Origin of the sequence: Trichocoleus sp. FACHB-90 (assembly GCF_014695505.1) — a bacterium.
GTDB lineage: Bacteria > Cyanobacteriota > Cyanobacteriia > Cyanobacteriales > FACHB-T130 > Funiculus > Funiculus sociatus.
Genome location: NZ_JACJOK010000078.1, coordinates 115,344 through 173,014 on the forward strand (window position 1 = coordinate 115,344; position 57,671 = coordinate 173,014).

Consider the following 57,671-nt stretch of genomic DNA (forward strand, 5'->3'; position numbering starts at 1 on the left):
TTTCCAGGGAAGAGACGACCTTATTAATTCCCAGTCCCAATGTTTGTGTAGAAATTGGTTACGCCTTGCAAAGCAAGCGTTCCGAACAACTTTTGTTAGCTCAAATGGAGCGAAATGACCTAGCAGGGGAGTTTCCTTTTGACTTTCCCAACCATCAACAACTGTTATTCACCACAGCTTCGGAACTACATCAAACTTTGCCACCCCTGCTGGAAACCTTGCTGCATCGGTTTAATTTGTTTTCCTAATAGTAGTTCTTTGTCTCGCTACTAGGGGTCGCCTCCCAGCCTCGCTCTTTAGGCTTACGCTGGGAAGAAGAGCCGAGACGTAAGCCTCAATAAGGTCTTTCTGACAACTTCCGTAGAAATCAGGTGTAATTTTCGACCGTTCTCGGCACATAATAATCAGGATGGATTGAAAATCGATCGACCATATGCCGAGAACTCCCACCGAATACGCCGTATACCTAATGATGGAAGGCGGTCATAAAGCTGAAGTGCGTTTTGCAACTATTCAAGAGTTTCAAAAATGGTACAGCGGCGAACTGATGCCCAAAGCCTCTTCAACAGACTTCATCAGCGTGCCGATAAAAAATGTCCAGGGTGAATACATGGTCGTGCGTCCGGTCAGCATTCGTGCAATCCGGGTGGAACCTGTCTTCGCCGGAAGTGTCGATAGAAGTGACTACGAATAACTATCGATTTCCCTTTTGGTGTAAGTAATGAGAAAGACATTTGCTTTGCTTTCCCTGAGTTTTGGTATGGCTATGGGAAGTCTCAGTTTGCCTGTCTTGGCTAATGTTCCCTCCCTCCCCCTGCGCCCGATAAACGCAAACTTGCTGAATCTCACCTGTTGTCGGTCAGATGCGCTGGGGTTGGATGACCAACTGTGGGGAAGGAACGGGAAAGCAGGAGACAAAAAGGCGCTCATCGCCTCTCTTGACAACAGTCTGCGCTATCTACAGACAAACGATGCAGCTGTTGCTTACCAGAAGTATCCGGTTCCGGGAATTACGCTTTCTCGCGTCCGCCGCTCGTTGGTACGCTTTCGTCAGCTGGTTATCAATTCCCGAAACCCCGCCGAATTGCAAGCTGCTGTGAAGCGCGAGTTTGTCTTATACCAGTCTGTAGGTAAGGACGATAAAGGTAGCGTCCAATACACCGCTTACTACGAACCAACCTACACAGCTAGTCGCCAGCAGACGGCAGAGTATCGCTATCCTATTTATGGGATGCCGTCGAACTTCCAGTCTTGGCCCAAACCGCACCCTACACGGGTTGAACTGGAAGGGGAGGATGGTTTGTTAGGGGCGAAAAGCCCATTAAAGGGGCTGGAAATAGCTTGGCTACGCGATCGCTTAGAAGCATTCCTGGTGCAAATCCAAGGCTCTGCTCAACTCCAGATGACCGATGGCAGCGTGATGACTGTCGGTTATGCGGGGGGAACTGATTATCCTTATACCAGTGTGGGGAAAGAACTAGCCAAAGATGGCAAACTGCCTCTGTCAGGTTTAACGCTACCTGTGCTGATCAAGTATTTCCAGCAAAATCCTCTGGAGATGAGTAACTATATCCCACGCAATAGTCGCTTTGTCTTCTTCCGGGAAACCAACGGTGCGCCAGCAATGGGAAGCATTGGGGTGCCAGTAACAGCGGAGCGTTCAATAGCTACAGATAAGTCTCTCATGCCACCAGGAGCCTTAGCGCTAATTCATACGCGAGTTCCCTACTTTAATAGTCAAGGTAAGATTGAGCAGCGCCTAGTAAGTCGCTATGTACTTGACCAGGATAAAGGAAGTGCAATTCTAACTCCAGGTCGAGTAGATTATTTTATTGGGACAGGAAAAAAAGCAGGCGATCGCGCTGGTGTTACTGGCGGCAATGGGCAACTATATTACCTACTACTTAAACAGTAAGTAGATTGGGTGGAGCAATAGCGAAACCCAACAAGCGGATGATTTAGGTTGGGTTTCACGCAACGGCCCAACCTAATAAAACATGGCTTTATTTTTGCCTTTTGTCTTTTGAATTTTAGTAGGGTGGTTCACCATACTCAAATTCATCATCGTGGTAAACAAAAGAACTGGCAACACCCGCCATTTCCATCTTGGAAGTTTCCGCTTTCGGCTTTTCCTTCCCGAACTCTTCGTACTCCTCAAAAGTCTTACAAATAATCGCCGACTCCTCAGAACTAGAAGCAATCAGATAATCAGTTAAAGTTTTCGCTGTGGGATGCTCATAATCTACCGTACTAGCTACCAAAGCCGTATTTGAACCACTACCCCTTTCTTCCATCTCAATCAAGGGACAAAAAACGCCGTGAGCATGAAACAGCGCCCCTTTCGGTGTTAGAGGTTGTTTGCGGTACTCAGCATAAGCCTTTTCCAATTCGCCAATAAATCCGCCTACTACTTGACCTTGCTTAATGTCACAGTAGGATTTGCTGAAGCTAGCGCCAGCAACACCATTCAATGTTAATTGCAGCGGTGATTGATGGAGGAAATTTTTGTTTTCACCCACTAAAAAAATCAGGTGACGAGTGAAGGTCTTAAACTTTAGCTTATCTGCCAAGAAAGCGTCGTAGTTATCTTTTAGAGTACCCAGTTTCGCTCCACTTTCCCGATCTTTAACAGATAATGGCCCCCGTCGTACTATAACTATGCGTGGGGTGGTGGTGATTAATAGCGTTTCGACTCCGGTGCTAAATTCATGCTGTACTTGCTGCCAATTTGCATCTGGAGTAAAGCCCACGGCATTAGCATTATCCAGCTTAATTGCCAATCCGTGAGGTTGAATCCCACTTTTGCTGTACCGAGGATTGATCATCTGGCACCAAGGCAGCACTTGAGAAGGGGGGGCGTTGAACTTGTCGTCGTCGAAGTCGAAATTCGCAGATGCGTTCATTGTCTTAGGCATCGAAGTCTTGTGCTGATCAAGTTTACAAGTCGGTGAAATATGACGGTGTGCCAAAGGCCACTTCAGGAATTGGCAATATAGCACAATTCTCTGGCACTTAAAGTAGACGATTCGATGGTAGCGCGGCGGGAGCTGCACGCCAACTTTGAGGCTCAACCGATGGCAGAATACTCCTATGATTGACCACCATCACCTGCTGAAAGAACTCCCCTCCACCTTTTTATCAGAATTTGTGGATCTGTTTTTGCCGATGTCACAGCACGCTTAGCTCGTAACTCCCTGATTTTCCTAACTCCGGAAGTGTTTACAGATGTCACTTCTAGGGAGTGATACGTTTTGCCAGCTCAATTTAGAGAGCAACAGTCTCTTTATTATCATCCATGTGAAACGCCTGGGGCGTTAGGAAACGGATTTTAACAAGCGAATGTTCCGCTAATTCGTCCGACTGTACACGCCCTGCCTATAGCCGAATTGCTCAGTCGATTGTATGGTGGGGATTGCCCTACCTGCTACAGGAAGCTTGACGCGATCGCTTCTTTCTCCCAAACGCGATCGCACCCATACTCCCAAAAAATTATTTTTCCTGAACATAATTACTTTTCCCAATGTATAGTATCATTTACTACAGATATTTTTGCCAAAACGTCTTATATGTGGCCAGGTTAAACGTGACGTGACAGCAAAGAAGAGTTAATATTTACTATCCTTTACAAAAGATATTGATAAAACGTGAGTTTTATCAAAATCTACAACATGGAAGCATCATTTGAAATTACCCTGCAAATGGTTTTAACCGTTGTTGCAGGAATCAGCGCCCAGGTTATAGCCGAATATCTCCAGGTTCCCAGCATCGTCTTTTTGTTGCTATTTGGTATTCTACTGGGGCCAGACGGATTGAGCGTGCTACACCCGAACCAGCTAGGAACTGGTTTAGAAGTCATGGTTGCCCTCTGTGTAGCAATCATTCTCTTTGAAGGCGGGCTTAACCTGGAACTCAAAGAAATGGGTAAAGTTTCCGGTAGCCTGCGAAATCTGGTGACGCTGGGGACGCTTATAACCCTGCTTGGCGGAGGCATGGCGGCTCACTGGTTGGGTGAATTTCCCTGGCCTATTGCCTTTCTCTACGCATCTCTGGTAGTGGTAACGGGGCCAACAGTAATCAGCCCCCTACTCAAACAGGTGCAAGTAGACCGACAAGTGGCAACGCTTTTGGAGGGAGAAGGCGTTTTAATTGACCCAGTGGGGGCAATCCTTGCGGTCGTCGTGCTAGACACCATTGTGAACGCGGATACTGATCCCCTGGAAGCTTTCATCGGTCTTATCGTGCGCGTAGGCATCGGCGGCGGTATCGGCGTTGCTGGTGGTTGGTTGCTGGGTTTGATTCTCAAACGCGCCAAGTTTCTTTCCGAAGACTTAAAAAACCTGGTAGTTCTGGCTGGGTTGTGGGGTTTGTTTGGTCTGGCGCAGACAATCCGCAGCGAGTCGGGATTGATGGCAACAGTGATGGCGGGAATTGTCCTGGGTGCTGCCTCTATCCCAGAGGAGCGTCTGTTACGGCGTTTTAAAGGACAATTAACCATCTTCAGCGTCTCGGTATTGTTTATTCTCCTATCTGCTGACTTGTCCATTGCCAGCGTGTTTGCCCTGGGGTGGGGCAGCTTGTTCACCGTGTTGGCGCTAATGTTTATCGTGCGCCCGATTAACATCGGCTTGTGTACGTTGAATAGTGGGCTGAATTGGCGACAAAAGTTATTTTTATGCTGGATTGCTCCCAGAGGAATTGTTTCTGCGTCTGTTGCCTCCTTGTTTGCCATTTTTCTGACGCAGTATGGCATCAATGGCGGCGATTCCATCAAGGCGCTGGTTTTCCTCACTATTATGATGACCGTATTTTTCCAAGGGCTGACGGCGCGTTGGGTTGCCGCCTGGTTGCGAATTAACCCCCAGAACGCAACTGGGGCTGTAATTATTGGTTGTAGTCCCTTAAGCCGCCTGATTGCTCGTTTATTTCAAGAGCGGGGAGAATCTGTGGTGCTGATTGATACAGACCCCGAAGCTTGCAAAATTGCCGAACAGGAAAATCTGCGGGTGTTCTTGAGCAGTGGTTTGGATATGGAAGTTCTGGAAGAGGCGGGACTGGCCTCTATGGGAACTTTCGTGGCGATGACGAATAATGGGGAGGTAAATTTAGTGTTGGCGCAACGAGCCGCAGAAGAGTTTCGTCCGCCTCGTGTTTTGGCAGTCTTCCCGCAAGCCAATATGGCGACTAATAATACAAAGGTTCACCAAGCTTTTATTCCTCAGCTGTCGGTAAAAAATTGGAATCAGTACCTTAACGAAGGGCAGGTAAAGTTAGGTAAAACGACGCTTAGAGAAGATGGGTTGGCTTTTCAACAAGCTCATCTACAAGCCTTAATTCGTGCTGGGGAGCTAGTGCCATTATTGTTTGAGAGAGAGCAGCTTTTCCAGGTGGTGCCAGCAGCAGAAGAGTGGCAGCCTGGAGATCAGATTATTTATCTGCTGCATGACCCTAGACCTAAACTGTTGAAGCGGTTATCGGGTGGGAGTCCCTCTTCTCGTCTGGCGTTGGAGAAGTTGCCAGAAGTGGAGGAAGTGCCAATTTCTGCGGTGGGTATTGCTGTGGGGGAACTCAAGGTTGAGAATGCTGTACAGCCACCCAATTAAAAAGGAATAATTTAAAAATGTAAGAAATTAGCATTTACGCATTAACACTAAGCCAAGTATGCGTGCGTCTCAAGGCTTACTGTTTAAGTTGTTCTAAAATAAATTGGAGAAGCACCCAAAGGTACCAATTTGTCCAGACTTGATATCACTATATTTGTACTCAGATTAATGCGTTCCCAAATAGGGGCTTTAAGCTTACGAGTGGGTCTGGTAAAGTCTAGACGATATTACAAAGACATTCATTTATAATAAAGAATTTCTATGGTAATTTTTTTTTAGCTACTTTTACAATAACCGCGTAATTCCTACTTTAATATACCTTTCGCCCTTGCCTTTTTAATCCAACTCGGAAATTCATTTAGCAGTCTTTCATACAATTGCTCATCAGTTATTTTTCCTAAATCATCTACATGAAAAAAGTCGGCGTTATCAACGATACGACCAGCCATCGTGTCTAATTTTTCCAAAATTCCATAATTAGAACCAGCCAAGCCAACAAATTGCCAAAATATAGGGTATTTTGCTGCATCAACCACAGCTTTTTTAATTCCTTGTTCATCAGTAACGCCTCCATCACTAAGAAACACAATAAACGTAGGTAGCTTATTAGGCATTTCTTGAGTGTACTTCTTGATTACATCTTGGATGACTAAGGCTTCATTATTTCCAAAACCTAGTTCTTTCATCAGAGAAGGGGTTTTTAAAATAAGGAAAGTTCTCTTGCTCTCTCCACATGCTTCTTGAATGTAACCATCAACATTCGTTTCTTTTACTGATTTTGTCCTTTTGAATGTTGAGCCAAAAAACCAAACGTCTAAGCTTTCATCATTATCTAGCCTGCTAGCAACTGGAACTATTCTTTCAAGAAAAGCTTGTACTGCACCAGAAGTATATTGTTGGAGCATAGAGCCAGAAATATCTAAAACCAAAGCAACTTGTGCTACGACATTAGTAATACCTTTTTTGGTTAGAACAATATCTACTTTTGTTTTTAACAAACTAATGTTGGCTTTTTTTGTAATATTGATAGGTTGCAATTGAGAATTTTGAGTGGGCGCTATTACAGGAACTTCTACTTTAGGCTCTAGTTTATTTTCTTTTGGTTTAGTTTCGACGATATACTTATCTACAAAACTTTTCAAACCCGTATTATAACCTTCTCCTACTGCTTGGAATTTCCATTCACCGTCCTTTTTATACAATCGTCCAAATTCCAAAGCTGTCTCTTGGGAAAAAGCTTCTCTCAAATTGTACCGAGCCAAAGACCTTTTTGTTTCTGGGTTATAAATTTTGATAAATGCGTTTTTAATTTGGCTGAAATTTTGATTTTTTTCCTGTCCTTCGTGAATTGTGACAACAAAAACTATTTCTTGAATAATCGGATTTATTTTTTTAATATCAACATAAATCGTTTCATCATCTCCGTTGCCTTCTCCGGTTCTATTATCTCCTGAGTGTCTTAAAGAACCATCAAGCGATTGAAGATTGTTGTAGAACACAAAGTATCTTTCATCAGGAACTTTGCCATCTACACCTAACATGAACACAGAAGCATCTACATCATAAGTTTGCCCATTTTGACTTATTTGCCAACCCAAGCCAATAGAAACATTTTTTAAATCTGGAGCTTCTTTAGAAAGATTAAACCTGCCACCTTTGGCTAATTCAATTTCCATTTTTGATATATCCTTTATAGGTAAATTCTGGCGACTAAGTTAAGTATTTGGTCAAAAAAGGGGGCAACAATAAATCCCCCTTTTTGTTTATTAACTCCTTAACTAGCTATTAAGAAGCGTATTTGTCTACAAAACTCTGCAAGCCTGATTTATAACCAGCGCCGACAGCTTGGAATCTCCATTCACCATCTTTTCTGTAAAGCTTGCCAAATTCAATTGCAGTTTCTGCCGAAGCATCTTCATCTAATTCATACTTAGCAATTTGTTTTTCTGTGGTATTGTCGTAAATTCTGATGTAAGAGTTTCTCACTTGCCCAAAGTTTTGCTTTCTTTGATCTGCTTCATGGATAGTCACAACAAAAACTATTTCTTGAACTGAAGCATCAACTTTGCTCAAATCAATTTGAACCGTTTCGTCATCCCCTGAACCCTCGCCAGTTCTGCTATCTCCCTGATGTTTTACAGAACTGTCTGGTGATGTTGAGTTGTTATAGAATACAAAGTATTTTTCGTTAGGAATTTTTCCGTTAGCTCCCAACATAAATACAGAAGCATCCAAATCGAAAGCTGAACCTGTATCTGTGGCGTTGATATCCCATCCCAAGCCAATACCCGCATTTTTCATGCTAGGTGCTTCTTTTGAGAGATTGATTCTTTCGCCTTTGCTTAAGTTAATTGACATAATTACTGCCTCTTGCTACAAAACGACTTTTATTCAGAGTTGACATTGAGTTTAATTACTCAATAATTATCGGGCTAGCTGCTTAACGAATGGTTAAGCATAGGCTTGCACGAGTTCATGTAACCCATTAACGCTAACACCATTGCCAATGGCTGCCATTTTCCACTCGTTGTTACGATTGTAAATTTCAGCCATAATCATCCCGGTCATTCCTTTGTATTCAGCACCCGACAAATTATACTTGGCAAGTTCTTGATTATTAGAGGTATTTACCAGACGGACAAAAGCATTTTTTACTTGTGCAAAGTCTTGTTTACGCTCAATACAGTGGTAAATATTAACCGTAAAAACAAGTTTCACAATCTCCTTTGGTAGCCGAGCTAAATCTACAAGAATCTGCTCATCATCGCCTTCTCCTGCACCTGTGAGATTATCACCCAGATGGGTAATTGCTCCTGATTGGTGGGATAAGTTGCCAAAGAAAACGATGTTAGCTTTATCTTTTAGTTTGTCATTTTGATCTAAACAGATTACTGAGGCATCCAAGTCGCAGTCTTGAGTGTTGCTGAAAGCTCCAAACAAACCGCCGCCCGTGCTTTTTGCTACATCCCATCCTAGCCCACACATGAGTTTGGTTAGTCCTGGGGCTTCTTTGGAGAGTGAGATTCGTTGCCCTTTTTGTAGGTTGATACCCATCTAAATTATCCCAAATATATTAGGTTAGTGCTGAAAAAGCTCTTGTGTTTATGATAAGTAATTTTCTCATACTTGGGAAACAAGCTGCAATCACCTAGCAGAATGGCACATTATTTTCTTTCTGTCAATGTTTGAGTCTGAAATGAAACTTTAAATTTTTAATCTTTGTTGGTGAGAGTTAGGGAGTTTGAATCAATTTCTGCTTGAGTTAAATCTGGCTCTGAGGTTGAAGATATAGCTTTTAATTCCATTTGAAGCCGCGTTTGCTGTCTTTCCTGCACCAGTAGTGCGCCGAGATGAGTGATAGCGATCGCGATCGCGCTCACAGATAAAATGTAGCTGTGTATTGTATATAGATGTTCCACAGTTGCTGTGCTTATCGCGCCGCCGCCAGTAAGGATGTCTCGCAGCTGGGAACCAATAAAAGGAATCGCTTCGATGGTTTGCAATTCGATGCTTAAACGCCAGTAGCCTAGCTGACTCCAATCGAGTATCATAGCTGTCCATGCCAGCGCGATCGCATTTAAAGTAAAGAAAATTACGCTAATCCACCCAGTTAACCAGCTTTTTGTAAATTTCCTCCCCAGAAACATCACTACTATTTCGATTAGGGAGACTACAATTACCCCATTTCCAGCAATATCGTGAACGTCACGAATTAGCGAACCATTGGGAACTTCAGTTGCAATATTCTTTAAAGATTCGTAAGCGCCTCCGGCAGATGGTTCGTAGTAAAAAGCTAACAAAATACCCGTAAAAGCTGCACTCAAGCTTAATGTAAGAATAGAGACTGCCAAGATTGTCGCCAGCCGCCGGAAAATGAATTCATACTTCTCGGTATTCATCGTTAAATTTACTTTTCTTAACTAAAACTTTACATTTAGTAATATATTAACGATGGCATTCAGGGAAGTAATTGTTCTAAGTGCGTATATCTTCAGACAGAGTTTGAACAAGAGTGAGTTTAGGTTGGCCCTTGGAAGGAAACCCAACCCAATAAGTAAGTGTGATTAATTATTTGTGGGATGGGTTAGCGACGGCGTAACCTATGCAGATGTTAGGTTTCCTACGTCAATCCAACCTACGAACTTTAATCTTTGAGAAAATGGGTTTCTCAAAACTGGCATTATGCCAAATACGGAACCCAAGTCTTAAAAGGCTCTGGCGAACCGTACCAAATACCAGGGGTTCTGGGAGAATGTTTCACACCTTCTATTACCAGATTGGTTGCTCCCTCTAAATGTGCAGCTTCAATCGGGGTAATCCCGTCTCCCCAGGTGTTACCGACTCCGCAAGTTAATTTATAACTGCTGTATGCTAGCCACTGACCAGGACGCCTTGCACCGTAAATGGACTTACCAGCGACACAGACATAGCGCACCTTTGGGTAAAAGGCTCCGGGATAGTTGATTTTGACAAAATCTAGATTTTTTTTAGTCCAGCGTTCGCCACTGATATGAGGTGTTCCCAAAGTTAGCAAAGTGGCAACATTGGGGTGAGCGTGCCAAAGTCCAGCGTCATCGGTGACATCTTTGTGAATCGAGTAAGGTGTTTCTCCCAGATAGATGCGAGAAATCCAGCCGCCTGCTGAGTGACCGATTAGGTTAATCTGAGAAACGTTGTATTGCTGCAACATTTGTTTTACCGTGCGGTCGAGTTGCCGCAAAATGGGAATCATCGACCGGCCTCCCACGGTGGGGAACCAATCCCGACCGCGCAAGGGGACTGTGACCGCGGGAAAACCCAGCTGTTGTAAAGATTGTTCTAGTTGACGGTAGGCGATCGCGCCTTCCAAATATCCGGGCAAAATGACTGTAGGCAACACGATGTTAAATTTGGGATTGTAAATTCTATTGTGCAACCAGGCATACTCTACGGTATTGGCGTTGGCCCCGGCGACCCTGAATTGATTACTGTTAAAGGACTCGGTATTCTGCAACGAGTGCCGATAGTTGCTTTTCCCGCAGGCGTACAAGGTAAGCCAGGAATGGCTCAGCAGATGGTGGCACAATGGCTCAATTCCAGCCAAGTGCAGCTGGCTTTGAGTTTTCCTTACGTGCAGGATAATGACATTTTGGCCGAGGCTTGGCAAGCAGCTGCCGAACGAGTTTGGCAATATTTAGAATTAGGTCAAGATGTCGCTTTTGTCTCGGAAGGCGATGTGAGTTTCTACAGCACGTTTACCTATTTGGCACAAGCGCTGCAACAACTGCATCCGAAAGTCGTAGTGCAGACTATTCCGGGAATTTGTTCGCCAATGGCGGCGGCGGCAGTTTTGGGCATTCCTTTGACGATTCGCGCTCAACGCTTAGTTGTGTTACCAGCGCTCTACACTGTAGGAGAATTGGAAGCGGTGCTGGATTGGGCAGATGTGGTGGTGTTGATGAAGGTAAGTTCAGTTTACGAGCAGGTTTGGAAAGTTTTGCAGCAGCGCGGCTTGCTGGAGCAAGCTTATGTGGTGGAACGAGCAACTTTACCGGATCAGGTGGTTTATGCGGGGTTAAGACTTCGCCCTAATTTGAAGTTACCCTACTTTTCGGTGTTAATTGTCCAAGTCACTAAATCACTTAATTGAAGGCAACTGGCAACTTCTGAGCATTGGCTGCGGTCTTTCCTAAAGAGCCAGAAAATAAAATTAAGATTTCAGGTACTCTGGACTTTAAACATTGAGATTCAAATTCAAAATCTGAAACTAATATAAAAAGCGTGTGCATCTTTACGAGCGCGATCGCCTGCTATATAAGCGCGAATCATTTGACCTGATTCCCAGCCTATCCCATCGCTGAGGAGTGTAAAAAAAACCTGCTATGTCTCATCTATCATTCATTAAAGACCTGCCTGGAAAGGTTTCTCAACCGCCTGTGATTGCCGCCTTGGCTTCCGTGGGCCTTCACGGAGTATTGGCATACACTCTGCCCAGTTTATCTGCATCGTCTAACCCGGAGGAGCAGAAGCCGCGAGGAACTGTCAAAGTAGTGCAGTTAACTCCGGCAGAACAAAGCCGTATCCCGCAACTTGCTCCGCCGCCTGTAGCGCTGCCTCTTCCTAACCCAACCGGGATGTTCCCGCCTTTGCCGCCGCCGTCGTCTGACGCGCTGCCGCCTATCCCTAATATTCCCAACAATTATCCATCGCTGGCTGACGCGCTGCCCCCGCCTAGTGTAACAATCCCGTCTGATATTTTGCGGATACCGGGCGCGCCGCCTCAGATAAGAACAAGGGGAGACTCTTTCAAAATTTCAGCGGCTCCCTCCGCTCTACCTCGTTATACACCGCCAGATCCCCGGAAGTTTGACTGGCGCGATCGCATTCGTCAGTCTGGAAGGTTGCCATCGGGTGTCCAGTCTGAGCAGTTCGATATTTCCAAGCTTCCGCCACCTCCTTTTGTGGAGCCACAACCTTCTACTAATCCCGAACCACAATTTTCTCCTAATCCCGAACCACAATTTTCTCCTAATCCCGAACCACAGTTTTCTCCTAATCCCGAACAACGTTCTGCGACTACTGAGCCACAATTTTCTGCTAATCCCCAACCACCATCTTCTGCTACTACTGAACCACGACCTTCGGCTACTCCTGAACAACGGACATCCCCGCAAGAGCTAGCGCAGGCGCGAGTGTCGCAACTGCTGGCAGATCAACGACTGCGACGACAAGATTTTAAAGAAGATGAAATCAGCTCCAGTGATAATGACGGAAAAATAAAAGGCGCTCGTTGGTTGACAGAACGGGGAAAACGTGATTGGCAAGAGATGACAATCGTTGCCAGCTATCCTAAAGATGCCTGCTTCATGCAGCGCGAAGGTACTGCTAAGGTTGCAGCTTTGGCAGATGCTAATGGAAACCCAATCGGACAGCCGGATCTGCTTCAGAGTTCAGGCGATCGCATTTTGAATAAAAAAGCTCAGGAGGTTGTTAAGAACTATAAATTTAAACCAACGGGTGAAGAACAAGCTTACATGGTGGGTGTGCAGTTTGACTACAACAAGGAAGATTGTCCCCAGGTGAGTTCTGCACCACGCGATCGCACTTCTACAAGAACTCCAGAATCGTCAAAACCGCAAGCTTCTCCTAAACCGGAAGCATCAACAAAACCAGAAACTTCTCCTAAACCAGAAACCGAAGCCAAACCTGAAGAGTTAAGCAGACCCAACGAGTCGCGCAAACCGGAAGCTTCTCCTAAACCGGAAACTTCTACTAAACCCGAAGAGTCCCCCAAACCGGAAACTTCTACTAAACCGGAAGCTTCTACTAAACCAGAAACTTCTACTAAACCCGAAGCCGAAGCCAAACCGGAAGCTTCTACTAAGCCGGAAGCTTCTCCCAAACCGGAAACTTCTACTAAACCCGAAGCCGAAGCCAAGCCAGAAGAGTCGCCCAAACCGGAAGCTTCTCCCAAACCGGAAGAGTCGTTTAAACCGGAAGAGTCGCCAACTCCAACGGAGAATTAAAAGAATCAGGGGTTAAGCATTTATTTAAGAGCGACATACAGCATAATAAACCCTTGAACTTTTGCAACTTCCTCTATGGCTTTGGATGCTTCATTTATGCCTCAGCTGAAGTCTTCAGCTAAGCGATTGTTCGATTTGTTGGATAAATTTACCCAGGCGCGAGTGCTGGTAGTTGGTGATTTAACTTTGGATGAATTTCTTACCGGACAGGTAGAAAGAATTTCCAGAGAAGCCCCAGTATTAATTCTCCGCCACGAAAACACCCGGCAAGTGCCTGGAGGTGGAGCCAATGCTGTGTATAATTTGGCGAAGCTAGGGGCGCAGGTGAAGGTGGCTGGACTGGTGGGGAAGGATGACCAAGGACAGGCGCTGCGTCAGATTTTTGAGACGGCTGGAATTGATACCAGTGGAATGTTACTCGATCCCCCGCGTCCAACGGTAACTAAAACGCGGATTTCTGGTCATGCGCGACAGTCGGTGACTCAACAGATTGTAAGAGTTGACCGGAAATCCGATGAGTTACCTGATCCAGATTTACAGATCCAGCTTGCTGAGTATATTCGGCAACAACTGGAAACGGTGGATGCGGTGGTTTGCTCGGATTATGGGGATGGCGTGTTTACCCAGCCTGTAATTGAGGCGGCGTTGTGTCATCGGCAAACGATTGTGGATGCCCAAGTAAGTCTCCAAAGATACCAAGGGGCAACGCTGTTTACACCGAATTTGCCGGAGGCTGAGCAGGCTGTGGGATATGCGATCGCTTCTCCCTCAGCCGTCACCCAAGCTGGGCGCGACCTCCTTAACTTGACGCAGGCGCAGCAAATGCTGATTACTCGCGGTGAGGAGGGAATGAGTCTTTTTGACCGCGATGGAACACAGCAGCACATACCAGCTTTTAACCGTACCGATGTATTTGATGTTACTGGTGCTGGCGATACGGTGGTGGCGGCGCTGACGTTGGGTTTAGTATGTGGGGCCTCTTTTTGGGAGGCGGCGGTGTTGGGAAATTTGGCGGCGAGTATTGTGGTGCGTCAGTTTGGAACAGCGACGACAAGCCCGGAGGAGATGAAGGCGGCTTTGTTGGGGTTGTTGGAGGAGGAGTAAACCAACAAGAGAGGGAGGAGTTTAGAAGAGGGCTGGTGGGTTTTGCTGGGGTTTAGAGGAAGTGAAGGTCTTGGGGCCAGTTGTCGGGATTTGTGTAAAGTAAATCCATGTTGGCGGTTATCTTCTGAATATCCCAGTCCCACCATCGTAATTCTAAGAGACGCGCTATAGTTTCGGGTTTGAATCGATAACGGATAACTTTAGCTGGGTTGCCAATTGCGATCGCATAATCTGGAATATCTTTGGCTACAACTGCTTTTGCTCCTATGACTGCGCCATTACCGATTTTGACACCTGACATGATTGTTGCTTCGTAGCCAATCCAAACATCATTTTCAATGACTGTGGTGCCTTTAGTTGTTCCGTCTAAATTGCGGTCATAAGATTTAGTTTCAGATAAAAACCATTGCAGGGGGTATGTTGTAGCTCTAGAGATAAAATGCTCTCCTCCCCCGAAAATTATCACATCTTTAGCAAAAGAGCAAAACTTGCCAATCTGAATTTTTTCTTCGGGGTTCCACAAGGCAAATTTAATCCGACTGCTTGCGTAAGTATGATCGCCAACTGTAATTCGACTATCTTCTATTTTTGGTGCTAACCATTCTGACGAAGGTGATAAATACTCGTAATAGGTCATAAAGCTCTGGGTAAAAATGTTAAATTTTGCAATTATACTAAATTGAAATAATCAGTATTTAAAAGTAATTATGCCTTTTAAAAACCATCGCAGCTTATTAGTGACTGGGGGGGCGGGTTTTATTGGCTCGAATTTTGTGCATTATTGGTGTAATGCTTACCCAAGCGATCGCGTGGTGGTTCTGGATGCGCTTACTTATGCGGGAAATCTGGGTAATTTGGCTTTGGAGGGAGGAAAAAATTTTCGGTTTGTTCAGGGAGATATATGCGATCGCGCTCTCGTTGATACTCTACTACAAGAAGAAAATATCGACACAATAGCCCATTTTGCCGCTGAATCTCACGTTGACAGGTCTATTTTAGGCCCAGGTGCATTTGTTCAAACCAATGTAGTTGGCACTTTCACTTTATTAGAAGCCTTCCGCCACCATCGGTTAACGTCTCCCCGCCAGCCGCCACAACGGGGGGAACCCCCGCAAGGCGCTGGCTCCCCAACCCCTCTCCAACAAGGAGAGCAGCTTATTCCCCCTTCCCTACAAGAGAATTCTAAATCGTTCGATTTGGCTTATCCAAACGGGCAGAGGGGGATTTTCCTCCACATTTCCACCGATGAAGTCTACGGAAGCCTCGCGCCCGAAGATCCGCCTTTTACAGAAACCACGCCCTACGCCCCTAACAGTCCCTACTCAGCGTCCAAAGCGGGAAGCGATCACTTAGTCCGCGCCTATTATCACACCTACAAGTTACCAACTATCATCACAAATTGCTCTAACAATTACGGTGCTTATCAGTTTCCAGAAAAACTCATTCCCCTGATGTGCATCAACATCTTAATGGGGAAAAAATTACCTGTTTATGGAGATGGGCAGAATCTGCGGGATTGGCTTTTTGTAGACGATCATTGTCAAGCTTTAGATGTCATAATTCATCGCGGTAAAATAGGCGAAACTTACAACATTGGTGGCAATAACGAAGTTAAAAATATCGACTTAGTTAAGATGTTGTGTCAGCTAATGGATGAATTAGCTGCCGATTTGCCAGTGCGTCCTTCCAGCAATTTGATTACTTTTGTTAAGGATAGACCAGGACATGACAGACGTTATGCAATTGATAGCACTAAGCTGAAAACTCAGTTAGGTTGGACACCTTCTGTAACTATTGAAACTGGTTTGCGTCGCACCGTTGAATGGTATCTCACTCACCGCGATTGGTGGGAACCGTTGCTGTCTGAGAAGTATCAGGAATACTATCGCCAAGTTTACGTATTATAGGTTTACAGGAATAATTTCTTTGTTAAAGATAAGTATTACATTACCGAGATTGAGTAGGCTAAACCCAATCTCCAGAGTTACTAATTTCGGAGCTGGAAGTAACTATAGAAATTCAAGGGTTGGGCGCAATACATCTATAGGGACATGGCATTGCCACGTCCCTATCAAAGTAGCGAAAATGTCAGAACCGCGATACATTCCACCCAACTGAGAAACGCTATAGGTAAAGCGATTGAACCTTAATTTACCCCACTGGTAGCCTCAGCCATCTTAGGCGGAGTTCCCATCGCTTTCAACCAGCGGTAATTGGAAGCGATCGCTTCGCCCAATGTTTCATGAACCTTATATTCAATTCCAAATTCACCGCATACTTCTTCGACAATTTCTGCCAGTTTCGGGTAATGAATATGGCAGATATGAGGAAAAAGATGATGAACAACTTGAAAGTTTAAACCGCCGAGATACCAGTTTAAAACCTGATTCTTTGGGGCAAAATCTACTGTGGTGCGTACTTGGCAAATCGCCCACTCATCATCTATTCTTCCTGTCTCAGGAGATGGTGTTAAGAAATCTGCTGTGTCTACTACATGGGCAAGTATAAATACAAAACCCATAATTACACCAACCGTCATGTAAGTTGTAACAACACCCAAAATTACTTCGATTGGCGAATATCCCAACATTAAAGGTACACCAATAACATAGGCTAGCCAAAAAGCTTTAAAGCTAAAAAACGTTATTAAATCGCTCTTTTTCGGTGTAGGGATTCCATGATTAATGTAGTTACGCTTGATTAGCAGAACATAGAAATCATAGATAAATCCATGAAGAGGTACAAACCCGTATAGTATCCAAATGTAAAACTGCTGAAAGCGGTGAAACCATCGATACTCCTGTTCGGGAGACATTCTCACCAAGCCTTCACCATCTATGTCCACATCATGATCAACTATATTTGTATAAGTATGATGAAGAACATTATGACGATATCTCCATAAATAACTGGAGACTCCTAATAAATCGGTAGCTAAACTGAGTATCTTATTAACATTTTGGTTATTCGAGTAACCACCGTGATTAGCATCATGCCCAATATTAAAGGCGATTGCAGCCATTGAAATTCCAAGAACTACACATCCAAGGAGTTTAATCCATGAATCGCTAGGTACGAAGATAATAAATGCCCAAGTGGAAATCATCCATGTTAAGCAAATTACGCCTTTGAAATACATGGCGAAATTATCTCGCTGTTTAATACTTTCCGATTCAAAATAAGCTTCAACTCTTCGATTGAGTTCTTTTCTGAATCCAACTGCTTTTGAGAAAGTGACTTTTGACTGCATTCAGTAACCAATTATGCATAAATAACCGTAATAGTATAACGTCTTTTACGGTGGCGATGCAGCGCAAAATCTGGGAAAACTATTAAGATTGCCCTAAAGACATAGATTACTAAATTTATTATGCTCCAGCACCAAAAGGCCAAGTTGTGAAGAGGAAAACGACAACTGTGGCGATCGCTAACAATCCCTGAATCACATTCCCAATTAGGGAACCGACTACAATGCCTACACCAGCTTTCAGCGATAGCTTAAATCTAGGCTCCAGTTCCAAGTCGCGGCGATAGAGAAATTCCCCAATAATCGCCCCCAGTAATGGCCCAACCAGAATCCCCACCAATGGCCCCGCAACCAGGAAAGCGGGCAATAATCCCAAAAAGCCTACCACCAAGCCGACAATGGCACCAATTTGCCCCCACTTGCTAGCGCCAGCTCGTTGCGCCCCCAAATAGCTAGCGAAGAAATCAATGCCAATGCCCAGGATTAATACCACGATAGTAACGCCCAGCGGTACAGCCACAGTACTAAAACCTTGAATGGCTCCCCAGATTAAAATGGCAATTAAAATCAAGCTGGTTCCGGGAATGCCGGGAACCACTGCGCCGATAATGCCAACAACCATGACAGCAACAAGTAGCCAATAGAGAAGTGGTAGGGACATTTTAATTCCAGGGGTTGCGACATTTTTTAAGAAGGTGTTTATAAAGATGCCTGGTATAGCCGCGAGTTCTATTCGCTGGGGACTTTATAAGCATTATCTAAATGAGAGCTGAGAGTGAAATCTAATTTTTCGGCAATCCCAGCTATCCAGTTTTCATCTTGCTTGGTGTAACTGCGAGGAGCATTAGCACCTAAAATCAGCACACCGCGATCGCCTATAGGCTGGCAGATTACACCTTGAGTATTCTCTGGAAGATAGTCAAATTCAATCTGTCCAGGGTATATCTTTAGCGACACTAGATAAACTGGCTTTTGTTTTTCCAGCACTCGCTGCAAAATCGCTCCCGGTTTTACTTCCGGGTTGACACCCAAGATACCCCGACGCAATAGCACTTGTCCTTTGTACCAAACGACAAGCGATCGCGTCACCGTATTGGTCAGCAACAGATGCGAAGCCCAAGCCAACTCTGTTTTCACTGCTTCCGGCAAGTCTGGCGCTAGTTCAAACCCCTCCTTGCCGATCAGTTCAACAACATCAGGCGATCGCGGCTGCACCTGCTGCCATAATAAACCCGTCAAAATCAGCAACGCACTAATAATCACACCCAGCGCATCAGAACGAGCTTGGGATTGGGTTAGCTGGGGTGTCAACAAACGGTTAATCAGCAGCAGCACACTCGCCAACCCACCGACAACAATGGGCAGCTGCCGCAAAACCTGATTTTGATCTGGTTTAGCCATACTTGCTTAAGGGTTGAAGGTTAATTGAAACGTTAAAAGTTTGAATAACTTTCAAGTTTCAACTTTCCAACTTTTCAAATTCACAGTTCATCTGGCTCAATGATTCGCTGGAACAGATAGCCAGTGCCTCGTGCCGTCAGAATCAACTCCGGATTACTGGGGTCATCTTCCAACTTAGCTCTCAACCGCGAGATATGTACATCTACCACGCGAGTATCTACGTGGCGTTCTGGCGTATAACCCCAAACCTCCTGCAAAATCTCAGAACGGGAAAAAGGCTCTCCAGAACGGCTGACTAACAATTCCAGTAGGCTGAACTCCATCCCAGTAAGCCGAATTCGCTCATCGCCCTTGTAAACTTGTCGCTTATTGGTGTCAATTTTGATATTTCCCACATGGATGACACCAGAACTGGGAATCCCCGTTGCCCCAGTTTTATCCACTCGTCGCAACACCGAACGGATACGTGCTTCCAGCTCTTTTGGCGAAAAGGGCTTCACAACGTAGTCATCTGCTCCCAGCTCCAATCCGGTGATGCGGTCAGCAACATCACCTAGAGCAGTTAGCATAATAATTGGCACATCCGATTCCTTCCGCAATTCCTGACAAACGCCATAGCCATCAAGCTTTGGCATCATCACGTCCAAAACTACCAAGTCAGGCTCGGCATTGCGAAAGGTATCCAGTGCTTCCTCTCCATCGGCAGCAGTCACGACATCGTAGCCAATCATGGAAAGGCGTGTTTCCAGAATGCGGCGGATGCTGGCTTCGTCGTCAACTACCAGGATTTTTTCTTTATGGCTTTCCAAGCTCGTGAACGCTCCTTCCTTAAGTCCGATTTCTAATCGTAAATTTGAGTGCTATTACATTAAGATATCATTCAATTTAGTCAGTTTGTAACGCCTGAAATTCCCACTGTTACAGCTTTTTATACTTTCTTAATATTTATACAATATTAAGATTCTTTAACAATAAATATTTGAGTTTGGACGTTAGACTTTGGGCAGAGGCAAAATTTGAGTCTCTACCAACTTTATTTCCTGGCTCCTAGCTGTAGCCTATAGTTCCTAAAAATGGCAAAGCCTAAAACCAACTATGTCTGCAACGAATGTGGGGCAGAAGCTTCACAATGGTTTGGCAGGTGTCCCTCCTGCGGCACCTACAACTCTCTAGAAGAACAGTTCTTGCCACAGTCTGCTTCCCATCCCAGTCGGGGTTTGCAGAGTTCGCAGCGCAACGGCAAATCAGCCGCCAAAATCCCCCAGGCCAGAGCATCTCTGACATTCGCGCAAATTACCGACAACCATCAGGAGCGATGGAGTTCTGGGTATGACGAATTAGATCGCGTACTGGGGGGGGGAATTGTTCCCGGCTCTTTAGTGTTGATTGGTGGCGATCCTGGGATTGGTAAATCAACGCTGCTACTGCAAACGGCGAATCAGCTGGCGCAGAGGTATCGCATTCTCTATGTCTGTGGGGAAGAGTCGGGACAACAGGTGAAGCTGCGGGCTTCTCGCTTGGGTGTCGCAAACACCAATCCGGATGAGGAAGAAAATGGCGGCGCATCTGTCGAGGTGGAGCCTGCTGTATCTGTAGAGGCTCCTGTGAAATCCATCGCTGGTGCGGCTGCGGACTTATATGTGCTGGCGGAAACCGATTTAGAAGAGATTATTAGGGAGTTGGAAGCTTTAAGACCGAATGTGGCGGTGATTGATAGCGTTCAGACGATTTACTTACCGTCTCTGACTTCTGCGGCTGGTTCGGTGGCTCAGGTGCGAGAATGTACTGCGGCGCTGATGAAGGTGGCAAAAGGCGAGAATATCACGCTGTTGATTGTGGGACACGTAACGAAGGAGGGTGCGATCGCAGGGCCGAAAGTTTTGGAACACTTGGTAGACACGGTACTGTATTTTGAAGGCGATCGCTTTGCTTCTCACCGACTCCTGCGTTCAGTAAAAAACCGCTTTGGTGCAACTCACGAAATCGGCGTTTTTGAAATGATCGACCGGGGACTGCGAGAAGTTTCTAACCCCTCAGAGCTATTTTTAGGCAACCGCGACGAAGTGGTTCCCGGTACAGCCTTGGTAGTCGCCTGCGAAGGAACTCGCCCGATTGTGGTAGAACTGCAAGCCTTAGTGAGTCCCACTAGCTACAGTTCTCCCCGACGCTCTACGACTGGCGTTGACTATAACCGACTGCTGCAAATTTTGGCAGTCTTGGAAAAACGAGTCGGCATACCTTTATCTAAGTTAGATGCTTATGTTGCATCTGCCGGAGGACTGAATGTAGAAGAACCTGCGGTAGATTTAGGAATGGCGATCGCTGTGGTAGCTTCTTTTCGCGATCGCATTGTCGATCCCAGCACCGTTTTAATCGGTGAAGTCGGCTTAGGCGGACAAGTTCGAGCAGTTTCCCAAATGGAACTACGGCTGAAAGAAGCAGCTAAATTGGGCTTTAAAAAAGCCATTGTTCCCAAAGGGCAAAAGTTCCCAGAACTCGGTTTAGAAATTATTCCGGTGGCAAAAGTGATAGATGCTATCATTGCCGCAATTCCGCCTCAACATCATGCTGATGAAGAAATGCTGGAAGAAGATGAAGATTGATAGGTGTTAGTTGAATTATGGCTAATTCTTCAAAAGCCATGATTCAATTAGCGATTAACTAATGACTAGAGGAGTGTTATGAAAAATCAAATAAAGATTGGCGGCCTTGTACTTTCCGTTTTAGGCTGCATCGCCCTGACTCAGAACGCGATCGCCCAGAACACAGGTAAGATTAATATTGAAATCGAAGGCTTACGAAATCAACAAGGCGAAGTTTGTCTCAATATTTTTTCTGGTAGCAGAGGATTTCCCAGCGATTCGGAAAAAGCTGTTAAAAAACAGTGTTTTCCAATAACAAAACGTCCTCTTACCGTAACGTTAGGAGGCTTGAAATATGGCAGCTATGCTGTCTCGGTATACCACGACCAGAACGGAGACAAAAAACTAAACCGAGACAGTTTAGGTATTCCCGCAGAAGGATTTGGATTTTCTAATAACCCCTTTGTCGGCACAGCCCCCGCCAAATATAGAGAAGCGCTGTTAATTGTTGCCGGAGAAAGTACCAATATCAAGATTATGATGAAATATTCGATCAATAGTTAAATACCGTGCAATACGGTCATTTAGAAGCTCAAAGTCCCAAATCTGCCTAAACTACAGCTATTTGGGGTTACACAAACAAAGCCTGCTTTTGCAGGCTTTGAGAGTCATTAATCTCGCACAACGCAAGACTTCTTTTGTTCGCCCTTGACTTCAGGATGCTGTTGGCGCAAGAACCTAACCTTAGTCCCGCAATCCTTACAAGGGTTGCGGAAACCGGAACCTCCCCTATTAGGAGAGAAATCTTATCCGGAAGTCGTCAATAGTATCCTTTAGTCGTCGGCGCTTATGGGGTGGAACGCAAATCTTACTTAACAGTAGCCTTCGCGCCAGCTTCTTCCAACTGCTTCTTGATATCAGCAGCTTCTTCCTTGGCAGCGCCTTCCTTAACTGGCTTAGGAGTGGATTCCACCAAATCCTTAGCTTCCTTCAGACCCAGACCAGTGATAGTCCGCACCACCTTGAGGATGGCAATCTTCTTATCAGCTGGAACATCATCCAGAATCACGTCAAATGCAGTTTGCTCTTCCACTGGTTCCGCAGCAGCACCACCACCAGCACCAGGAGCAGCCATCATCATCATGCCGCCAGCGGGTGCAGCAGCACTCACGCCAAAGGCTTCTTCAATCTGCTTAACGAGTTCAGCAGCTTCCAGTAGACTCAGTGATTTGAGTTGGTCGAGAATTTGATCGGTTGTAGCAGACATGAATAAACTCCAGTAAAATTGATTGTTTTGAAGTCCGCCTGCGCGGACTTCCTTCGCCCTTGACTTTAGTCATCAGGCATCTATAGCAGCAGCATCGCCCTCGGCGCTGCCACCTTCTTGCTTGTCGGACACCGCTTGTAAACCTCGTGCCAGCGAAGCGGGAACCTCGTTGATACCGATGGCAATCTTGGCTGTCAACGAATTGATCGCCCCAGCAATTTGCGCCATGAGTTGTTCCTTCGAGGGCAAGTCACCAAGTGCCTTGACATCAGCTTCACTAAGAGAGCGACCTTCCATGACACCGCCGCGAAGTTCTGTCTTCTTGGTGGCTTTTTGGAAGTCTTGATAAGCTTTGATAGCGCCGCTCAAGTCGTCTTTTACTAGCAGGAAGGCGGAAGACCCAGTGAGCAATTCCGTCATTGGTTGCCAGGCGTCGTTACCGTCCACGGCAATTCGCATGAAGGTGTTTTTCGCCACCTTGCACACTGAGCCACTTGGGCGCAGTCGCCGCCGCAAGTCAGTAATATCAGCAACGGTTAGCCCTTGGTAGTTAATCACAAGTGCCAAATTGGACTGATCCAAAGTTTCTTTGAGATCAGCGACAATCTCGCGCTTATTTTCTGGCGATCTACCCATCTATGTTTCACCTCCTTACTAAGTGCAGAATGCCAAACTTTCAAAAGCCCAATAAAAAACCCCAGTGGTAAAGCCGGGGTAGGAGCGATCGCATCCTTAATATCTCTTCTGCCATGCTACTTGCGGCTAGAAGATTGATACTTGATGCGATAAAGGCGCAAACCTAAGCAGGAAATTAAGCATATGATCGCTCCTGCTGTCTCCGGCGCGTACTTATTCAGTTTATTGGGCTTAAATCTTGAAATTTTTCTCCTTGTATCCTTCCTTTCCTAGGCTGGGAAGAAGCCCACCCTAGGAAATCTAAATTTTAGGCAGCATCACCGAACTTAAAATCGCGCAGAGCGTTGATGTCAAGTTGAATTGATGGCCCCATTGTCGCCGATACGTACATCGTGCGCCAGTAGCGACCTTTGGCTCCGGTTGGACGGTTGCGGTCAATCGTTTCCTGCAATGCTTTCAGATTCACCAGCAAGTCGTCGGTTGGGAAGGCAGCTTTGCCAAACATAACGTGAACGATGCCAGTGCGGTCTGCTCTGAATTCTAGCTTACCAGCTTTAAACTCTGCGATCGCACCCGCCAAATCAAATGTCACCGTCCCCCCTTTGGGGTTAGGCATCAAACCCCGTGGGCCTAGCATACGTCCCAGTTTTGCTACCTGTGGCATCATATCCGGGGTTGCCAGCAGCAGGTCGAAATCCATCATACCTTTTTGGATTTCATCGATCAGCTCTTCAGACCCGGCGATATCCGCACCGTTAGCGCTTGCTTCTTGTACCTTCTCCCCACGAGCGATTACAGCGACTCGAATTGTCTGTCCAGTTCCTTTAGGCAGAGCCACCGTGGTTCGCAGTTGTTGGTCGGTATACTTGGGGTCAATTCCTAACCGGATATGTGCCTCAGCTGATTCGGAAAATTTTGCTGTTGCTGTCTCTTTTAAGAGGTTTAGAGCATCTATCGGTTGGTAGACTCGATCTTCAACTTTCTTTTGCAGTTCTTGAAGTCTGCGAGATAGTTTCTTTGTCATATTTCTCTCCTGGGGTCACTAACGAGGTGTCGCCTCTCCCCCGATAAAGTGTTGTTTGTCCGTTGTCCTTCGGCGTTTTAACGTTTTAAAATTGTCAAGTTTTTACAACCTTACAACCTTACAACTTGACAACGTTTTAACGTTCAGTGACTAATCCGAAATTGTCACGCCCATATTTCGAGCCGTTCCTTCGACAATTTTCATTGCCGCATCAATGTCGTTGGCATTGATGTCAGGTAGTTTGGTTTGGGCAATTTCTTGCAGTTGCCCCCGTGTAATTGACCCCACTTTTTTCCGATTTGGTTCGTTAGAGCCGCGCTCAATGCCAGCTGCCTTGCGAATCAAAACTGATGCTGGTGGTGTCTTGAGAATAAACGTAAAACTGCGGTCTTCATAGACTGAAATTTCTGCTGGAATCACCATTCCCGCTTGGTCAGATGTTTTGGCGTTGTACTCTTTGCAAAACGCCATGATGTTTACACCGTGCTGACCTAGAGCAGGCCCCACCGGAGGGGCGGGGTTAGCTTTCCCAGCATTTAGAGCTAGTTTTATGACCGCAACAACTTTCTTTGCCATCTTGACTGTTTAGCCTTGTTTCTGAACCTGATTAAACTCCAATTCTACTGGCGTATTGCGTCCAAAAATCGATAGTAACGCCTTCAGCTTGCTCCGTTCTGGGCTGACTTCAATTACCTCGCCTTCAAAATCTTTAAACGCGCCAGAAAGGACGATAATTTTATCTCCATTAGCCAGATAAGTTTTGACTACTGGTGCCTGTTCGGTGGTTTGTTTAAAGATCCGTTCCACTTCCGAGAAACTCAGCGGCAACGGTTTTACGTGTCCGCGCCCTCTTCCGTAGCGGCGTTTTTGTTCTGCCCCGACAAAGTTGATTACGTTTGGAGTATTTTTGACGACCTGCCAAGCTTCGTCGTCCATCTCCAGTTCACCCTCTTGTCCGGGAACTAGCCGCATCCGGACTAGAACATAACCTGGAAAAACTTTTTCTTCCGAGGTTTTGCGACTGCCATCTTTGAGCGTTTTTACGGTAGGGGTTTGAGGTATCTCTACCTGTAAAATTCGCTCTGCGACATCCAGGGTTTGAATGCGCTGTTCCAGGTTTGTCTTGACGCGCTTTTCACATCCAGAGGCGACCTGAACAGCATACCATCTAGACTTTACAGCCGCATTGGAGCTTTCTTCTCGTTGCTCGAAATCTTGTGTATCGTCGTCCGCTGCATAACTCATCCGAACACCTGCTTTGCTGCCCATGCAAACAAACCGTCGAAAAGATAAATCATAGTTGCCGAAAGAGTCACCATTAGCAGCACAGCCGCAGATTCGCTGATCAACTGCTGCCGACTGGGCCAGACAACTTTGTTCAGTTCTTCTTTTGTTTCTTGAACAAAGTTCGATACGTTAAACCCAGGATTTTTTTCTGTGCTTTCTGGTTCGTTTTTCTTTGCCACACTATCTCTCCCGTGAATTCAGATGTAGGTTGTCCCTTGGCGTTTGAACGTTTTAACGGTTGAAATGTTGTTATAACCTTTCAATGTTTCAACTTGAAACGAGAATGACTACCCACACAACATAAGTCTACCCGAAAGTTTATATCTTTGAGGCTGGCTATCCAACCCTAAAGATCCCTTCGGGCAGAGCTTTGTAACTAAGGTCTTGAGTTTTTCACTTTTTTACTCAGTCCTCAGTCCTGATTTGTGCTGAGAGCGCGCCCTGGAGGACTTGAACCCCCGACATCAGGTTTTGGAGACCTGCGTTCTACCAACTGAACTAAGAGCGCACAGGTGGAAGCCAGAGCGATCGCCTAAACTTCTCTAGTTTCCAGTTTAACCTCTTGTGGCATCAATCGGAAATAACCTTTCCAATTTCAACTACGAGTTGCGGTCAAACCGTTGTTTAACCCTAGTGGCTTTACCAATGCGATCGCGTAGGTAATACAGTTTAGCACGACGCACCTTACCACGGCGAATAATTTTGATGTTTTCTATTCTGGGAGAATGAAGCAAAAACACTCGCTCAACGCCTACCCCTTGGAATACTCTCCGCACGGTAATTGTGGAGTTTATGCTGCTACCGCCTTTAGCGATAACAACACCTTCGTATGGCTGCGTCCGTTCTTTGCCGCCTTCTTGGATAATTACCCCAACCTTAACAGTGTCTCCCACATAAATTATGGGTAGCTGCTTTTTCAGTTGCTCCGCTTCAATTGAGCGAATTATTTCCTGAGCATTCATTGGTTTTGTAAAAAACTCACAGCCTCCTAGTTTATCTTAATGCCCGGTTGTTTGTCTATAGCTAATCCCAACTTAAGTAGGGTGGGCATTTAGAAAGAAAAAGGCAGAAGGTAAAATTGAAGAATTCCTCATTTTTACCTTCTGCCTTTTAAGGGCAGTAGCGGCATATCAATACTTTTCGCTTAAGACTTGATCGCCCCAACTCCCCTTTTTGATTTGGAAATTAGCCCCCAATTTACTTTTGGATTGGGGGGAGCTAACGAGAGCCTTTTTACGGTTGAATGCTATTAACCGCTGCTTGAACCTTCTGGACGACTGGCGCGGGAAGAGGCACGTATCCCAGTTCCTCGCTGTATTTTTGCCCCTCAGTTAAGCTCCAGTTGAGAACGTTCTTTAAGGCTTGTGCCTTTTGGGGGTCTTCATAGGTTTTGTAAGCCATGATCCAGGTATAGGTAACAATTGGGTAAGAATTGTCCCCTTCTGGATCGGTGATGGAAACCTGCAAGTCTGCTGGTAGAGTTGCTGCGGCTAGAGTGTTGGCAGCAGCTTCGCCACTGGGATCAATAAACTTGCCTGCTTTATTTTCCAAAGCTGCTACAGGTATATTTTGTTGCTTGGCATAGCCGTACTCAACGTACCCGATTGCGCCTTCGCTTTGTAGCAGCTGGGCGGTGACACCTTCGTTACCTTTAGCACCAACTCCCACAGGCCAGTTGACAGTTTTACCTGCGCCGGGACCGCCTTTCCAATCTGGACTAATTGCACTCAGGTGGTTTGTGAAGACGGCGGTGGTGCCACTACCATCAGAGCGATGTATAACCGTAATTGGTCTGTCTGGTAATGTCAATCCAGGATTGGCTTGGGCAATTCTGGGGTCATTCCAAGTCTTAATTTTGCCCAAGAAAATATCGGTGTAAACTGCGCGTGGTAGCTTCAGCCCTTTGACATCAGGAAGATTGTATGCTAAGACAATGCTTCCAGCTGTCATAGGTAACAGTACAGCACCTTTGGCAACCTTGGCGATTTCCTCTTGCTTCATGCCTGTATCGCTGGCTCCAAAGTCCACAGTTCCCTGGGTGAACTGTTCTACCCCAGCGCCACTGCCAACGGATTGATAGCTGACTTGGACGTTGGGATTTTGCTTGTTGTACTCAGAAAACCACCGCTGATATAAAGGAGCGGGGAAACTAGCACCAGCACCAGTGAGGCTGGCATTGCCACCGCCGCCCCCACCAGCGTTGGCGACAGGAGCAGGGCTACCACCAGTTGCTGCTGGCGGGGAAGCTGGTGGGTTGTTTGAAGGACAACCACTCAAACTCATGGAGAGGGCGATCGCAGAAAATACAAAAGCCTTTCGTGTTGAACGCATTGAAGAAAACATACTAATCTTTGAGTTTTGGTAAAAGCTGACGCTGAATGATTGCCAAAATTTTTCGAGTGCATCTAAAAAAGGTGGTGATAACCTCTGGTGTACCACCGACGCACCAGTAGCGGATGAAAGCCGATCCCACACCCCACAAGAGTTATGTATTTACAAAACTCTTGATGCTCCCATTTTCCATCCCATGCTAGTTGTGCAAGGTTATGCAAAGGTAAATTATTGGTAATATCAAGGTTAAGCAATCAGGATGGGGATGATTAGAAGGCTTTAGCCAAGCGGATTGAGAAGTTTAAAGTAACCTCATAAACTTCCTAATCTCAGTCAATCTCTGATTTCTCGTTCCCAGCCGAAACTGGAAACGAGAAAAGTTGATACCAATCAATGAGAGGCAATCATCTAAAAGAAAAAAGGCAAAAATGAAAAATTCTTTTTTTGCCTTTTTTCTTTTTTTAGAACGTGAAGGTTGTCCGAATCGTTCCTACGTAGATGGAATCGTTGTTATCGTTGTGTTCTGGATTCAGAATCACGATCAGACCAGGGGTGATAGCGATGTTAGGAGTCACCCGCAAGCGATAGAAACCTTCTAGATGGTAAGAGGTATCGTTATCTTCACGACCAGTCACCTCGTTATCGGTAACTTTAGGTGGTATACCGAAGACAAAACCCAGCAGGTTGCCTCGTTTACCCAAGTCTGGGAAAGCCACGTTCACAGCAGCGTTAAAAATGTCTGCATTAGATCCTCGCGTTGCCGGGCCTGCGGGACTGGTTTCAGCAACGGCGTTGGTATAACCTACCCAACCGCCCAGGGAGAAGCGAGGACTGAGGCGCAGGTTGGCTTCCACACCGTAGGAATTGGATGTAGTAGCAACTCCACCACCAAAAGGCGTATTAGCAAAGCTACTGCCTGTACCTGCTGAGACGCTGACATCGTTATTACTGCCAGAATAGTAGCCGTGGACATAAGTTAGACCTAAGGAGAAGGCCTCACTAGGCTGGAAGGTCAACTGACCCAGAGCAGCATATGTACCGTCAAATAGACCGCGACCTTCGCCTGGGTCGTTGGAACGTCGGGCAAAGTAACCCCCAGACAAGGACAAGGCTTTGCTAATGCTGTAGTTGAAGGATGCGCCACCGCCGCCACCTGCGCCAGTTGGGTTCCCAGACCGATAGATGGGGTTGAAACGACCGAAGCGGGAGATGGAGCCACTGCCGCTGCTTTCAAAGTAGGGGTTGACGGTGGGGATAACCGTGTCGTTGAACTCACCCCTGACGGCATCAAGTTGAACAGTTAGTCTTTGACCGACGGGGAAGCGATAGTAAAGTTCGTCAACGGCAACGTCGTTGTTTTCATTATTGAGCGGGCCTGTTCCCTCAAATCCCAAGCGAGTCATGTTGGTGCCAGTTAGAGCCGAACCAAACGAGGGGATGTTGGCAGCTTCCAAGCGAGTTCTCAAGCGATCGCGTCCCGTGAAGCTGGTGTCAAAGTTCAGACGTACCCGGTTGGCTAAAATGGTATTTGCTTCTATATCCTGATCTGAATCAGGCTGACCAGAAGCTACAGCTCTGTCTTCGCCAAAGGCATCAGCAATTGCGAAGATAACTTCACCAGCCAGTTTGGTAGTGGTAGAAAACTGATTTTCTTCTAGGAAGTTGGTGCGAGCTTCCAGGTTGTCTACCCGCGTCCGCAGGGTTGCCAGTTCTGCCCCAAATTCATCAATCAACCGCTGAAGTGTTGCCAAATCTTCTTTGGTAACGAAATCTGCGGTGGAAGCGGCAATCAATTTTTCAATTTGCAGCAAACAAGCGTTTAATCCGGCGGCAAATTCAAACCGCGAAAGAGCGCGATTGCCACGATAGGTGCCATCGGGATAACCTGCAATACAACCGTAACGCTCAACTAGGCTTCGCAGTGCTTCATAAGCCCAGTCAGTCGGTTGCACGTCCCGCAACTGGGAAATGTTGGTTACTTGATCCATCGAATCAGAGGAACCAGTTTCACCGTTGTAGCGGTTGATTTGTTCTAAAACTTCTGTGTTTTGAGCTGCTGGAGCGCTATTTACGGGTGTTTGTGCCACGGTTGTGCTTTCTGCCACAACTGGCGCTGGACTTGCGTTTTCGGCTACTGGTGTCTCAGCTACCGGAGCAATATTGATATTTTGTTGGGCAGCTAGTTGCTCAATTTGGGGCTGCTGAGTTTCTTGGGCAACAGGCGCGATCGCAATTTCCTTTAACTGTTCCTGAGCCGCTTCGCTCGACTGAACAATCGTTTCTTGTGTATCAGCTGCTTCACTCTCGGCAGCTGGTGCCATTGGAGCGATCGCGTTTTCGGCGGCAGGTTTCTGGGCGGCGAGGGTGCTAGTTGCAATTAATAAAGATGCACCCAATAAGGCTGGCCCCAGTTTTAGAGCATTCCAGACAAAATTAAACATTAGTTCTTCCTCACACCTAACTGGACTCACCGAGAACGTTCCGGATTTAATGGAACACTTCTGAGAACGTTTCACAAAATTTTACCTTACCACCAAACTTGTTACACGTCTGTTTTCAGGATTACACTGTTCACCTCCTCCCTATCCCCCATTTTACGGTTGCTCCTAGTAATTATTAAGTCGGCTCATACTGAGGTAATCGGTTGAGAATCCGACCGACGAATGGCAACCACCGCAGGCTTGGGCGGGTCATTGGCATTTTTCCCAGGCCAGTTAGAGCCTATTGGCACTGCCCGATTTTGGATGAAATCTTGACCATCTACAGTTTTCATGGCAAATTGACGAGTTTCTGTAGCCTGGTTTTTGCGAATGCCATTGGCTTCGCCTGGGTGTTGCACCGCGAGGAACAATGTCTGCTGGTCGCGGGTAAAAAATGGCCCAGTTGTTTCGCACTCCATTGGCCCCATACCGAACAAGTACGCCTTACCTGCATTCTCTCCAGTTGTGGGAATAAACCAGATGGAGTTGTTGCCAAATAGCCCTTGTAAGTTAGTTTCTTCAAGCGGCTTACCCTCAGCATCGGCGCGGCTGAGAACGGCTTTGTTGTGTTGGGAGGTGGACATATCTGTAACCATCCAAACATTACCGTCTGGAGCAATCAAGAGGTTGTCTGGATTGGAAAAACCCATTCCTCCAAGAGCAGGTTCGCCTCCTGTGGCTAACATCTGCCAGCGGAAGCTTTTCGCCCCTGGCTCGTTGCCATCTTCAATTAGGTGCATAACCCAGCCATACTCATAAGGTATTTCTCCCTTTGGCCCCTTGAAGATGCGCTTGTCTGGCCCGCCGTCGCCGCCGGGGGAACCGGAGGTAAAGGAGATGTAAAGCGAACCATCTGGCGCAATTTCTGTGTCTTCTGGGCGGGCGGTACAGGTTGCCCCAACAGCATTGGCGGCATAATGGGCATCAATTAGAATTGCCCCTTGTTTCTCTTCTGGGTTGCCAGTGTAGAGGTCATTTAGCGTCTTGAACTGCTGTTTGAAACTGATGCTGAGTTCATCTTTATCAGCTTTGAAGTAGCCAGCAGAGGGGCTGGGGGCTGGGGGCTGGGGACTGGGGACTGGGGACTTAGTCTTATCAGTTTCTCCCTCTGTTTGCCTCTTGTCTCCCCCGTTTCTTTGGGGTAAGGGAATCATCTCCCCAGCGATGTTGCTAGGCAAATCTGGATCGATGGGGGTGTTTGGGGAAAGGGGAATCCAACGCCCTGAACCGTCTGGGTTAAATTTAGCGGCGTAAAGCATTCCCTGTTTTAGTAGCTGGGAATTGGCTTTGTCTTGGGGATTGTTAACAACGTCTTGGCTGACGAATTTGTAGATATGTCCGCCACGGCGATCGCATCCTGAATAAAATGCCAGTGGTTTAAGAGTCTCAACTCGCACCCCCACCGCTTCATGGCGATAGCGTCCTAACCAAGTGTGTTTAGTACCGTAATCTTTGGGATTTGCTGGATCTACTTCCACAATCCAGCCATATTTGTTCCCAGCTAATCCGAATACATTACCCTGACCAGACACTTCCTCGTCGTCAATAGTCACGGTGCGCTCTTTGGGGGCGAAAGCTGTACCATCGGCATACACTGGTTCCGGCACCTGCACCTGAAAATTTTCTTCCCCACTCAGCACCGTACCCCAAGGCGTTGTTCCGCCAGCACAGTTGCCAAAGGTGCCAATTATGCGATCGCCTAATCCATCTACATAGCCCATCCCCTGCTTTTTGCGAAACACAGCCGCAGCAGGCCCGGTGGCTTTCAGATACCGACCATCTTCTAAACCAGAAATCCCACTAATCCGTCGGTCAGATGGGGAATTTGTCCGCACCCATTTCCCGTTAGCATCTTTGCGAATGGAAATTACACCCATTCCCTGGTCTATCAGAGCTTCCTTGACAATCTCTCTGATTTGTGCCTTTGTCGGGTTATTATCTGGCAAAGCATAAGCATTAATTCCATCCTTCCCAGCTTCTTGAAGCGCCGCTTGTACCTGGGACAAAGGTAGAGGCTTACCAATTACCTGCTGATATGTTTCTAACCAGGGAATCGCACTAATGTACTCAAAATTGACAGTGAGATACCCTTCATCTTTGCCCGTCTCGACGAAAGATAAATAGTCGTTATTATAGCCAAAGCGAGAATCCCCTACTTTGTCGCCCCAAGCAGCAACAACATCATAAGTAAAGCCTTCCGGCAACACCAAGTCATCTACCACTTCATACGTCGTGTAATCTGCGATTTGCTTGGTTAATTCTAGGTTGTCAGTTGCCAAGGGCATTGTTCCCTTAACTGGTTTGAAACCTAGTTTCTTTACTCCTTGGTTAAATTCTGCTAAAAACGGGAAATTTTTTCCACAAGATTTGAGAGACCCCAAGGTGACGACACCGACACTCCCTCCCAAGAAAAGCAAGAAATCTCTGCGCCTGAGCTTCATTAACTGAATGTGTGGGTTACGGCAACTATCTTAGGACTAATATGATGCGTCTTCAATATTGACACCACATTTTATATGGGCAAGTTTAGTAGTAAGTTAGCATCTGGTAATCTTCAGGTTAAGCCATGACTCATTCTCATTCCCAGGCTGCGGACTGGGAATGAAGAAGAGGAAGCTCCGCGTCCGGCTGCAAACCAAGGCACCTCAGACAAACAACTTTAAGAGCGAGTACCAGTAACAATATATGCCACTCGTTGCCCAATATTAGTAGCATGATCTGCCATCCGTTCTAGGTGACGAATCACCAACACCATTAGCAGAATTGGCTCAATCACCCCTTTGATATCCCGCTGAAAGGCTAAGGTCTGATAAACGGTTTCGTAGGCGGTATCAACGGCATCGTCCTGCTGCTTGATAGCCTTCCCCGCGGCGGCATCCAAATCTGCCAGTGCCACTAAACTCGACGCTAACATGGCTTGGGCATGATGAGCCATAGCTTCAATCTCAGGCAGACAAGAATGAGGCGGATAAGGAAAGAGTTTAACGGCAATCTCTCCTAAGTCTTTGGCATAATCACCAATTCGTTCCAAGTCTCGCACCAGTTGCATATAGGCACTTAGCTGGCGCAAATCCTGTGCTACTGGGGATTCCAAAGTCATGAGAGTAGAACAATCTAGTTCGATTTGGCGATAAAAGCGGTCAATTTCTTTATCTAGCAAGGGAATTTCCCTTGCAGCCTCCAGGTTGCGAGAAAATAAAGCTTGGTGCGCCAGACGAAAGGAGTTTTCTACTAAGGCTCCCATCCGCAAAACATCTCTTGCTAAGCTCCTGGTTTTTCGCTCGAATTGGATACGTTCTGAATTGCCGTGTTTAGAGGAAAGATTTACCACAGCTGCTAGTGAGGAAAAAAGGACAGTTATCTCTACATTACAATGGCTGAAATTTTTTAATTTGGCTGTATGTCTATAGACTTTAATAAATACTATCTAAAGATAGATGTAAATTTTAAGTACAAGTATCAAAAACTACATTTAATACAGAAATGATTTGACTGTGCTAGGAATTTAAGGCTTATTTCCTGAGTGGAAGTGGCTAACTTGGAATGGCAATCGGGGATTAAGACAAAGGCAATTCTATGTGTAACCATGCGCCGCCTGTTTCTGAATGATTTCTGGCTTTGACCAAACCGCCATGCGCCAAGATGATTTGACGCACGATCGCTAAACCTAAACCGCTGCCAGTCGTTACCCGCGCTGGCAAATCTTCCGAAGTTCCAGACAACTCGTGGTGTCGCCGCCTAGAGGGATCTCCTTGATAAAGTCGCTCAAAAATATGGGGCAAATCGGACTCTGGGAAGCCGGTGCCAAAGTCAATTATATTAATTTGCACTGAGTGGGGGGCATCCTCTGTCGGAAGGAGATTTACTTCAATGTGGATGGTGCCTTGGTCGGGGCTGTATTTAATGCTGTTGTCGAGTAAGTTGAGAAAAACTTGGGTGAGGCGGGAAGAGTCGGCTTTTAGGTAAAGGGTATGGGGGCCAAAATATTTCAGGCTCAGTTGCTTTTTTCGCGCTAATGGCTCTAGGGTTTCCCAGGCAGAATGAATTAAGCTTTGCAGTTCTACTGATTTGAGAGAAAGATGTTTGCTGGGGTCTTGCTCTAGCTGACTCAGTTCTAGCCAATCCTGTACTAGGTTAATCAACCGATTAACTTCTGGCAGGAGGCGGTCAACCCACTGACGCTCTTTGTCTTGCTGCAAGCGTTTCTGTAAGGTTTCGATTACTAAACGAATGGAGGTGAGGGGGGTTCTGAGTTCGTGGGCGAGATCGCTTACCCAGCGATCGCGTGCTTGGGAAAGTTCTACCAGAGGTTGCCGATTTTCCAGAAATACTCCCACTTGCCCGTTTGGTAAAGGCCAACTGGATGCTCGTAAGGTGAGACTACGCATTTCAGCAATTATCGCCGCATCCGCGCAGTCTGGATGAAAAACCCACTCTTGCTCACCAGGTTTTTGCTGATGACGAGTTTGCTCAATCAGATGGTCGAGTTCATAGGAACGTACTAACTCCAGCAGCAAGCGCACCTGTCCTGGTTCCCATCGGTGAAGCTGTAACAATAGCCGCGCTTGCTCGTTACACCAAATTAGCTGGTTTTCTTCATCAACCTGAAGATATCCCAAAGGGGCAACTTGCAGAATTTGTTGATCGATTTTCAGTTGGGTTTCTAGCTCAACACAATGCTGGTTAGAGAGGGAGATTCCTCGCCGCAGTAGAGACAGTAGCGGTAAGGACACCCCCTCTGCTCCTGAGGGCAGCAACCGCAGAATTTGCTCCAACTGTCGGTAGAGCTTGTTTTGCCGCCAGTGCCAATATCCTATTCCTAAAGCCAGCCCCAGGAAAAATGCCAGAAGGGTCATAAAAAAGTTTTGAATTATGAGTTTTGAATTTTGAATTAAAGCAATTAGTTTAATCGTAAAGCTTAATTTCCGATTAACCCTCCCTTATACATTTCGGTTAGGTATCAGATATTACAGAAATCTCTGAATCATGACAATTACGATCAGCTAATGCCTACTTTCTATTCAAAACTCAAAACTCAAAACTCAACACTTTTTCAGCCAAAGCGATAGCCAAAGCCGCGTATTGTAATGATGTATTCTGGGTGGCTGGGGTCGCGTTCTAATTTTTCTCGCAACCAGCGAATATGAACATCAACTGTTTTACTATCGCCAACAAAATCGGGGCCCCACACCTGATCGATCAAATGCTCACGCGACCAAACTCGGCGAGGATAACTCATGAATAAGTCCAGCAGTCGAAACTCCTTTGGCGAAAGGTTAACCTCCTCTCCCCGAACAACTACGCGGCACTCTTGAGGATAAAGTGTGACATCCTTAAATTGCAGCACTGGGGCTTGGGGCAAATTGCCCAGGCGTTGGCGGCGCAACAAGGCACGACACCGCGCCACCAATTCGCGCATACTGAAGGGCTTCGTTAGGTAGTCATCGGCTCCTACTTCTAAGCCTAAAACGCGGTCAGTTTCGCTAGCTTTGGCACTGAGAATCAGAATCGGTACTGGGTTGCCTTGATAACGCAACAAACGGCATAAATCCAGCCCATTGACTTGCGGGAGCATTAAATCGAGAATGACCAAATCAAACGGGAAGTCTATACTAGCCGGGTATTCACTCTGAAGAAAGTTTAAAGCGTTACGTCCGTCGGCGGCTGTGACTACCTCGTAGCCTTCTTCTTCTAGAGCCAAAACTAACATTTCTCGGATGAGATCCTCATCTTCAACAACCAGAACTTTACTGGTTCGCCCTAGTTCTGGACTAGAAGCACTCTTCGGTAGGTCTAGAGAAAGCATAATAGGGAAACTAGAGAGTATATTTCCATCCTCATTCATACAATAAAATCGCTGCCCTAAGGATTTATCTTCTGGTATACAATTCCACAACCTAGCTAGGATAGAGTCGATGCGCTATTAATTGAGGCATCTGGCGATCCTGACGAGAGAGAAAGCACTCCTTACCCTATATGCTGCTGCACTTAAGTACCTGGACTGAAGTAGAAGCTTATTTAGTCAGCTCTACCGGAATTATTTTACCGATTGGTTCGACAGAGCAACACGGGCCTACTGGGTTGATTGGGACGGATGCGATTTGTGCCGAAGCGATCGCTCGTGGTGTGGGAGAATCTATCAGCGCAATTGTTGGCCCTACCATCAATGTTGGTATGGCTTTGCACCACACAGCTTTTCCCGGTACGATTAGCTTGCGCCCCAGCACAATGATTCAGGTGATTCAAGAATATATTACTTGTTTAGCTAAAGCTGGTTTTACCAAGTTTTTCTTTATTAATGGTCATGGTGGCAATATTGCGACGCTGAAGGCTGCTTTCGCTGAGACTTATGCTCATTTAGCGGACTTAAATCTTCCCAATGCCCACTTAGTAAAGTGTCAAGTAGGTAACTGGTTCATGTGCGGATCGGTCTACAAACTGGCAAAAGAATTATACGGCGACCAAGAAGGCTCTCACGCTACGCCTAGTGAAGTTGCTGTAACTCAATATGTCTATCCACAAGCGATTAAGCAAGCACCTCTTGCAGCGGAAGTTAATTCTGGATACAAAATTTATGGTGCTGCTGACTTCCGAGTGCGTTATCCTGATGGGCGCATGGGTTCTAATCCTGCTTTGGCGACACCCGAACACGGCAAGCAGTTTTATGAATTAGCTGTGAAGGAACTCAGCAATGGGTATTTAGAATTTTTGAATGCGGAATAAGAGTTGTAGTTGTAGGGAATGGAAGTCACCCTCGCACGGGGGTGCGTGGCGTTTGAAGTAAAAACCCAACAAATATTAAAGATGATTGGGGTTCCCTAATTCGCACAGGCCCAACAGACAATCAACTTGAACTAACACTAATCAATATTGTCCACAAGACAATAAAAGCGAGTATAGCCATGCCTATACTCAGCCCCCCTCCTAACAATATTCCCAAAATAGAACCTACAACCGTCAACAGCAGGAACCCAGAAAATACTAAGCGGCGGGTTCGGCGGCTAATTTTGATCTGGTTTGGGAAAACAAATTCACTCTGTGTGTTAAAACTCTTACTTAGGGATGATGCTTCTTGAGAGTTGTACATAATTTTTATAAACACAAGTCTATTTATCAAATACTACATAGCGTACCTATAAATTTCTAGTAGTTATACGGAATCTTCATCAAAAAAAGGCACTTATTTTTATACAAGCAAGGTAAATATACTGACAAAATAAGCTTGTTTCCTTAGCTGAAGCGGTTTCTATAGGTACTAACACAGAAATAATTGCGTGAAGATTGTATGAAGTTCTAGTATTTGTTCTGATGACGGTTTTTGAACCTATGAGATGAGCATACAGCTATGTGAAAACAATCGGAGAGGCGACGGGCTTATCGCGGGTATGGAAAAGTAAAGTTTTATGACGGTGGGTATGCGATCGCGACAGGCTGACGCACGATGAGTTTCAAAGACGCGATCGCGATTAAATCATTACCGTTAATTACTAGCTCTCATTCGTTTAAAAACTAAACGAGAAATTCTAGGAAAAATTTTCCCATCATTAGCATAAGTGTCATCGTTACCAAAAACAGCCAGAACATAAGCTGTTTCGCCATCTTTCGTCACCACAAAAGCTACCTCTTGCCGTGAATTGGAAGTCCAGCCAGCTTTGGAAGCGAACTTTACATCAGCCTTAGTTAAAGACTCGCCAAAAAAACCTCGTATAGGGTTAAAATCACCAGGATCTTGCCACTGTTTTTTCCAAACTTCCGGACGCAAATCTCGTATTAGCCATCCGCACATTTTTTCGCTTGCTGCTGGTGAAACAGCCTCTCCAGTCGCGCAAATTTCGTAAATAAGTCTGGCGGCGTGGTCTGTTGTTATTTGATTGCGGATAGGATTTTGCGGATCTCCTCGCATCTGCAAATCGATACCTTTCGGTTCTGGAAGTTTTAGGTAATAAACGGGATAAGTCTTTTGGTTGATATTGATGTTCTCATAGCCTGCGGCTTGAAAAAATCTGTTAACTTGTTGACGTTTATTTAGCCAAACTTGAAATTCTGCTTCTGATTTTCTTGAACCAGATTCGGTGTTGGTTATACTGTCAAGAATGAAACTAGCCGCCTGGTTATCAGAATCCTGAACCATTTTAGATATATATATATTAAAATCACCCTCATTTTCCCAAATGCTGTTTTCTATTTGAGCATAAGCAACCGTCATCCAAAACATTTTAATCACGCTGGCAGGATATCGCAATTGATCTTGTCTATATCCGGCAATTTCTTTACGCTTTACATCTATTAAGGTGATAGATAAAGGTTTCTTAGGAAAATCCCTAGCAGCAACAAGTCTCACAATTCCATCAACAATTTCTTGCAATCTGGCGCTTTGCTGAAAGCTTGGTGGGGACGTGAGGTTATAGACAACTTCGGAATTTTCTCGTCCTGGTAAACGCGAGGGAACTGGTTGTGAGGCTGCTTGAGGTAAGTCTGAAAATATCGGTGGGGAAGGAGGTAAATACAGCGTTTGTGGCACAGTTGGGGATGGTTCGACAGATGGCCTTGTCGGACGCTGAATTATTAGGCGAGTGACAAATAATCCTAGAGTTGTGAAGATTGTAGCAACTGCGATCGCTAGTAAGATAAATTGCAGACAAGAAAGTTTAACCCGGCGTTTAGATACGCGCCTCTTAGGAGTTTTACCTGAAGCTTGTCTTGGTTTAGGCTTTCGGTTGGGCGAACTTGGCGGTGGAACCCGCTTTCTTTTAAGTTTGTTCTGTTGTTGCTTTTCGCGCTTTTTTAAGTAATCAATTTGTTTTTTTAGTTGCACATTCTGCAACCGTAAATTTTCAATTACTTGATAAGTATGGTCAAGTTCTGCCTCCAGTTCGGCAATCTCTTCGTCAATCTCATCCCATCCTGGTGGCGGTTTTGGACGCACTATCTACACCCTTTACAATTTTGGATCTTGAAGCAATTTTTGAGTAAATTAATTACCGAAATATGGCGTGGTTTCGGAGGCTTGTTCATACGGCAATCCGATTTATAGGGATATTAATGAACCGCAGAGGCGCAGAGGCGCCGAGGGAGAGAAAAAAGAGAGTTTCATAAATGGAGGGAAATTGCTATACCTTGTTTTAGAATTTGATTATATGATTTAGCTCGTTAATAATTTATCAGTGCGAGTATTAGAAAACGTTAGCATTTTTTTATTTTACTCAAATTTTAATATAAAGAAGATTTGGCTAAAGTATGAAAAAAATTTTATTCAGGCGTATAAAGATTTGAAATATTCAATTTTTCATCTAGGGAAACGCCATAAGTTTATCTAACTATCTTCTTCGCGATTGTCGAAAAGTGCCTTTAATGGCGCACGGGTTCCGACAAAGACAGGAATAACATTCTTAATATCTGTGTCCAAATGAATAATGCCTCTATAGGATAATACTTCTTCAATTTTCATAAGCAAAAACACTCTGATGTTTCAACTATGGTGGCAGCTTAAAAATGCAGATATCATGGATAAATATCTTAAGCCTAACCAGTAAAGAATAACAACTAACAACTACTTGAAATGATCCGCAAACCCGGCAAGCCAACCGTTGTCAGCACAAGTCCCTTCATAGTTCTAAATAATAAAGGGCAGATCAAACGTTTTGAACTGAAGGAAAATCAACATTTCCTGGGCCGCGACCCTGAACGGGCCGATTTGGTGCTTCCTGATGACTGGGGAGTAATCTCTGGTTGTCACGCTGTGTTACGTAAGGAAGGGGATGACTACCGCATCCATGACGGGGATGGTTACAAGCGCAGTACCAATGGGCTGTTTTTCAATCACACGCGGATAACACCAACTGAAGGGCATCGCCTGGAAAACGCCACTGAAATTCATATTGGACAGAATCCCCAAAACTTAATTCAGTTGCGATATTTTAATCCTTCCAGTTCTCAGACAGCAACGCAACCCCTGCTGCGTTCTATCTCCCTAAAAAATCAGTCGGTGGAACTAGGTCGCGAACCCTCCGGTAATGCCATTTTGCAATTGGATGCGCCGATAGTTTCTCGTCGCCACGCCGCCATTGATGCTGATGCTCAGGGGCGCTATATTTTGCAAGATCATAGTCAAAATGGTGTGTTTGTAAATGGGCAAAAAGTGACAGGTTCGGCAGTGCTACAACCGGGTGCCATGATTCGGATTGGGCCGTTTACCCTGGTGTTGCGCGGTGATGATTTGATGATACTCGACCAAGGCGATAAAATTCGCCTTGATGCTGAGAATCTGGTAATAAAAGGGCGGCTGGATGACATTTCTCTGGCAATTGAACCGCGACAATTTGTGGCTTTGGTGGGCGGAAGTGGAACTGGGAAATCTACGTTGCTGAAGGCGCTGTTAGGGATTGAGGAGACGGCTAGCGGCGCGGTTTATCTCAATGGGGATAATTTGCAAAAGGACTTTAATATTTATCGCACCCAAATTGGGTATGTGCCTCAAGATGACATTTTGCACCGGGATTTAACGGTGGCGGAAGTGCTTTCTTATGCAGCATCGTTGCGATTACCGCCAGATACGGATGTGGAACAGGTGGTAGAAAAAACGCTTAAAGATATTGAAATGTCTCATTGGCGGGATGGGCTAATAAAAAATCTCAGCGGCGGTCAGCGGAAGCGAGTCAGTATTGGGGTAGAACTTTTAGCTGATCCAAAGTTGTTTTTCTTGGATGAACCGACTTCTGGACTTGATCCTGGTTTGGATAAGAAGATGATGCAGCTGTTGCGGAAATTGGCTTTGGAGGGACGCACGATTATTCTAGTTACTCATGCAACGGCGAATATTAAAATATGCGATCGCATTATCTTTCTCGGTCGCGGCGGACGGCTTTGTTACTTTGGTTCTCCTAATGACGCGCTAAAGTTTTTTGGGATTACAACTGGCGATTTTGCCGATATTTATACTCAGTTGGAGAAGGAAACGGACGCAGAAACAGAGGCAACTGTCAAGCAGATTTCGGTAAATTTTCACAAATCTCCTGATTATCAAAATTATATCGGCAATTACATCGGTGGTGGAACTCAGGTTATACAACAAAACGATGAAACGCCGAAGAAAGTTAATATTTCTCCTTTTAAGCAGCTGGCTATATTAAGCGATCGCTATTTTAAGCTGGTCAGACGCGATCGCATCTATCTAGGATTATCCCTTTTAACTGCTCCCATCGGTATTGCCTTGATTCCTTTGGCAATTCAAGGTAAAAATCCCCTCGTTTTAGGTAGCGAATCTGACCCAAGTCTCGCACCTTTAGCATTGCGAGTATTATTTGTCTTTACCTGTGCCGCTATTTGGGTTGGGCTTTCCAGTTCCTTGCAAGAAATTGTGAAAGAAGCGGCTATTTACATGAGAGAAAGATTGGTAAATTTAGGAGTAATTCCCTATCTCGGTTCTAAAATATTCATACTTTCGGGGCTTGCCTTACTCCAAAGTTTGTTAATGTCACTGGTAATTTTAATATTTTTTAAATCTCCTACTCCTGAGTTAATTCCGTGGGCTGTCGGACTTGCAACTACTACTTTTCTTACTCTTGTCACTAGCATGAGTTTGGGTTTACTTGTCTCAGCTATTGTAAAAAATAGCAGTCAAGCCAATAGTGCTTTACCTCTACTTTTATTACCTCAAATTATATTTTCCGGTGTCTTATTTAAGATGGAAGGCTTCGCCAGTAAATTATCATGGCTAATGTTAAGCCGCTGGTCTGTTGGCGCTTATGGTTCTTTGGTAAATATTAATGCTATGGTTCCCGACCCAATTTATTTACCTAATGGTACGCTGGCTCCAATGCCGTTTGAAAGGACACCAATTTACGCTGCAACATGGGATAATTTGGGTTTAAATTGGGGTATCTTGTTGCTGCACGCTTTAGTTTATTTAATAGTAACTTGGTGGTTACAAAAGCGAAAAGATATTTTTTAATTATCAATCAATTCTGGCGCCATAGAAGTTGGGCATTCTGTCGCCCAATCCACAAACATCAAACATCTATCTCTTGTGAGGCAAGTATCTCAACTGCCATTAGTTGGACAGCAAAAAAACTTCGTAGACTAGCATTTGTTAGGTTTCGGTGTTAGTCAACTTAACCTAAAATTTTTCTTAAGTTTTAGGCGATATTTTCTGTATTATTAAGGGTTTTCTTCCCCAAGTTCTTCTAAAATTGCCGCTTCTCGTTGAAACCGCTGTTGCACCAGTTGGTAAATTTGAGGGTTATTTGTTATCGGTTTCAGCTGCTTAATCACGCAGCGGCGTTGCGATGGCATTTGGGTATCTTCTGCGAGAAAGGTATCGCCAAATCCACCACTTCCTAAAGTCTGAATGATTCGATAGCGGTTGTTTAGGAGTGTTGGTGTCATTGACTTATGCCAATTTTGAATTGGTAATCGGTACATGACTTACGCATTTGCCGGGAACTAAAGTTCCGGCTCAAAGCTCAAACCCATTGAAATGGGTTGGTTTGAGGTTTTTTAGTCAGTTTCAACTGACTTGGGCTTTTAGCCAGGAAATTGATTTCCTGGCTCCAAGTGCGTAAGTCCTACGGTAATTACCTCTTTCCTATAGCACCTAGAGTACCCTGTCTCTCATCAGTGTCACTCAGTATCTAAATATCAATTATGGTAGATGCGATCGCATCTGAGTAGTTTCTATTACCCATCTACTTAATTGTGACAAAAAAAATAATTTACTTCGCTCAGAATAAAGCCTGATGCTATACAAACAAAGGCCGCATAAGCAACCTTAAAATCCTGCTAAGCTACGGCTTGCTTTGTTCGTCCTTGGCGTTAGTCGCTGTTGCGCTTTAAAAAAGTGAGATGTTCAGGTTATCGTGTTTTAGCTTCAACACTTTCGAGCAGAACTAACATTAAATTCATGTAAATCTGCATCCCAAATACTGATGTAAATAACATTACAATCTTGCCGCACAATCATTCCTCTTAAGTTGCCTTGGGTGAAAGTATAAGAACTGCGCCGTCCCCGTTGCACTTGTCGGAGTCCCTGGCGAATATCTGGGGATGCACCACTGGGTAAAAGTCCATTCAATGTGGTTGACATTGTTTGAGGAGCTACCGAGTCGGCAAAGGATACTTCTGTTTGCCGAAGCCGTCCAGAAGTGCGATCGAATAAGTAGCCAAGGTCAATCTGATCTGGCACCACTTCATAAATTACAGCGCGCGTCCTCCAAAGACCACTAACATCTCTGCTTGGCTTACCGAGTGCTGCTTGTATGTCGCTTCTGGCTGTACCTACTTGAAATGTTGGAACGCTGGTAGATACGTTTGGCGCTGGGTTATTGTTTTCGGGTTCCGGTGTGGGACGCGCTGGTTCCGGTGTGGGACGTGCTGGTTCCGGGGTGGGACGCACGGGTTCAGGGGTTGGCGTAGGTTCCGGTTCGCGTACTGGTTCTGGTTCAGCGGTTTGCACGGGTTCCGGTTCGCGCACGGGTTCTGGTGTCGGGGTTGGCGCGATCGCTACAGAAGGTGTTGGTTCGTCGCGGGTTACAGGCGAATTGTCAGGCGTTGGTGAAGGGGTTGGTTCTGTTTGTCTGGGGATTGGTTCCTCGGCGCGGGGAGAAGATGACGCTACCGGAGACGGCGATTGCTGGTTTCTGGTAAAAAGAAAGGTGCCAGCTACAGCTACACTTACCAAACCAGCTGCAATTAAAAGTCCTATCAGCAAAGGGTTCCGCTGTTGGGGTTGACCAACGGCAGGCGGTGTGTTATTTGCTGTTGGCGGATATACAGGAGTAGGCGTGTTAGCGCCAGCACCAGGAGACACCGCTATCGTTGCTGCATTAGAAAGTTCAGGAGTTGGGGTAAAAGCGGCACTCGATTGTAAAGCATCAAGCATTTCTCTGGCAGTGGAAAAGCGATCGCGTGGATGCGACTGAATCGCCTTATCCAACACCGCCGTAAAGCCGGGACTCATATTCGATGCGTACTGATGCCACAAAATCTCCCCAGTTCGTGGGTCACTCTGCAAATCTTGCGGTAGTTTCCCAGTCAGCAAATAAATCGCCGTCAGCGCCAAACTGTACAAATCGCTGGCGAATACTGGGTGTCCTACTCCTTGTTCCGAAGGCATAAACCCAGGCGTACCAATCACCATCGAGGCGACGGCGTTCCCTACGGCAGTATTCCCCGCGCCCACACTTTCCTTAACAGCACCGAAATCAATCAGCACCGGCTTTCCATCCCGTTGCCGGATAATAATATTGTCCGGCTTGATATCCCGGTGAATCATCCGCTTGCTGTGGACAAAATCCAGCACTGGCAACAAACTCACAAGAATATCCTTTACCGCCTTCTCAGAAAGCACTCCCTCGGCTTGCACCTTCTTGGTCAGCGTTTGACCCTCGATAAATTCCTGAACCAGACAAAACTGCCCAGCTTCCGAAAAGTAGGCGTATAACTTGGGAATTTGATTGCTACCTTCACCCAGATCCTCTAAAATTGCCGCTTCTCGCTGGAAACGAGTTTGAGCCTGTAGGAACATCTGGGGGTCGTTTGCTATTGGCTTCAGCTGTTTTATTGCACAGCGACGGCCCGAAGGCATATGAGTATCTTCTGCTAGAAAGGTGTTGCCAAATCCACCACTTCCCAGAGTCTGGATAATTTTATAACGATTGTTCAGCAATGGGGGCATGAGATAAAATCACAAGCGAGGGTTTGTGCCAAGACGAAACGGGAATTTTAGAGCCGCAATTATTTTAGGTCAAGTAAGCCACTTTCTTTTAATTTGGGATTGAAGCGGAGTTCCACTTGTACGCCACGGGCTTTCAGCTCTGTGAAGATTTCTTCTTCAACTCGCCGTGCTACATTTTTTAACAGTTTTGCTTGTCCTATTTCATCTATCGTTAGACTCGTAAACTTCGCCTGCTCCTCGGCTGTCATCGCTAGTTTTGCGTCGATGGGGTCATTCCATTTTTCTTTTTCAGAACTATTCCCCACTGGTATCGCACCATTTTCTTCAATCCAAGCATCTCGAATGCTTTCGAGAATGGTACGGTTAGGACGTTCGATAATGTGTGCTTTTAGCCAGTAGCAGTGTTGAGGTTGGCGCACTAGATGTTGTTTGATGCTGACTGAGATATCGCGAGAATAGTTAATCAGTTGCAGCACTTTTTCATTATCAAAAACTGCGTATACGCCAATTTTTCCCTGCCATTGCTCAGGTAAATGTCCGTTTTCGTCAATGTAAGGGATGTATTCTAAACTGGCGAGAAGGGGAATGTTGTTATCAGTCATTGAGATTTTCGGGAAATTTTTATATCTTACTTTTTATGAGCGCATCTAGGATGTTGATAATCTTTATTTAGATTTTTTCCAGATGAATGCGAGTGACACTTGAGGGAGGAGCGCATCATAACGCATCTTACATACCTAAATATATTAAATCGTCTAGGCAAGAGAACGTTGCTATACGGTAGGGGCTTTTTAATTACCATGCCCCTATTTGGGCGATCGCGCTCCAAATATTTTTGTAACAACAATTAATACTTAGAGGGTAGACAAGGGTGGAACATTCCCTCTGTGGGTTGAAGATGGTAATTACTACAATAAGTAAAGACCAAAAGGGTTATCACGGAGATTGGGAAAGTTGAATCCTCAAGGCACATGGATTTGCGACGGTGTACCTAAAAATAACCATCAACAGTACCCTAGCACTGAACCCCATACACCCCAGGAAAATCACGGGCCAGACTGTATTATGTGTGGCTTGCCTAAAGAGGCAATGATCGCGGGGGGCAAAAAAAGTCAGAAAACTGTCGTGTCGAGTATCCCCGGTTCTAAGTCGTCGGCGCGACTAGCTTTCATTGTGGCGGGAATTGCGATCGCACTGTTAGCAGGATTGGGTTTATATAAAGTTTTACAAGGGAAGCAGCCTGCGGAAGTTACTTCTAGCGTTTCTGAACCTTCCACAGCTAGTACAGAAGCAGTAGCGCCAGCAGATCCGCAAGCAATTGTCAGCGATACATCTGCAAACGCCCAGCTGATTAGTCAGGGTGAAAAGATATTGTTTGCGGGTGCAACAAATCCGGCAAAACAAGCCGGGGCATTGGCTTTTGCCCAGAAGAAATGGGATGATGCGATCGCGCAATACCAGCAAGCCGTCACCGCCAACCCCAACGACCCGGAAAGCAAAATTTACCTGAACAACGCCCAAGCTAAAAAAGCTGGAAATCCCCTGACGATGGCTGTTGTGGTTCCCGTCACCCCCAACCCCGATACAGCGAAAGAAGTTCTTCGGGGTGTTGGGCAATATCAGGACAAGTTTAACGCCTCGCCTCCGACGGCTGGACGTTTGTTGGAGGTGGTAATTGTCAATGATATTGAACCGCAAAAAGCAGCTTCCCTGGCGCAAGATTTGATTAAGTCGCCGAATATTTTGGGAGTGCTGGGACATGGGGTAGATAATGGAAGTCAACAAGCGATCGCGCTTTACGAACAAGCTGGCTTAACCGTACTTTCTCCCATCAGCACCAGCATTACCCCCAATAGCAGCGGTCAATCAACTTTGCAAACAATTTCTCTCGCCAAAAAAGCCAACGAATTATTAGGAAGTTACCTAAAAACTGTTGGTACTACCTTGGCGAAATACGCAAACTCCAAACAATCTCCCGCTGCTGTTGCCGTTTTCTACAATTCTGATAGTCAATACAGTCAGCAACTCAAAGATCAATTCACAGCCGCTTTATCTCAAGTTAACGGCAAAGTCGTTAAAGAAGTGGATATTAATGCTGCTGGTTTTGATGCTGCTGCTACCATTGCCGATGTTACCAACGCTGGGGCGAAAATTGGCTTTTTGGCACTAAGTAAAAACAAAGCCGATCAAGCGGTTGCGATCGCTAAAGCTAATAAATCCTTAGAATTAATTGGCGGCGACGAACTTTATAACCCTGCAATTTTAATCCAAGGGGGAGATGCAATTCAAAACATCGTACTGGCGGTTCCCTGGAGTTCCCAGCCAAACGATCCATTTGCGAATCAAGCCGCCACAATTTGGAAAGGAAGAGTCAGCTGGCGCACTGCCACAGCTTATGATGCTACTCAAGCTTTAGCAACTGCCTTCAGCCAAAATCCTAACCGTTCTGGAGTATCGCAGCAACTTCAAGTTGGTATCCCGATTACGGGAACTGCAACCGATTTTAATGTTCTCAATGAGGTTCCTTTGGTTAAAGCTGTTCCCGGTAAAAATGGGCCAGCCGGGTCGAAATATCAATTCGATCCAATTTAAGTAGAGGGGTAAGTATATGGATAAAAAACCTATCTCCCCAACCCCCTTCCCACCTCTCCCTAACCCTCTCCTAAGAGGAGAGGGAAACCGAATAAATATTTTTTGCGGGGAAGGGGGGGAAAGGTTACACCATGTGCAACTTCTTCCTAACCCCCCTTTCCAAGAGGGGTTGGGGAAATCAAAATGTGGGGAAAGGCTACACCATGTGCAACTTCTTCTTAGCCCCCCTTTCCAAGGGGGGTTGGGGGGATCAAAACGTTATGCAAACAAGGACAGATCCCCTCTAACCCGTAGGTTTACGCACCGCTACGCTAGAAAAAATTGTCAAGACTCCCCTCCCCTACAAGGGGAGGGGTTGGGGGAGAGGTTTTATTTAATTTTGTCTACCAATTTAGCGATCGCACGCCCAACATCCCATGAGTAGTTTTCGTCGCGCATTCTGGCGGTATCCTCTATTCCAGATTCCGTTAATGTTTCTTTCGGTATGTTTAATAGCAGCGCTTTTGTGCTGGCTATTGGGACTGGGTAGACCAAAAGTTGCGGTAGCGATCGCTCTCGATCTTAGCACCAGCACCTACGGCACGCAGTTCAACGCCCCAGGTACGATTATGTACCAGGAAGTGCAAGCCGTACAGTCGTATTTGGCAGAAAATGCCCAATTAAGAAACGCCAACCAAGTGCAAATTTTAGGGTTTGGGGGTGTGGTGCAAAGTCTTACAGGTAACGAATTTAAAACTGATAGCAAACAGGTAAGCGATGAATTAACCCAAGCCTTGCAAAATCCCGATTTACCTCAGTTACTTGCGAATAATACGAAAGACATCAATGCAGCAATTCAAAAAGGTACAGAAGCACTCAGTGGAGTTAGCGATCGCTGTCGGGAATTATTATTAGTAACTGATGGTGGTGCTAATGTATCACCGAATGTTGTAAGTAATGCTGTGGCGCGTAAAGTTAAGGTTAATGCAATCGTAGTCGGATCAGATTCCCCAGAATTAAAATTAACAGCTTTCACTACAGGCGGCATTTATGCGCCTGGTGAAACCAGTAATCTCCAAACGTTTTTTACAGAAAGATTTTTTACTCGGTTTAACAGTAACCGCCAATGGATTATTTTATGGCTAGGTGCTGCTTGGATTGCGTTGATGTGGGCGCTGACTCTTATTCTTGATAAGTTCATCTTTCAAGGTTTATTCAAGTTACCGATGAATCTTTCTGGACAATTATCTCTAGGAAATGCTTTATTTTGGAGCGTACTTACCCCAATAATTATTTGGCAAATCTGGAAAATACTTGATTTACCCTTTTTCTCGTCGTGTTGATGATGCCAACCAATTTACCGTAGGGCAGCATTTAGCCTGCGGTAACAAGTTGAATAAAAGTTAAATTATCAGGAGAAATATCATGGCAGCAGTAGAAGAAAAAAGTATGGTTCCCACCGTACTCGTAGGAGTAGGTGGAACAGGCGTGGAAGTGCTGTCGCGAGTACGCCGACTGGTAGAAGAAACTTATGGCAGTTTAAAGAATTTCCCGATCATTAGTTTCCTGACAATTGATACTGATAAAGATTACAAAGTAAACAACCCAGAAGCAGCAGGAACGCCCTTACAAGATAATGAAAAATTTTGGGCAAGTGTCAGCGGCAAAGAAGTCAGCGATATTATGTCCAATATGGGAAAATATCCTTGGATTGAGTCGTGGTTTCCCAAAGAATTAGAGCGAAATATTGGCGCATTAGAAGCAGGTGCGGGTCAAATTCGCGCTTGCGGTCGATTTGCTTTTTTTTATAACTACCACAAGATTCAGCAAAAATTTAATGAAGCTTGCGATCGCGTCAAGGGTCACGAAAACTTTATGCTGGATAAATACGGCATTAAGGTGAGCAGCGGTGGTTTAAATGTCTTCGTCACAGGCTCCCTTTCTGGGGGTACTGGTAGCGGGATGCTGATCGATTTGGGCTACTGTATCCGCAATTGGCTCAAAGGTCAAGCCAGCCCCCTGATAACGGCCATTGTGCCGATGCCTAATGCCTTTGCGAGTATCAAAGTGGGCGATCGCGTTCTCGCTAATGGCTACGCAGCGATGATGGAATTAAGCTATTTCTCGGACTATAGAACCGAGTACGCTGTTCAATTTAGCGGTGGATTAGCAGATGAAGTTCGCAACAAACGCCCTCCATTTGATTTTACCTATTTAGTAGGTACAAAAAATGGCGAAAGTGAGTTTTCCTTAGACCAAATCCGGGAAATGATCGGGCAAAATATTTTCCTAGATTTAACTAGCGATTTTGCTCCCCACAAGCGTTCAATCCGAGACAATATTAAAGGTGCTTGGGCGCAAGCAGATCCAGGCGGGAGAGGTTATCCCAAGAACTTTATGAGTTTTGGACTCTCTACGATTGAGATTCCCCTGGCTCAAATTCGCACTTCTTTATCTAGTCGTCTGGGAGTAGATTTAGTTAGTTGGTGGCTGAATGAATCTGTACCGTTACCGCCAAATGTTCTGGATTTGGTGCAAAGCGATATCTTAAAAAGAATGCGGTTAACGGACGCGGAACTTATAGCAGATTTATCCTCAGCAAATGATAAATCCTACGTGTCGGAAATTTCCACCTGGGTGAACAGCATCCGCAATGAAATTGCCACCGATAATAAACTGCAATGCACCCATCAAGGTGTAAATGTTATCGGTTCGGAACGGGGTAAAATTCTGCAATTCGTGGATACTTATCTCACACCAAAGGTAGATGAATATCGCGCCAACCACTTGCGGGAATTAAGCCCGGACGAGCGATCGCATGGTGACTTCCTGCAAAAAATGTATGACAACCGCAACCGCATTATCCAGCAGGGGAGAAAAGCGCTAGAGGCGGAGTTGTACGATATTGTACGCGATCGCAACCGAGGATTAAAATTTGCCGATGCCTTCATCGCTACAGCCCGCCAACTATTGACAAATTCCGCAGAAAAGTTTCGCCGGGACTCAGAAAAAGTTTGGCAACCCAACGAAGCAAATCGGCAAAGACAGTATGAGACAGCTTTACAAGATATTAATCAATTTAAAAGCTTGTTTGGTCTTACCAAGCAAGCACAAATGGAGAAATATTGCGAAGATGCTCTCACAGGTTTAGAAGGTAGCTTTGTTGCTATTATTCAGCGCAAAGCACGCGCTTTAGCATTAGAAGTAATTGCCAGAATACAAGAACATCTGGAATTACTAGAACGGCGACTAGCTCGATTTAATCAAAAATTGCGGCAACTACGCGATGGTTTCAAACAAAAAGCTGATAAAGAAGCTGATAGCGCCGATGCTTTGAAAATTAACGGAATTAAACTGTATGAACGGGAAGAACTAAACCTGCTCTATCGCGATATGATTGAGCAGTTGGCTGGTGCATCAGAAGGTAGCAAAAGCCGCTATGAATTGGGGATAGATCAGATTTGCAGCACGATGTCGGAAGATGTGTTGCGAGATGCTAGTCCTCTGTGGAAACAAACACGCGCTGCTGGGGAAGTAATGCAGCTATTTGATATTACTCAACTACCGGATGTGAACTCGGATGACTTCAAGGAAATTGTCGTTAACAGAACTCAGTTAGTAGTAGAGAAGTCTCCCCAAGAAAGTCGGTTTAAAAGGGAACTCGCCGCAAGCGATCGCTTATTCAAAGCCTTGCAAAATGACCCAGAAGCAATCCGTAGCAACATTCGCATCGCCTACCAAAAATCACAACCCCTGATTTTACTTTCCCAAGCCGTTCTCAGTGGTGCAGATGCAGGTTTTACACCAGCATTAAATACCAAAGTTGCCATCGTCGGCGGTCGCAACAGCACCGATCCAGCCGCAATTAAACTACTACCATATTTGCAAGAACGAGTCGGGAGTAGCGATGCGATCACACCATTAGGAGAACAAGAACGTCACCGGATTGTTTTTGTGCAAGAAAAAGGCGGCTTTTCTCTGCGTTGCATTGACGGAATGCGAGAGTTGCGGCAATCATATCAAGACTGGAAAGGACAATCTATAGAAGCCAAGCGATCGCAACTTAAAGGCGAAAGCAAAGATCCTCCCGTACCTGTCCACATTCAAAAAGAACCGCCTTTCTGGGATGTGTTTCCCGAAGATCCAGCAGTGTTCCGGTTGGTGGTACAAGCACGGGCTTTTGGTGTTTTGCGACTAGAAGAAAATCGCAACACTAAAGAAAATACGATCCGCTACACAAGGAAAACTGTAATTGGCACAGAAAATGTAGATATCGCCTCCGGTTGGGAAGAAGCTGTACAAGTTTTGGAAGTGCTGGCGTGTCGTCCTGATAAAGAGGAAATTCAGCGTCAAGTGACAGCACTCCTTGCCGCCGCTGATCAACCCCAAGAAAAGCGAGTTTTATATAATCAGTTGATGGCTTATCTGAAGCAGCGAGAAGTGGAATTGGAGAAAAATGGGGGAACTGATAGCCCAGATTACAGACGGGAAGCTACGATTATTCAAAATGTCATAGCTGCCAATAAGTTAAATGTTGGTGAAGGTGTTGGTGTGGTGACACCAAAACTGCAAGATCAGCCGCCTGTTAATAATGGTGGTGCTGCACCTGCACAGGTTTTCTGCACCAGTTGCGGCAACAAAAACCCCGCTAATTCTAAGTTCTGTTCCAAGTGCGGTACTCGGCTGGTTCAATTCACCTAAATTAATCGAGACACCTTGATTAACTCCTTCCCAGGCTTAGCCTGGGAAGGAGTTGTTGTCTTTATCTCACTTTTCGATAAATGGCACAAAGGCGACTTGGTTTAAAAATTTTAGCTTTAAACATGAAATTAGGCGGGACGTTAATAATCAGGTGATCCTCAGATTCGTGGTACTTCTCAAATTGGGCTGGCATCCCTTTGGGTGTGGCTGTGCTGTAGGGAACTGGCTGGAAAAGAAATTCTGTAAATTCAACTTCTTCGCACTGCATTTGTTCAGTAATTTGCTTTACAAAAGCTTCACTCTTCAATAAATTAAACAGACTTTCTTTTGCCTCTGGATCGAGAGTAAAATTGCCATCAAAATTTTCAATGATTTTCAGACCCATTTTACGTACAGCTATTTATTAACGTCTTAGAAAGGATAGCAATAAAGTTGTCACTTCGAGCAGTTTATTGCATTGGGCGATGTTCTTTTGTCATGACCTCTTTCATAGGTTCGCAATCAACACCAGCTTTATAGATTAAGAATCGTGAAGCCTCTGAAATTGGGATAATAACCAAGCACCAATAACCGCTTGCTCTGCATCGGAACTACAAACTAAAGCTTTCTGGAATAAAGCTATTTCTAATCGTGATAAAACTGGAGATTGAGTAATTCGCTGACTACCATTATTGCCAATAATAGCCAAAGCAATAATTTAGGCTTTTTGTACGTCTACTACCCAATATTTGCCAATATTTAATTCTTCATATAGTAACTGTTTCTCTTTATGTGCTTCTTTATTTCCTCCTCCTGAAGCGCTTGGTCGCACCTAGACGGTTGGTTTAAAAAGTAGATTGGACAGCTCAAATAGGATTGCTATAGGATTTATAAAAATCAAAAATTGAACATCAAAGTTAGATCGAGGGAAAATCCAGGTAGCACAGATTCTCCTGATAAAGTAGGTGGAGTTTGTTCCTGTGAGAAATTAATGATTTCTACATCTTGATTGGCACGATAAATTTCTACTCTGGTAGTTTGAGGGTCAATCAACCAGCCAAGGCGCAAGCCGTTGGCGAGGTAATCGAGCATTTTGGTTTGGAGTTTTGACAAGCTATCTGTTTGGGAACGCAGTTCAATTACAAAGTCTGGACACAGAGGAGGAAATCGCCGCTTATCTTCAGAAGATAAGGCTTCCCATCGTTCTCGAATTACCCAAGAGACATCAGGCGATCGCTTCGCGCCATTAGGTAATTGAAAGATGGTGGAAGAGTCAAAGACATAACCTAGTCGTGTCTGACGGTTCCAGATGACCACCTCGGCATTTAAATCGGAATTTCTAATGCCAGTTTCTCCACCCGTGGGGGACATGATAATCAATTCTCCTTCAGATGTAAGTTCCATGCGCCATTCTTCATTCGCCATGCACAGATGATAAAATTGCTCATCTGTTAGAGCTACCATCGGGGGAACATTCAGAGTTATAGTTTCCATCGCTGATTTGAGGCGAACGTCAAGGTGATTTTATTTTAAGCGATCGCATCCCCTAAAGGCGCTCCTTATTTGCTCAAAAAACTTTGTATTTGCCTTTTTACTTGATATTTCTGCACAGATAACTCAGACTGCCCATAAAATCACTCTTGGGGAATTCTATATATATGTCCTTAAAAAGTGATGCAAAGCCAATGACAAGTGGAAAATCTCGGCTACCATCTAAAAAAGAGTGTCAAACGGCGATTAAGATCCTGACTCAATACGAGCGCCTCGCCAGAAAGTTTCAAAAAAATATTCCGGAAGATCGACTGGCAGAACTTAATCGTTTACGTGATGCTGGAAATATCACAATTAATGATATTCCCGCCACTCTGGGTCATGAATTTCCCGGAGTATTTGGCAACATGACGCTGGAAGAAATCCGCCAGTTGTGCAGTCAAATATAGGAGCTAAAAACTTTAAAGGAGAGTCATATGAGTTTTTACCCCGAAAACCATCTCAACCTCGAAGAACTGATCGCTCACTTTCAAAGCTCCCCTTTGGAAGGAGAGGAGTACGCATCTATCTATTATCCCGAAGTAGCACTGTTGATTAGGCAACAGGGCGAGGCCGGTATTGCTTTCTTATGGAGGGAAATCGACCGTGCGGATACAGAAAGATTGCGAGCCATTCTCTTTGCACTCACAGTACCTCCACTAGAAGACCACACGATAGGCGATCGCCTGCTTTCATACTTACATGATGAACGACCATCAATCGTTGCTGAAGCGGTTGATAGCTTGTGCAGACTGGGCGCACAGGATACCGCGAATCAAGTTTTACCCCTACTCCAACATCCATCGGGTTACGTTAGAGGTAGCGTTCTACGCTTTATGAGTCGCCTACATCCAGATAAAGCGTATCCTCTACTGATAGAAGCGCTGGAAGACCCAAATTTTATTGTGCGAGAGAATGCAGCAGACGAGCTAGGCGAGTTAGATGGGGCGGAAGCAATTCCTTACTTACGTCCATTGTTAGCAGACTCTCACTCTGATGTCAGACAGGCGGTACAGACAGCGATCGCTATGTTAGAGGAAAGTGAAAGCGACAAAGTTATACACTAAAGTTCGCCTCATAAACGCGATCGCTTAACCAGTATAAACGCCGTAAAATCAGGAAATGATTTATCAACGCCCCCGCTTGGAAATTCCCGAATGCGCCTGGAAGCGTCCCATCGGACTCGGATGGGACAAGCCTTACACTGTCCGCTACGCCAGTAATCTCGACGATGGCCCTTGGCATGGTATGCCCTTGGGTGGCTTTGGCGCAGGTTGCATTGGTCGTTCCCCAAGAGGTGACTTTAACTTGTGGCACCTGAATGGCGGAGAACACGTATTTCGCAGTCTGCCTGCTTGCCAGTTTAGCGTCTTTGAGCAGCCAGAAGACTCGCCAGCGCAAGCTTATGCGCTGTGTACGGAACCGCCAGAGGATGGCAGTTTATCTCGCTGGCTGTGGTATCCCAAGGAAGGAACTGCGGATAAGGGACTGGGGACTGGGACTTATCATGCCCTTTATCCGCGCAGTTGGTTTGTTTATGAAAATGTGTTTCAGGCGGAGTTAAGTTGCGAGCAGTTTTCGCCAATTTGGGCGGGAAATTATCAGGAAACTTCTTACCCTACAGCTGTGTTTCGCTGGACTGCATACAATCCCACAGATAAGCCGATAACGATTAGCATTATGCTGACTTGGCAGAATGTGGTCGGTTGGTTTACCAATGCGATTAAGTCGCCAGAAGTACGGGTGCGGGATGATGGTAGTCCGGTTTACGAGTATCAGCCACGATGGGGAGATAGTACGGGAAACTTAAATCAGTGGATTTCCGACTTTCACCGCGTGGGATGTCTGCTAGATCGGGTAAGGCTGCATGATGAAATTGGGGAGGGGGAAGGACAGTTAGCGATCGCTACTGTGAATAATCCCAGTTTAGAAGTCTTCCATCACAGTCGTTGGGACCCAGCAAGCGATGGCGGCGATATTTGGGATATTTTTGCTTGTAATGGCACCTTGTCGGATCGGCAAGATGAAACGCCAGCCGCACCAGGGGAACAAATAGCTAGCGCGATCGCTGTCCGCTTTACTCTAAAACCTGGTAGAACTCGTTATATTCCTTTTATCGTCTGCTGGGATTTTCCGGTGATGGAATTCGGTACGGGGGATTCCATCACTAAATATTACCGTCGTTATACTGATTTCTTTGGTCGCAATGGCACAAATGCTTGGTCGATAATTCGCACGGCCCTCAAGCAAGATGATACTTGGCGGGACTCAATTCGCGAATGGCAACAGCCCATTTTAGAGCAGCAGGACTTGCCTTCTTGGTTCAAAATGGCACTGTTTAATGAGCTGTATCTGCTATGCGATGGCGGTACTCTATGGACAGCAGCATCAGAGTTAGATCCGATTGGACAATTTGGTGTTTTGGAGTGCCTGGATTATCGATGGTACGAAAGCTTAGACGTGCGGCTTTACGGCTCGTTTGCTTTGGCGATGCTTTGGCCGAAATTGGATAAAGCAGTTTTAGAAGCTTTTGCACGGGCAATTCCCACAGGGGACGATACTCCCAGAATTATTGGGTATAATCAAGCACAGGCAATTCGCAAAGCTGCCAATGCTACACCTCACGATCTCGGCGCACCAAATGAGCATCCGTGGGAAAAAACTAACTATACCAGTTATCAGGATTGCAACCTTTGGAAAGATTTACCTTGCGATTTTGTTTTGCAAGTTTATCGAGATTTTGTGATGACTGGCTCCACAGATATCCAGTTTTTGGAAGAATGCTGGGATTCAATTGTCAAGACGCTGGCTTATGTCAAGGAATTTGATCTAGACGGGGATGGGATTCCGGAAAATTCCGGTGCGCCAGATCAGACTTTTGATGACTGGAGATTGCAGGGTGTGAGTGCTTATTGCGGCGGCTTGTGGTTAGCGGCTTTGGAGAGTGCGATCGCTATCGGACAAATATTAGCCGAAAATTACCCTGACGGCAAATACAACACCACCAATTACCAAACCTGGCTAGACCAATCCCAATCTTTATATCAACAAAAGCTTTGGAACGGTAAATATTACCGACTCGACAGCGAAAGCGGATCTGATATTGTCATGGCAGATCAACTTTGCGGTCAGTTCTACGCCCGTTGGTTAGGATTACCCGACATTGTGCCAGTAGAGTGTATAAAATCTACCCTCAAAACTGTGTATGACTCCTGCTTTTTGAAATTTAATAATGGTCTTTTGGGTGCTGCAAATGGAGTAAAACCAGATGGTACTCCTTTCAATCCCAATGCTACTCATCCCCTAGAAGTTTGGACAGGAATTAACTTTGGGCTTGCAGCATTCATGGTGCAGATGGGGATGAAAGATGAAGCCTTCCAAATGGCGGAAGCTGTCGTGCGCCAAGTTTACGACAATGGGCTGCAATTCCGCACCCCCGAAGCCATCACAGCTGCTGGGACTTTCCGTGCTAGTCACTACCTGCGAGCAATGGCAATTTGGGCAATCTACGGCGTACTGACAAAATTTTAAACTCGTTCCCAGGCTGAGCCTGGGAACGAAAGAATCATTTTGACTTTTGTATTTGATTACCTCCTCCCGTTGACGGAGGGATTGCAGTAAAAAATAATTGTAGGAATGTCACCCAACAAAACGTAAGCATTTGTTGGGTGACGTTCTTCAACGCAACCTACGCGAACATTGGCGTTTTTCGCTCTAACCGAACCGTATTGCTTGATTACTTCCCTCCGTTGACA

At 45.5% G+C, this 57,671-nt stretch carries 49 protein-coding genes, 1 tRNA gene, 1 pseudogene and 1 other annotated feature (1 of these 52 only partly in view); of the genes and pseudogenes, 18 read left to right on the forward strand and 33 right to left on the reverse strand.

The features are described 5' to 3' along the window. From H6F74_RS23045 to H6F74_RS23055, 3 genes are all read left to right on the forward strand, one after another. Positions 1–248 carry the 3' portion of a hypothetical protein gene (locus tag H6F74_RS23045; RefSeq protein ID WP_190444479.1) on the forward strand. Its footprint begins 523 nt before the window's first position, so the window shows 248 of its 771 coding nt (coding positions 524–771); the start codon falls outside the window, past its left edge; it ends in the stop codon at positions 246–248. 185 nt (positions 249–433) lie between these two features. Beyond that, entirely contained in the window at positions 434–694 is a 261-nt protein-coding gene (locus tag H6F74_RS23050) for a hypothetical protein (protein ID WP_190424941.1), read from the forward strand. Between the two features lie 27 nt (positions 695–721). Then, positions 722–1,915, forward strand: a complete 1,194-nt coding sequence (locus H6F74_RS23055; protein ID WP_190444480.1) for a murein transglycosylase A — start codon at positions 722–724, stop codon at positions 1,913–1,915. Between the two features lie 115 nt (positions 1,916–2,030). Here H6F74_RS23055 and H6F74_RS23060 read toward each other — a convergent pair whose 3' ends face one another. After that, a complete protein-coding gene (locus H6F74_RS23060) occupies positions 2,031–2,903 on the reverse strand; it encodes a DUF5895 domain-containing protein (protein WP_190424936.1) in 873 nt (290 codons plus the stop codon). 444 nt (positions 2,904–3,347) lie between these two features. After that, entirely contained in the window at positions 3,348–3,506 is a 159-nt protein-coding gene (locus tag H6F74_RS23065; RefSeq protein ID WP_190444481.1) for a hypothetical protein, read from the reverse strand. Between the two features lie 162 nt (positions 3,507–3,668). Between H6F74_RS23065 and H6F74_RS23070 the strand changes: the two genes are divergently transcribed. After that, on the forward strand, positions 3,669–5,600 hold the full coding sequence (locus H6F74_RS23070; RefSeq protein WP_190444482.1) for a cation:proton antiporter: 1,932 nt from the start codon (positions 3,669–3,671) through the stop codon (positions 5,598–5,600). A 305-nt stretch (positions 5,601–5,905) separates the two neighbouring features. On the opposite strand, the gene H6F74_RS23075 is transcribed toward H6F74_RS23070, so the two are convergent. The 5 genes from H6F74_RS23075 to H6F74_RS23095 all read right to left on the reverse strand — a co-directional run bounded on the left by H6F74_RS23075 (position 5,906) and on the right by H6F74_RS23095 (position 10,482). Continuing rightward, positions 5,906–7,276 (reverse strand): VWA domain-containing protein, encoded by a 1,371-nt coding sequence (locus H6F74_RS23075; protein WP_190444483.1) that lies wholly within the window; start codon positions 7,274–7,276, stop codon positions 5,906–5,908. A 109-nt stretch (positions 7,277–7,385) separates the two neighbouring features. Next, a complete protein-coding gene (locus tag H6F74_RS23080) occupies positions 7,386–7,958 on the reverse strand; it encodes a TerD family protein (protein ID WP_190444484.1) in 573 nt (190 codons plus the stop codon). A 93-nt stretch (positions 7,959–8,051) separates the two neighbouring features. Continuing rightward, positions 8,052–8,654, reverse strand: a complete 603-nt coding sequence (locus H6F74_RS23085) for a TerD family protein (RefSeq protein WP_190444485.1) — start codon at positions 8,652–8,654, stop codon at positions 8,052–8,054. Between the two features lie 158 nt (positions 8,655–8,812). Then, on the reverse strand, positions 8,813–9,499 hold the full coding sequence (locus H6F74_RS23090) for a cytochrome b N-terminal domain-containing protein (protein WP_190444486.1): 687 nt from the start codon (positions 9,497–9,499) through the stop codon (positions 8,813–8,815). A 281-nt stretch (positions 9,500–9,780) separates the two neighbouring features. Continuing rightward, positions 9,781–10,482 (reverse strand): alpha/beta fold hydrolase, encoded by a 702-nt coding sequence (locus tag H6F74_RS23095; RefSeq protein WP_190444564.1) that lies wholly within the window; start codon positions 10,480–10,482, stop codon positions 9,781–9,783. A gap of 27 nt (positions 10,483–10,509) precedes the next feature. Here H6F74_RS23095 and H6F74_RS23100 point away from each other — a divergent pair, with 27 nt between their 5' ends. From H6F74_RS23100 to rfaE1, 3 genes are all read left to right on the forward strand, one after another. After that, positions 10,510–11,229: a precorrin-2 C(20)-methyltransferase gene (locus H6F74_RS23100; protein ID WP_190444487.1), complete on the forward strand. Its 720-nt coding sequence runs from the start codon at positions 10,510–10,512 to the stop codon at positions 11,227–11,229. A gap of 232 nt (positions 11,230–11,461) precedes the next feature. Next, positions 11,462–13,105, forward strand: a complete 1,644-nt coding sequence (locus H6F74_RS23105; protein WP_190444488.1) for a TonB family protein — start codon at positions 11,462–11,464, stop codon at positions 13,103–13,105. A gap of 75 nt (positions 13,106–13,180) precedes the next feature. Further along, on the forward strand, positions 13,181–14,209 hold the full coding sequence (rfaE1, locus tag H6F74_RS23110) for a D-glycero-beta-D-manno-heptose-7-phosphate kinase (RefSeq protein WP_190444489.1): 1,029 nt from the start codon (positions 13,181–13,183) through the stop codon (positions 14,207–14,209). A gap of 52 nt (positions 14,210–14,261) precedes the next feature. On the opposite strand, the gene H6F74_RS23115 is transcribed toward rfaE1, so the two are convergent. Then, a complete protein-coding gene (locus H6F74_RS23115) occupies positions 14,262–14,846 on the reverse strand; it encodes a CatB-related O-acetyltransferase (protein ID WP_190444490.1) in 585 nt (194 codons plus the stop codon). 70 nt (positions 14,847–14,916) lie between these two features. Here H6F74_RS23115 and rfbB point away from each other — a divergent pair, with 70 nt between their 5' ends. Further along, positions 14,917–16,116 carry a dTDP-glucose 4,6-dehydratase gene (gene rfbB / locus H6F74_RS23120; protein ID WP_190444491.1) on the forward strand — a complete coding sequence of 400 codons (1,200 nt, stop codon included), beginning with the start codon at positions 14,917–14,919 and terminating at the stop codon, positions 16,114–16,116. 239 nt (positions 16,117–16,355) lie between these two features. Here rfbB and H6F74_RS23125 read toward each other — a convergent pair whose 3' ends face one another. The 4 genes from H6F74_RS23125 to rpaB form a co-directional block, all read right to left on the reverse strand. Next, positions 16,356–17,459, reverse strand: coding sequence for an acyl-CoA desaturase (locus H6F74_RS23125; protein ID WP_190444492.1), 1,104 nt, complete (start codon positions 17,457–17,459; stop codon positions 16,356–16,358). Between the two features lie 118 nt (positions 17,460–17,577). Continuing rightward, positions 17,578–18,117: a DUF456 family protein gene (locus H6F74_RS23130; RefSeq protein WP_190444493.1), complete on the reverse strand. Its 540-nt coding sequence runs from the start codon at positions 18,115–18,117 to the stop codon at positions 17,578–17,580. Between the two features lie 68 nt (positions 18,118–18,185). Further along, complete coding sequence (locus H6F74_RS23135; RefSeq protein WP_190444494.1) at positions 18,186–18,857, reverse strand: cofactor assembly of complex C subunit B; 672 nt, start codon at positions 18,855–18,857, stop codon at positions 18,186–18,188. A gap of 80 nt (positions 18,858–18,937) precedes the next feature. Beyond that, on the reverse strand, positions 18,938–19,666 hold the full coding sequence (gene rpaB, locus H6F74_RS23140) for a response regulator transcription factor RpaB (protein WP_190422928.1): 729 nt from the start codon (positions 19,664–19,666) through the stop codon (positions 18,938–18,940). 264 nt (positions 19,667–19,930) lie between these two features. Between rpaB and radA the strand changes: the two genes are divergently transcribed. Together radA and H6F74_RS23150 are read left to right on the forward strand one after the other, a co-directional pair. Continuing rightward, complete coding sequence (radA, locus tag H6F74_RS23145) at positions 19,931–21,460, forward strand: DNA repair protein RadA (protein WP_190444495.1); 1,530 nt, start codon at positions 19,931–19,933, stop codon at positions 21,458–21,460. Between the two features lie 78 nt (positions 21,461–21,538). Then, positions 21,539–22,003: a DUF2141 domain-containing protein gene (locus H6F74_RS23150; protein WP_190444496.1), complete on the forward strand. Its 465-nt coding sequence runs from the start codon at positions 21,539–21,541 to the stop codon at positions 22,001–22,003. Between the two features lie 304 nt (positions 22,004–22,307). Here the strand turns inward: H6F74_RS23150 and rplL are convergent, their stop codons facing one another. The 14 genes from rplL to H6F74_RS23220 form a co-directional block, all read right to left on the reverse strand. Continuing rightward, positions 22,308–22,706, reverse strand: coding sequence for a 50S ribosomal protein L7/L12 (rplL, locus tag H6F74_RS23155; protein ID WP_190444497.1), 399 nt, complete (start codon positions 22,704–22,706; stop codon positions 22,308–22,310). A 72-nt stretch (positions 22,707–22,778) separates the two neighbouring features. Continuing rightward, entirely contained in the window at positions 22,779–23,342 is a 564-nt protein-coding gene (gene rplJ / locus H6F74_RS23160) for a 50S ribosomal protein L10 (protein WP_190444498.1), read from the reverse strand. 44 nt (positions 23,343–23,386) lie between these two features. Continuing rightward, positions 23,387–23,566 (reverse strand) — a sequence feature (ribosomal protein L10 leader region). Positions 23,567–23,649: 83 nt separating this feature from the next. Next, the gene (rplA, locus tag H6F74_RS23165; protein WP_190444499.1) at positions 23,650–24,366 is read right to left on the reverse strand and encodes a 50S ribosomal protein L1; all 717 of its coding nucleotides are present in this window, start codon (positions 24,364–24,366) and stop codon (positions 23,650–23,652) included. 150 nt (positions 24,367–24,516) lie between these two features. Beyond that, positions 24,517–24,942: a 50S ribosomal protein L11 gene (gene rplK, locus H6F74_RS23170; RefSeq protein WP_190422940.1), complete on the reverse strand. Its 426-nt coding sequence runs from the start codon at positions 24,940–24,942 to the stop codon at positions 24,517–24,519. A gap of 9 nt (positions 24,943–24,951) precedes the next feature. Beyond that, positions 24,952–25,611, reverse strand: coding sequence for a transcription termination/antitermination protein NusG (gene nusG, locus H6F74_RS23175; protein WP_190444500.1), 660 nt, complete (start codon positions 25,609–25,611; stop codon positions 24,952–24,954). After that, positions 25,608–25,832 carry a preprotein translocase subunit SecE gene (secE, locus tag H6F74_RS23180; protein WP_190444501.1) on the reverse strand — a complete coding sequence of 75 codons (225 nt, stop codon included), beginning with the start codon at positions 25,830–25,832 and terminating at the stop codon, positions 25,608–25,610. The genes nusG and secE overlap by 4 nt, the downstream gene beginning before the upstream one ends. Before the next feature lie 256 nt (positions 25,833–26,088). Then, positions 26,089–26,161: transfer RNA gene (locus tag H6F74_RS23185), tRNA-Trp, on the reverse strand. Positions 26,162–26,252: 91 nt separating this feature from the next. Then, a complete protein-coding gene (rplS, locus tag H6F74_RS23190) occupies positions 26,253–26,615 on the reverse strand; it encodes a 50S ribosomal protein L19 (protein WP_190444502.1) in 363 nt (120 codons plus the stop codon). Between the two features lie 271 nt (positions 26,616–26,886). Beyond that, positions 26,887–27,984 (reverse strand): phosphate ABC transporter substrate-binding protein PstS, encoded by a 1,098-nt coding sequence (gene pstS, locus H6F74_RS23195; protein WP_242022328.1) that lies wholly within the window; start codon positions 27,982–27,984, stop codon positions 26,887–26,889. Between the two features lie 461 nt (positions 27,985–28,445). Further along, on the reverse strand, positions 28,446–30,425 hold the full coding sequence (locus H6F74_RS23200) for an iron uptake porin (protein WP_190444504.1): 1,980 nt from the start codon (positions 30,423–30,425) through the stop codon (positions 28,446–28,448). A 185-nt stretch (positions 30,426–30,610) separates the two neighbouring features. Then, on the reverse strand, positions 30,611–32,905 hold the full coding sequence (locus H6F74_RS23205; RefSeq protein ID WP_190444505.1) for an alkaline phosphatase PhoX: 2,295 nt from the start codon (positions 32,903–32,905) through the stop codon (positions 30,611–30,613). Between the two features lie 218 nt (positions 32,906–33,123). Next, positions 33,124–33,795 (reverse strand): phosphate signaling complex protein PhoU, encoded by a 672-nt coding sequence (gene phoU / locus H6F74_RS23210; protein WP_347269547.1) that lies wholly within the window; start codon positions 33,793–33,795, stop codon positions 33,124–33,126. 226 nt (positions 33,796–34,021) lie between these two features. Next, the gene (locus H6F74_RS23215; RefSeq protein ID WP_190444506.1) at positions 34,022–35,320 is read right to left on the reverse strand and encodes a HAMP domain-containing sensor histidine kinase; all 1,299 of its coding nucleotides are present in this window, start codon (positions 35,318–35,320) and stop codon (positions 34,022–34,024) included. A gap of 197 nt (positions 35,321–35,517) precedes the next feature. Next, a complete protein-coding gene (locus tag H6F74_RS23220; RefSeq protein ID WP_190444507.1) occupies positions 35,518–36,270 on the reverse strand; it encodes a response regulator transcription factor in 753 nt (250 codons plus the stop codon). Positions 36,271–36,440: 170 nt separating this feature from the next. Here H6F74_RS23220 and H6F74_RS23225 point away from each other — a divergent pair, with 170 nt between their 5' ends. Then, complete coding sequence (locus H6F74_RS23225; RefSeq protein ID WP_190444508.1) at positions 36,441–37,187, forward strand: creatininase family protein; 747 nt, start codon at positions 36,441–36,443, stop codon at positions 37,185–37,187. 757 nt (positions 37,188–37,944) lie between these two features. Here H6F74_RS23225 and H6F74_RS31165 read toward each other — a convergent pair. Continuing rightward, on the reverse strand, positions 37,945–39,390 hold the full coding sequence (locus H6F74_RS31165) for a serine hydrolase (protein WP_199301542.1): 1,446 nt from the start codon (positions 39,388–39,390) through the stop codon (positions 37,945–37,947). A gap of 387 nt (positions 39,391–39,777) precedes the next feature. Next, on the reverse strand, positions 39,778–39,912 hold the full coding sequence (locus tag H6F74_RS30680) for a hypothetical protein (protein ID WP_277875851.1): 135 nt from the start codon (positions 39,910–39,912) through the stop codon (positions 39,778–39,780). Positions 39,913–40,023: 111 nt separating this feature from the next. Between H6F74_RS30680 and H6F74_RS23235 the strand changes: the two genes are divergently transcribed. Further along, complete coding sequence (locus H6F74_RS23235) at positions 40,024–42,414, forward strand: ATP-binding cassette domain-containing protein (protein ID WP_190444509.1); 2,391 nt, start codon at positions 40,024–40,026, stop codon at positions 42,412–42,414. 218 nt (positions 42,415–42,632) lie between these two features. On the opposite strand, the pseudogene H6F74_RS23240 reads toward H6F74_RS23235, so the two are convergent. From H6F74_RS23240 to H6F74_RS23250, 3 genes and pseudogenes are all read right to left on the reverse strand, one after another. Next, positions 42,633–42,848 (reverse strand): annotated as a pseudogene (locus H6F74_RS23240) (serine/threonine protein kinase); the annotation flags it as partial. A gap of 481 nt (positions 42,849–43,329) precedes the next feature. Continuing rightward, on the reverse strand, positions 43,330–45,135 hold the full coding sequence (locus tag H6F74_RS23245) for a serine/threonine-protein kinase (RefSeq protein ID WP_190444510.1): 1,806 nt from the start codon (positions 45,133–45,135) through the stop codon (positions 43,330–43,332). A gap of 59 nt (positions 45,136–45,194) precedes the next feature. Further along, on the reverse strand, positions 45,195–45,737 hold the full coding sequence (locus H6F74_RS23250) for a GIY-YIG nuclease family protein (RefSeq protein ID WP_190444511.1): 543 nt from the start codon (positions 45,735–45,737) through the stop codon (positions 45,195–45,197). Positions 45,738–46,089: 352 nt separating this feature from the next. Between H6F74_RS23250 and H6F74_RS23255 the strand changes: the two genes are divergently transcribed. The 3 genes from H6F74_RS23255 (at position 46,090) to H6F74_RS23265 (ending at position 52,407) form a co-directional block, all read left to right on the forward strand. After that, positions 46,090–47,727, forward strand: a complete 1,638-nt coding sequence (locus H6F74_RS23255; RefSeq protein ID WP_190444512.1) for an ABC transporter substrate-binding protein — start codon at positions 46,090–46,092, stop codon at positions 47,725–47,727. Between the two features lie 416 nt (positions 47,728–48,143). Further along, complete coding sequence (locus H6F74_RS23260; RefSeq protein WP_190444513.1) at positions 48,144–49,049, forward strand: vWA domain-containing protein; 906 nt, start codon at positions 48,144–48,146, stop codon at positions 49,047–49,049. 79 nt (positions 49,050–49,128) lie between these two features. Then, positions 49,129–52,407: a tubulin-like doman-containing protein gene (locus tag H6F74_RS23265; protein ID WP_190444567.1), complete on the forward strand. Its 3,279-nt coding sequence runs from the start codon at positions 49,129–49,131 to the stop codon at positions 52,405–52,407. 61 nt (positions 52,408–52,468) lie between these two features. Here H6F74_RS23265 and H6F74_RS23270 read toward each other — a convergent pair whose 3' ends face one another. Both H6F74_RS23270 and H6F74_RS23275 read right to left on the reverse strand, forming a co-directional pair. Beyond that, positions 52,469–52,792, reverse strand: coding sequence for a hypothetical protein (locus H6F74_RS23270; protein ID WP_190444514.1), 324 nt, complete (start codon positions 52,790–52,792; stop codon positions 52,469–52,471). Positions 52,793–53,283: 491 nt separating this feature from the next. After that, on the reverse strand, positions 53,284–53,880 hold the full coding sequence (locus tag H6F74_RS23275; RefSeq protein WP_190444515.1) for a Uma2 family endonuclease: 597 nt from the start codon (positions 53,878–53,880) through the stop codon (positions 53,284–53,286). 164 nt (positions 53,881–54,044) lie between these two features. Here H6F74_RS23275 and H6F74_RS23280 point away from each other — a divergent pair, with 164 nt between their 5' ends. The 3 genes from H6F74_RS23280 to H6F74_RS23290 are packed head-to-tail and all read left to right on the forward strand — an operon-like array spanning position 54,045 to position 57,447. After that, positions 54,045–54,326 (forward strand): hypothetical protein, encoded by a 282-nt coding sequence (locus tag H6F74_RS23280; RefSeq protein WP_190444516.1) that lies wholly within the window; start codon positions 54,045–54,047, stop codon positions 54,324–54,326. Between the two features lie 27 nt (positions 54,327–54,353). Next, positions 54,354–54,983, forward strand: coding sequence for a HEAT repeat domain-containing protein (locus tag H6F74_RS23285; protein WP_190444517.1), 630 nt, complete (start codon positions 54,354–54,356; stop codon positions 54,981–54,983). Between the two features lie 55 nt (positions 54,984–55,038). Then, the gene (locus tag H6F74_RS23290; protein WP_190444518.1) at positions 55,039–57,447 is read left to right on the forward strand and encodes a GH116 family glycosyl hydrolase; all 2,409 of its coding nucleotides are present in this window, start codon (positions 55,039–55,041) and stop codon (positions 57,445–57,447) included. The last annotated feature ends 224 nt before the right edge of the window (positions 57,448–57,671 follow it).

What these genes read in the sequence shown, in the direction of transcription:
- H6F74_RS23050 (WP_190424941.1), top strand. Translation starts at nt 434, where the DNA reads ATGCCGAGAACTCCCACCGAATACGCCGTATACCTAATGATGGAAGGC.
- H6F74_RS23055 (WP_190444480.1), top strand. Translation starts at nt 722, where the DNA reads ATGAGAAAGACATTTGCTTTGCTTTCCCTGAGTTTTGGTATGGCTATG.
- H6F74_RS23060 (WP_190424936.1), bottom strand. Translation starts at nt 2,903, where the DNA reads ATGAACGCATCTGCGAATTTCGACTTCGACGACGACAAGTTCAACGCC.
- H6F74_RS23065 (WP_190444481.1), bottom strand. Translation starts at nt 3,506, where the DNA reads ATGTTCAGGAAAAATAATTTTTTGGGAGTATGGGTGCGATCGCGTTTG.
- H6F74_RS23070 (WP_190444482.1), top strand. Translation starts at nt 3,669, where the DNA reads ATGGAAGCATCATTTGAAATTACCCTGCAAATGGTTTTAACCGTTGTT.
- H6F74_RS23075 (WP_190444483.1), bottom strand. Translation starts at nt 7,276, where the DNA reads ATGGAAATTGAATTAGCCAAAGGTGGCAGGTTTAATCTTTCTAAAGAA.
- H6F74_RS23080 (WP_190444484.1), bottom strand. Translation starts at nt 7,958, where the DNA reads ATGTCAATTAACTTAAGCAAAGGCGAAAGAATCAATCTCTCAAAAGAA.
- H6F74_RS23085 (WP_190444485.1), bottom strand. Translation starts at nt 8,654, where the DNA reads ATGGGTATCAACCTACAAAAAGGGCAACGAATCTCACTCTCCAAAGAA.
- H6F74_RS23090 (WP_190444486.1), bottom strand. Translation starts at nt 9,499, where the DNA reads ATGAATACCGAGAAGTATGAATTCATTTTCCGGCGGCTGGCGACAATC.
- H6F74_RS23105 (WP_190444488.1), top strand. Translation starts at nt 11,462, where the DNA reads ATGTCTCATCTATCATTCATTAAAGACCTGCCTGGAAAGGTTTCTCAA.
- rfaE1 (WP_190444489.1), top strand. Translation starts at nt 13,181, where the DNA reads ATGGCTTTGGATGCTTCATTTATGCCTCAGCTGAAGTCTTCAGCTAAG.
- H6F74_RS23115 (WP_190444490.1), bottom strand. Translation starts at nt 14,846, where the DNA reads ATGACCTATTACGAGTATTTATCACCTTCGTCAGAATGGTTAGCACCA.
- rfbB (WP_190444491.1), top strand. Translation starts at nt 14,917, where the DNA reads ATGCCTTTTAAAAACCATCGCAGCTTATTAGTGACTGGGGGGGCGGGT.
- H6F74_RS23125 (WP_190444492.1), bottom strand. Translation starts at nt 17,459, where the DNA reads ATGCAGTCAAAAGTCACTTTCTCAAAAGCAGTTGGATTCAGAAAAGAA.
- H6F74_RS23130 (WP_190444493.1), bottom strand. Translation starts at nt 18,117, where the DNA reads ATGTCCCTACCACTTCTCTATTGGCTACTTGTTGCTGTCATGGTTGTT.
- H6F74_RS23135 (WP_190444494.1), bottom strand. Translation starts at nt 18,857, where the DNA reads ATGGCTAAACCAGATCAAAATCAGGTTTTGCGGCAGCTGCCCATTGTT.
- radA (WP_190444495.1), top strand. Translation starts at nt 19,931, where the DNA reads ATGGCAAAGCCTAAAACCAACTATGTCTGCAACGAATGTGGGGCAGAA.
- H6F74_RS23150 (WP_190444496.1), top strand. Translation starts at nt 21,539, where the DNA reads ATGAAAAATCAAATAAAGATTGGCGGCCTTGTACTTTCCGTTTTAGGC.
- rplL (WP_190444497.1), bottom strand. Translation starts at nt 22,706, where the DNA reads ATGTCTGCTACAACCGATCAAATTCTCGACCAACTCAAATCACTGAGT.
- rplJ (WP_190444498.1), bottom strand. Translation starts at nt 23,342, where the DNA reads ATGGGTAGATCGCCAGAAAATAAGCGCGAGATTGTCGCTGATCTCAAA.
- rplA (WP_190444499.1), bottom strand. Translation starts at nt 24,366, where the DNA reads ATGACAAAGAAACTATCTCGCAGACTTCAAGAACTGCAAAAGAAAGTT.
- rplK (WP_190422940.1), bottom strand. Translation starts at nt 24,942, where the DNA reads ATGGCAAAGAAAGTTGTTGCGGTCATAAAACTAGCTCTAAATGCTGGG.
- nusG (WP_190444500.1), bottom strand. Translation starts at nt 25,611, where the DNA reads ATGAGTTATGCAGCGGACGACGATACACAAGATTTCGAGCAACGAGAA.
- rplS (WP_190444502.1), bottom strand. Translation starts at nt 26,615, where the DNA reads ATGAATGCTCAGGAAATAATTCGCTCAATTGAAGCGGAGCAACTGAAA.
- pstS (WP_242022328.1), bottom strand. Translation starts at nt 27,984, where the DNA reads ATGCGTTCAACACGAAAGGCTTTTGTATTTTCTGCGATCGCCCTCTCC.
- H6F74_RS23200 (WP_190444504.1), bottom strand. Translation starts at nt 30,425, where the DNA reads ATGTTTAATTTTGTCTGGAATGCTCTAAAACTGGGGCCAGCCTTATTG.
- H6F74_RS23205 (WP_190444505.1), bottom strand. Translation starts at nt 32,905, where the DNA reads ATGAAGCTCAGGCGCAGAGATTTCTTGCTTTTCTTGGGAGGGAGTGTC.
- H6F74_RS23215 (WP_190444506.1), bottom strand. Translation starts at nt 35,320, where the DNA reads ATGACCCTTCTGGCATTTTTCCTGGGGCTGGCTTTAGGAATAGGATAT.
- H6F74_RS23220 (WP_190444507.1), bottom strand. Translation starts at nt 36,270, where the DNA reads ATGCTTTCTCTAGACCTACCGAAGAGTGCTTCTAGTCCAGAACTAGGG.
- H6F74_RS23225 (WP_190444508.1), top strand. Translation starts at nt 36,441, where the DNA reads ATGCTGCTGCACTTAAGTACCTGGACTGAAGTAGAAGCTTATTTAGTC.
- H6F74_RS30680 (WP_277875851.1), bottom strand. Translation starts at nt 39,912, where the DNA reads ATGAAAATTGAAGAAGTATTATCCTATAGAGGCATTATTCATTTGGAC.
- H6F74_RS23235 (WP_190444509.1), top strand. Translation starts at nt 40,024, where the DNA reads ATGATCCGCAAACCCGGCAAGCCAACCGTTGTCAGCACAAGTCCCTTC.
- H6F74_RS23245 (WP_190444510.1), bottom strand. Translation starts at nt 45,135, where the DNA reads ATGCCCCCATTGCTGAACAATCGTTATAAAATTATCCAGACTCTGGGA.
- H6F74_RS23250 (WP_190444511.1), bottom strand. Translation starts at nt 45,737, where the DNA reads ATGACTGATAACAACATTCCCCTTCTCGCCAGTTTAGAATACATCCCT.
- H6F74_RS23260 (WP_190444513.1), top strand. Translation starts at nt 48,144, where the DNA reads ATGAGTAGTTTTCGTCGCGCATTCTGGCGGTATCCTCTATTCCAGATT.
- H6F74_RS23270 (WP_190444514.1), bottom strand. Translation starts at nt 52,792, where the DNA reads ATGGGTCTGAAAATCATTGAAAATTTTGATGGCAATTTTACTCTCGAT.
- H6F74_RS23275 (WP_190444515.1), bottom strand. Translation starts at nt 53,880, where the DNA reads ATGGAAACTATAACTCTGAATGTTCCCCCGATGGTAGCTCTAACAGAT.
- H6F74_RS23280 (WP_190444516.1), top strand. Translation starts at nt 54,045, where the DNA reads ATGTCCTTAAAAAGTGATGCAAAGCCAATGACAAGTGGAAAATCTCGG.
- H6F74_RS23285 (WP_190444517.1), top strand. Translation starts at nt 54,354, where the DNA reads ATGAGTTTTTACCCCGAAAACCATCTCAACCTCGAAGAACTGATCGCT.
- H6F74_RS23290 (WP_190444518.1), top strand. Translation starts at nt 55,039, where the DNA reads ATGATTTATCAACGCCCCCGCTTGGAAATTCCCGAATGCGCCTGGAAG.